Source organism: Floridaenema flaviceps BLCC-F50 (assembly GCF_041929275.2).
GTDB lineage: Bacteria > Cyanobacteriota > Cyanobacteriia > Cyanobacteriales > Aerosakkonemataceae > Floridanema > Floridanema flaviceps.
This window is the reverse complement of record NZ_JBHFNR020000002.1, coordinates 1688484-1744945: the sequence shown is the minus strand read 5'-3', so window position 1 is coordinate 1744945 and position 56462 is coordinate 1688484. Positions and strand designations below refer to the sequence as shown.

Annotated in this window: 60 protein-coding genes and 1 pseudogene (2 of these 61 cut by a window edge); 27 read left to right on the top strand and 34 right to left on the bottom strand. The window is 40.8% G+C overall.

Going from position 1 to position 56462, the window contains the following annotated elements; all coding sequences use genetic code 11:
* Positions 1–627, bottom strand: partial view of a potassium channel family protein gene (locus tag ACE1CI_RS28085; protein WP_413262209.1) — the 5' portion only. Its footprint begins 51 nt before the window's first position; only the first 627 of its 678 coding nucleotides appear in the window; its start codon is at positions 625–627; the stop codon falls past the left edge of the window.
* A gap of 89 nt (positions 628–716) precedes the next feature.
* Between ACE1CI_RS28085 and ACE1CI_RS28080 the strand changes: the two genes are divergently transcribed.
* Positions 717–1808, top strand: a complete 1092-nt coding sequence (locus ACE1CI_RS28080) for a potassium channel family protein (protein WP_413262210.1) — start codon at positions 717–719, stop codon at positions 1806–1808.
* A gap of 120 nt (positions 1809–1928) precedes the next feature.
* On the opposite strand, the gene ACE1CI_RS28075 is transcribed toward ACE1CI_RS28080, so the two are convergent.
* On the bottom strand, positions 1929–2705 hold the full coding sequence (locus ACE1CI_RS28075; protein WP_413262211.1) for a type I restriction endonuclease: 777 nt from the start codon (positions 2703–2705) through the stop codon (positions 1929–1931).
* Between the two features lie 297 nt (positions 2706–3002).
* Here ACE1CI_RS28075 and ACE1CI_RS28070 point away from each other — a divergent pair, with 297 nt between their 5' ends.
* Positions 3003–4148, top strand: a complete 1146-nt coding sequence (locus tag ACE1CI_RS28070) for an XRE family transcriptional regulator (RefSeq protein ID WP_413262212.1) — start codon at positions 3003–3005, stop codon at positions 4146–4148.
* 46 nt (positions 4149–4194) lie between these two features.
* Positions 4195–4626 (top strand): hypothetical protein, encoded by a 432-nt coding sequence (locus tag ACE1CI_RS28065; protein ID WP_413262213.1) that lies wholly within the window; start codon positions 4195–4197, stop codon positions 4624–4626.
* Positions 4627–4742: 116 nt separating this feature from the next.
* Here the strand turns inward: ACE1CI_RS28065 and ACE1CI_RS28060 are convergent, their stop codons facing one another.
* Positions 4743–5033, bottom strand: coding sequence for a hypothetical protein (locus ACE1CI_RS28060; RefSeq protein ID WP_413262214.1), 291 nt, complete (start codon positions 5031–5033; stop codon positions 4743–4745).
* Positions 5034–5187: 154 nt separating this feature from the next.
* Here ACE1CI_RS28060 and ACE1CI_RS28055 point away from each other — a divergent pair, with 154 nt between their 5' ends.
* Together ACE1CI_RS28055 and ACE1CI_RS28050 are read left to right on the top strand one after the other, a co-directional pair.
* Positions 5188–8490 carry a HEAT repeat domain-containing protein gene (locus tag ACE1CI_RS28055; protein ID WP_413262215.1) on the top strand — a complete coding sequence of 1101 codons (3303 nt, stop codon included), beginning with the start codon at positions 5188–5190 and terminating at the stop codon, positions 8488–8490.
* A gap of 55 nt (positions 8491–8545) precedes the next feature.
* Positions 8546–8857, top strand: a pseudogene (locus ACE1CI_RS28050) (NACHT C-terminal alpha/beta 1 domain-containing protein); the annotation flags it as partial.
* Positions 8858–8994: 137 nt separating this feature from the next.
* Here ACE1CI_RS28050 and ACE1CI_RS28045 read toward each other — a convergent pair.
* From ACE1CI_RS28045 to ACE1CI_RS28025, 5 genes are all read right to left on the bottom strand, one after another.
* Positions 8995–9423, bottom strand: coding sequence for a pepsin/retropepsin-like aspartic protease family protein (locus tag ACE1CI_RS28045; RefSeq protein WP_413262216.1), 429 nt, complete (start codon positions 9421–9423; stop codon positions 8995–8997).
* Positions 9416–9667 carry a hypothetical protein gene (locus ACE1CI_RS28040; RefSeq protein WP_413262217.1) on the bottom strand — a complete coding sequence of 84 codons (252 nt, stop codon included), beginning with the start codon at positions 9665–9667 and terminating at the stop codon, positions 9416–9418. Before ACE1CI_RS28040 ends, ACE1CI_RS28045 begins: the two co-directional genes overlap by 8 nt.
* Before the next feature lie 7 nt (positions 9668–9674).
* On the bottom strand, positions 9675–9851 hold the full coding sequence (locus tag ACE1CI_RS28035; protein WP_413262218.1) for a type II toxin-antitoxin system HicB family antitoxin: 177 nt from the start codon (positions 9849–9851) through the stop codon (positions 9675–9677).
* Between the two features lie 233 nt (positions 9852–10084).
* A complete protein-coding gene (locus ACE1CI_RS28030; RefSeq protein WP_413262219.1) occupies positions 10085–10300 on the bottom strand; it encodes a DUF4926 domain-containing protein in 216 nt (71 codons plus the stop codon).
* Between the two features lie 12 nt (positions 10301–10312).
* A complete protein-coding gene (locus ACE1CI_RS28025) occupies positions 10313–10633 on the bottom strand; it encodes a DUF6883 domain-containing protein (protein WP_413262220.1) in 321 nt (106 codons plus the stop codon).
* 196 nt (positions 10634–10829) lie between these two features.
* Here ACE1CI_RS28025 and ACE1CI_RS28020 point away from each other — a divergent pair, with 196 nt between their 5' ends.
* Both ACE1CI_RS28020 and ACE1CI_RS28015 read left to right on the top strand, forming a co-directional pair.
* Positions 10830–11138, top strand: a complete 309-nt coding sequence (locus ACE1CI_RS28020) for a DUF4258 domain-containing protein (RefSeq protein ID WP_413262221.1) — start codon at positions 10830–10832, stop codon at positions 11136–11138.
* A gap of 2 nt (positions 11139–11140) precedes the next feature.
* On the top strand, positions 11141–11371 hold the full coding sequence (locus tag ACE1CI_RS28015) for a YgiT-type zinc finger protein (RefSeq protein ID WP_413262222.1): 231 nt from the start codon (positions 11141–11143) through the stop codon (positions 11369–11371).
* 104 nt (positions 11372–11475) lie between these two features.
* Here ACE1CI_RS28015 and ACE1CI_RS28010 read toward each other — a convergent pair whose 3' ends face one another.
* From ACE1CI_RS28010 to pilM, 11 genes are all read right to left on the bottom strand, one after another.
* Positions 11476–11973 carry a DUF29 domain-containing protein gene (locus ACE1CI_RS28010; protein WP_413262223.1) on the bottom strand — a complete coding sequence of 166 codons (498 nt, stop codon included), beginning with the start codon at positions 11971–11973 and terminating at the stop codon, positions 11476–11478.
* 13 nt (positions 11974–11986) lie between these two features.
* Entirely contained in the window at positions 11987–12193 is a 207-nt protein-coding gene (locus ACE1CI_RS28005) for a glycogen debranching protein (protein ID WP_413262224.1), read from the bottom strand.
* 225 nt (positions 12194–12418) lie between these two features.
* Entirely contained in the window at positions 12419–14266 is a 1848-nt protein-coding gene (gene ftsH3, locus ACE1CI_RS28000) for an ATP-dependent zinc metalloprotease FtsH3 (protein ID WP_413262225.1), read from the bottom strand.
* Positions 14267–14473: 207 nt separating this feature from the next.
* The gene (locus ACE1CI_RS27995) at positions 14474–15256 is read right to left on the bottom strand and encodes an aminotransferase class IV (protein WP_496615871.1); all 783 of its coding nucleotides are present in this window, start codon (positions 15254–15256) and stop codon (positions 14474–14476) included.
* A gap of 273 nt (positions 15257–15529) precedes the next feature.
* Entirely contained in the window at positions 15530–16978 is a 1449-nt protein-coding gene (locus ACE1CI_RS27990; protein WP_413262227.1) for a dihydrolipoyl dehydrogenase family protein, read from the bottom strand.
* A gap of 304 nt (positions 16979–17282) precedes the next feature.
* Positions 17283–18365 carry a threonine-phosphate decarboxylase CobD gene (cobD, locus tag ACE1CI_RS27985; protein ID WP_413262228.1) on the bottom strand — a complete coding sequence of 361 codons (1083 nt, stop codon included), beginning with the start codon at positions 18363–18365 and terminating at the stop codon, positions 17283–17285.
* Positions 18366–18385: 20 nt separating this feature from the next.
* Entirely contained in the window at positions 18386–18664 is a 279-nt protein-coding gene (gene hbs / locus ACE1CI_RS27980) for a non-specific DNA-binding protein Hbs (protein WP_193980691.1), read from the bottom strand.
* Between the two features lie 427 nt (positions 18665–19091).
* A complete protein-coding gene (locus ACE1CI_RS27975) occupies positions 19092–21491 on the bottom strand; it encodes a secretin GspD/PilQ domain-containing protein (RefSeq protein WP_413262229.1) in 2400 nt (799 codons plus the stop codon).
* A gap of 104 nt (positions 21492–21595) precedes the next feature.
* Complete coding sequence (locus tag ACE1CI_RS27970; protein ID WP_413262230.1) at positions 21596–22411, bottom strand: pilus assembly protein PilO; 816 nt, start codon at positions 22409–22411, stop codon at positions 21596–21598.
* Positions 22408–23265: a PilN domain-containing protein gene (locus ACE1CI_RS27965; protein WP_413262231.1), complete on the bottom strand. Its 858-nt coding sequence runs from the start codon at positions 23263–23265 to the stop codon at positions 22408–22410. The genes ACE1CI_RS27970 and ACE1CI_RS27965 overlap by 4 nt, the downstream gene beginning before the upstream one ends.
* A gap of 2 nt (positions 23266–23267) precedes the next feature.
* Positions 23268–24374 carry a type IV pilus assembly protein PilM gene (gene pilM, locus ACE1CI_RS27960; RefSeq protein WP_413262232.1) on the bottom strand — a complete coding sequence of 369 codons (1107 nt, stop codon included), beginning with the start codon at positions 24372–24374 and terminating at the stop codon, positions 23268–23270.
* Positions 24375–24513: 139 nt separating this feature from the next.
* Between pilM and ACE1CI_RS27955 the strand changes: the two genes are divergently transcribed.
* Positions 24514–25806 carry an ABC transporter substrate-binding protein gene (locus ACE1CI_RS27955; RefSeq protein WP_413262267.1) on the top strand — a complete coding sequence of 431 codons (1293 nt, stop codon included), beginning with the start codon at positions 24514–24516 and terminating at the stop codon, positions 25804–25806.
* Between the two features lie 237 nt (positions 25807–26043).
* Here the strand turns inward: ACE1CI_RS27955 and ACE1CI_RS27950 are convergent, their stop codons facing one another.
* The gene (locus ACE1CI_RS27950; protein WP_413262268.1) at positions 26044–27321 is read right to left on the bottom strand and encodes a bifunctional folylpolyglutamate synthase/dihydrofolate synthase; all 1278 of its coding nucleotides are present in this window, start codon (positions 27319–27321) and stop codon (positions 26044–26046) included.
* Between the two features lie 210 nt (positions 27322–27531).
* Here ACE1CI_RS27950 and ACE1CI_RS27945 point away from each other — a divergent pair, with 210 nt between their 5' ends.
* Positions 27532–28068: a Uma2 family endonuclease gene (locus tag ACE1CI_RS27945; protein WP_413262233.1), complete on the top strand. Its 537-nt coding sequence runs from the start codon at positions 27532–27534 to the stop codon at positions 28066–28068.
* A 195-nt stretch (positions 28069–28263) separates the two neighbouring features.
* On the opposite strand, the gene ACE1CI_RS27940 is transcribed toward ACE1CI_RS27945, so the two are convergent.
* Both ACE1CI_RS27940 and ACE1CI_RS27935 read right to left on the bottom strand, forming a co-directional pair.
* Positions 28264–28383 (bottom strand): photosystem II protein Y, encoded by a 120-nt coding sequence (locus ACE1CI_RS27940; protein ID WP_413262234.1) that lies wholly within the window; start codon positions 28381–28383, stop codon positions 28264–28266.
* A gap of 100 nt (positions 28384–28483) precedes the next feature.
* Entirely contained in the window at positions 28484–29077 is a 594-nt protein-coding gene (locus tag ACE1CI_RS27935; protein ID WP_413262235.1) for a gamma carbonic anhydrase family protein, read from the bottom strand.
* A gap of 67 nt (positions 29078–29144) precedes the next feature.
* On the opposite strand from ACE1CI_RS27935, the gene ACE1CI_RS27930 reads away from it, so the two are divergent.
* The 7 genes from ACE1CI_RS27930 (at position 29145) to ACE1CI_RS27900 (ending at position 37992) form a co-directional block, all read left to right on the top strand.
* On the top strand, positions 29145–29654 hold the full coding sequence (locus ACE1CI_RS27930) for a TIGR02652 family protein (protein WP_413262236.1): 510 nt from the start codon (positions 29145–29147) through the stop codon (positions 29652–29654).
* Between the two features lie 99 nt (positions 29655–29753).
* Entirely contained in the window at positions 29754–30194 is a 441-nt protein-coding gene (locus ACE1CI_RS27925; protein ID WP_413262237.1) for a VOC family protein, read from the top strand.
* A 211-nt stretch (positions 30195–30405) separates the two neighbouring features.
* The gene (locus ACE1CI_RS27920; RefSeq protein ID WP_496615870.1) at positions 30406–33255 is read left to right on the top strand and encodes an insulinase family protein; all 2850 of its coding nucleotides are present in this window, start codon (positions 30406–30408) and stop codon (positions 33253–33255) included.
* A gap of 315 nt (positions 33256–33570) precedes the next feature.
* A complete protein-coding gene (locus ACE1CI_RS27915) occupies positions 33571–33960 on the top strand; it encodes a cupredoxin domain-containing protein (protein WP_413262269.1) in 390 nt (129 codons plus the stop codon).
* Positions 33961–34236: 276 nt separating this feature from the next.
* On the top strand, positions 34237–35061 hold the full coding sequence (gene map, locus ACE1CI_RS27910; protein WP_413262239.1) for a type I methionyl aminopeptidase: 825 nt from the start codon (positions 34237–34239) through the stop codon (positions 35059–35061).
* A gap of 378 nt (positions 35062–35439) precedes the next feature.
* On the top strand, positions 35440–36396 hold the full coding sequence (locus ACE1CI_RS27905; RefSeq protein ID WP_413262240.1) for a lysophospholipid acyltransferase family protein: 957 nt from the start codon (positions 35440–35442) through the stop codon (positions 36394–36396).
* Positions 36397–36591: 195 nt separating this feature from the next.
* Positions 36592–37992 (top strand): amidase, encoded by a 1401-nt coding sequence (locus tag ACE1CI_RS27900; protein WP_413262241.1) that lies wholly within the window; start codon positions 36592–36594, stop codon positions 37990–37992.
* A gap of 78 nt (positions 37993–38070) precedes the next feature.
* Here ACE1CI_RS27900 and ACE1CI_RS27895 read toward each other — a convergent pair whose 3' ends face one another.
* From ACE1CI_RS27895 to ACE1CI_RS27880, 4 genes are all read right to left on the bottom strand, one after another.
* On the bottom strand, positions 38071–39105 hold the full coding sequence (locus ACE1CI_RS27895) for a WD40 repeat domain-containing protein (RefSeq protein WP_413262242.1): 1035 nt from the start codon (positions 39103–39105) through the stop codon (positions 38071–38073).
* A gap of 442 nt (positions 39106–39547) precedes the next feature.
* Positions 39548–40378: a YsnF/AvaK domain-containing protein gene (locus tag ACE1CI_RS27890; RefSeq protein WP_413262243.1), complete on the bottom strand. Its 831-nt coding sequence runs from the start codon at positions 40376–40378 to the stop codon at positions 39548–39550.
* Between the two features lie 129 nt (positions 40379–40507).
* A complete protein-coding gene (locus tag ACE1CI_RS27885) occupies positions 40508–41392 on the bottom strand; it encodes a DUF2382 domain-containing protein (protein ID WP_413262244.1) in 885 nt (294 codons plus the stop codon).
* 256 nt (positions 41393–41648) lie between these two features.
* Entirely contained in the window at positions 41649–42518 is an 870-nt protein-coding gene (locus ACE1CI_RS27880) for a DUF2382 domain-containing protein (RefSeq protein WP_413262245.1), read from the bottom strand.
* A 316-nt stretch (positions 42519–42834) separates the two neighbouring features.
* On the opposite strand from ACE1CI_RS27880, the gene ACE1CI_RS27875 reads away from it, so the two are divergent.
* The 4 genes from ACE1CI_RS27875 (at position 42835) to ACE1CI_RS27860 (ending at position 45498) form a co-directional block, all read left to right on the top strand.
* Positions 42835–43497 (top strand): bifunctional 4-hydroxy-2-oxoglutarate aldolase/2-dehydro-3-deoxy-phosphogluconate aldolase, encoded by a 663-nt coding sequence (locus ACE1CI_RS27875; protein WP_413262246.1) that lies wholly within the window; start codon positions 42835–42837, stop codon positions 43495–43497.
* 12 nt (positions 43498–43509) lie between these two features.
* Positions 43510–44025 (top strand): L,D-transpeptidase, encoded by a 516-nt coding sequence (locus ACE1CI_RS27870; protein ID WP_413262247.1) that lies wholly within the window; start codon positions 43510–43512, stop codon positions 44023–44025.
* A gap of 262 nt (positions 44026–44287) precedes the next feature.
* Complete coding sequence (locus tag ACE1CI_RS27865) at positions 44288–44806, top strand: L,D-transpeptidase (RefSeq protein ID WP_413262248.1); 519 nt, start codon at positions 44288–44290, stop codon at positions 44804–44806.
* A 206-nt stretch (positions 44807–45012) separates the two neighbouring features.
* Complete coding sequence (locus tag ACE1CI_RS27860; protein ID WP_413262249.1) at positions 45013–45498, top strand: L,D-transpeptidase; 486 nt, start codon at positions 45013–45015, stop codon at positions 45496–45498.
* A 53-nt stretch (positions 45499–45551) separates the two neighbouring features.
* On the opposite strand, the gene ACE1CI_RS27855 is transcribed toward ACE1CI_RS27860, so the two are convergent.
* A complete protein-coding gene (locus ACE1CI_RS27855; protein WP_413262250.1) occupies positions 45552–47147 on the bottom strand; it encodes an Hsp70 family protein in 1596 nt (531 codons plus the stop codon).
* A 75-nt stretch (positions 47148–47222) separates the two neighbouring features.
* Between ACE1CI_RS27855 and ACE1CI_RS27850 the strand changes: the two genes are divergently transcribed.
* The 5 genes from ACE1CI_RS27850 (at position 47223) to ACE1CI_RS27830 (ending at position 51004) form a co-directional block, all read left to right on the top strand.
* The gene (locus ACE1CI_RS27850; RefSeq protein ID WP_413262251.1) at positions 47223–48545 is read left to right on the top strand and encodes an AAA family ATPase; all 1323 of its coding nucleotides are present in this window, start codon (positions 47223–47225) and stop codon (positions 48543–48545) included.
* Position 48546: 1 nt separating this feature from the next.
* A complete protein-coding gene (locus ACE1CI_RS27845; protein WP_413262252.1) occupies positions 48547–49086 on the top strand; it encodes a hypothetical protein in 540 nt (179 codons plus the stop codon).
* Between the two features lie 239 nt (positions 49087–49325).
* Positions 49326–49544: a hypothetical protein gene (locus tag ACE1CI_RS27840; protein ID WP_413262253.1), complete on the top strand. Its 219-nt coding sequence runs from the start codon at positions 49326–49328 to the stop codon at positions 49542–49544.
* Between the two features lie 503 nt (positions 49545–50047).
* Positions 50048–50209, top strand: coding sequence for a YqaE/Pmp3 family membrane protein (locus tag ACE1CI_RS27835; protein WP_413262254.1), 162 nt, complete (start codon positions 50048–50050; stop codon positions 50207–50209).
* 294 nt (positions 50210–50503) lie between these two features.
* Positions 50504–51004: a Tic20 family protein gene (locus tag ACE1CI_RS27830; protein ID WP_413262270.1), complete on the top strand. Its 501-nt coding sequence runs from the start codon at positions 50504–50506 to the stop codon at positions 51002–51004.
* Here the strand turns inward: ACE1CI_RS27830 and ACE1CI_RS27825 are convergent.
* Positions 51001–51819, bottom strand: coding sequence for a fumarylacetoacetate hydrolase family protein (locus ACE1CI_RS27825; RefSeq protein WP_413262255.1), 819 nt, complete (start codon positions 51817–51819; stop codon positions 51001–51003). The genes ACE1CI_RS27830 and ACE1CI_RS27825 overlap by 4 nt on opposite strands.
* 469 nt (positions 51820–52288) lie before the next feature.
* Here ACE1CI_RS27825 and ACE1CI_RS27820 point away from each other — a divergent pair, with 469 nt between their 5' ends.
* The gene (locus ACE1CI_RS27820; RefSeq protein WP_413262256.1) at positions 52289–53578 is read left to right on the top strand and encodes a Glu/Leu/Phe/Val family dehydrogenase; all 1290 of its coding nucleotides are present in this window, start codon (positions 52289–52291) and stop codon (positions 53576–53578) included.
* Positions 53579–53716: 138 nt separating this feature from the next.
* Here ACE1CI_RS27820 and ACE1CI_RS27815 read toward each other — a convergent pair whose 3' ends face one another.
* From ACE1CI_RS27815 to ACE1CI_RS27795, 5 genes are all read right to left on the bottom strand, one after another.
* On the bottom strand, positions 53717–54046 hold the full coding sequence (locus tag ACE1CI_RS27815; protein WP_413262257.1) for a type II toxin-antitoxin system PemK/MazF family toxin: 330 nt from the start codon (positions 54044–54046) through the stop codon (positions 53717–53719).
* Positions 54047–54049: 3 nt separating this feature from the next.
* Positions 54050–54286 carry a hypothetical protein gene (locus ACE1CI_RS27810; RefSeq protein WP_413262258.1) on the bottom strand — a complete coding sequence of 79 codons (237 nt, stop codon included), beginning with the start codon at positions 54284–54286 and terminating at the stop codon, positions 54050–54052.
* Between the two features lie 248 nt (positions 54287–54534).
* Entirely contained in the window at positions 54535–54786 is a 252-nt protein-coding gene (locus ACE1CI_RS27805) for a ribbon-helix-helix domain-containing protein (RefSeq protein WP_413262259.1), read from the bottom strand.
* Positions 54787–55047: 261 nt separating this feature from the next.
* Positions 55048–55467 (bottom strand): putative toxin-antitoxin system toxin component, PIN family, encoded by a 420-nt coding sequence (locus ACE1CI_RS27800; RefSeq protein WP_413262260.1) that lies wholly within the window; start codon positions 55465–55467, stop codon positions 55048–55050.
* Positions 55460–55714, bottom strand: coding sequence for a DUF2281 domain-containing protein (locus tag ACE1CI_RS27795; RefSeq protein ID WP_413262261.1), 255 nt, complete (start codon positions 55712–55714; stop codon positions 55460–55462). The genes ACE1CI_RS27800 and ACE1CI_RS27795 overlap by 8 nt, the downstream gene beginning before the upstream one ends.
* Positions 55715–55862: 148 nt before the next feature.
* On the opposite strand from ACE1CI_RS27795, the gene ACE1CI_RS27790 reads away from it, so the two are divergent.
* Entirely contained in the window at positions 55863–56030 is a 168-nt protein-coding gene (locus tag ACE1CI_RS27790) for a hypothetical protein (protein WP_413262262.1), read from the top strand.
* Here the strand turns inward: ACE1CI_RS27790 and ACE1CI_RS27785 are convergent.
* Positions 56015–56462, bottom strand: the end of a protein-coding gene (locus ACE1CI_RS27785; RefSeq protein WP_413262263.1) for a GDP-L-fucose synthase family protein. It continues 497 nt past the right edge of the window; the window shows 448 of its 945 coding nt (coding positions 498–945); the start codon falls outside the window, past its right edge; its stop codon occupies positions 56015–56017. The two genes, ACE1CI_RS27790 and ACE1CI_RS27785, sit on opposite strands and share 16 nt — an antisense overlap.

The following is a 56462-nucleotide window of genomic DNA, read 5'->3' as shown; positions in this document are numbered from 1 at the left end:
AGTCACAATTAATATAGTTGAACCAGATTCTAAAACAGTACTGCCATTAGGAATGACTAAATCCGTATGAGGATGAGGTTGATAACCAATAATTAAAGAACCTGTAGGAAATCGAGAATCTTGAGCAACTTCGGCTACACTACGTCCGACAACATTACAACGTTCAGGAATGGCTAATTTTAATACTTCGATTTGCCCTTGTTCAAAGTGCATCATCGATTCTACTTCAGGATATTCGATCGCATTTACCATAGTAGAAACTGCTAGATCGATCGTGCTAATAATATGATGCGCTCCCGCCAAACGCAATGGCGCTTCAAAATCTCGATGTCGCATTCGGCTGATAATATGAGAAACACCGTAATGTTTAGCCAAAGTTACCATTGCTAAATTCAAAGCATCACTCCGTAAAACAGAAGCTACAGAGTCAGCTTTACGAATTCCCGCTTCTAGTAAAACTTCCGTACTTACAGCACTACCTTCAAAAGCCATTGCTCCCACTTGTTCGCGAGCATAGCGACAGGCATTAGGATCGATATCAATTACCGCTACCGTATGCCCCAACTCTACCAGCTTTTGAGCTAAGTTTATGCCGACTAGTCCGGCTCCAGCAATTAATACATACATTTTTTATTTTCCTACTATCAAATTTAACGGAGCAATTGGTATTCTACTGTTGTATATGATTAAACAGCTAACAAAAAGCTTCTACTTCTGTGAATTCTAAAAAAAGATTATTTTCACAAACAGCTATTGAGGTTAGGTATGAACGCCTGCAAAAACAGCTAATTGGTGGAGCGATCGCATTCATTGCTATATTTCTACTCGGTACACTGTGGTACAAGTTTATCGAAGGATGGGATTGGTTAGACTCTATCTACATGACAGTAATTACCCTAGCTACAGTTGGCTATGGAGAAACTAGACCTTTAGGAAGTCGCGGTCGAATATTTACTATAGTTTTAATTGGATTAGGAATCATTACGATCGGTTACATTGTTAATAGATTTACAGAAGCAATCATTCAAGGTTATTTTCAACAAGGTAGAAAACTGAGGCAGCAGGGACGCTTGATAGAAAATTTAAAAGAACACTATATTTTATGTGGATATGGAAGGACTGGCAAGCAAATTGCTCAGGAGTTTCAAGCTGAAGGCATTTCTTTTATCATTATTGATTCCGATCCTGAATCTGTGGAATTAGCAAAAGAAATGGGTTACGTGACCATCCAAGGTGACGCTACATTAGATGAAACTTTGGTAAAAGTGGGCATTGAACGGGCAGTTTGTTTGGTGGCGGCGTTACCTTCAGATGCCGAAAATCTTTATACTGTACTTTCGGCAAAAACGCTTAATCCATCAGTGAGAACGATCGCTCGTGCGAGCACAGAAGAAGCTGTCACCAAGTTACAACGTGGCGGCGCAGATGCGGTAGTCTCTCCTTATATTACTGGTGGTAAACGCATGGCAGCAGCGGCATTACGACCACAAGTAATGGATTTTGTCGATGGGATTTTGACGGGGACGGATCGATCGTTCTACATGGAAGAATTCCTTTTAGATCCCCAAGTTTGTCCTTATGTCGGTCAAACTTTAAAAGATGCACGTCTAAGAAGTCAATCCGGTGCTTTAGTAGTCGCCATTCGTCGCGCCGATGGTACTTTAATTGGCGGCCCAACAGCAGATACACTTTTATCAGCGGGAGATGCAATGATTTGCATGGGTACACCCGAACAATTACGTTTACTTAACCAAATTCTCAGTCCCCTTAGTTCTAAAAGACTGCGTTTACCCAAACATAATTCTTAAGAGAAGCAGAGGAGCAGAGGAGCAGGGGAGCAGGGGAGCAGAGGAAATAACTTAAAATTCAGGACTTTCTCCCTAACTCAAAACTGTCCCAGTCCCTAGTCCCCAGTCCCCAGTCCCCTTCTATAAACGACATTTACATTCTTTAGGTAAGGTATCCACTTGTATCTGGGTAAACTCAATAAAGTCTTTCATTGACTTGAAAAAAGAGCGCTTATCAAAAAAATCTTGAATTAATATTTCTAATTCAGTTACTCCATTAATTAACTTCTCTTCTCTACATATACTGTGCCAAGGAATAAATTGTTCGCAATTAAGGTAAGGATTGCCAACTCTGGCTTGATTGCCATTGGAAATTACTAAAATTTGCACATAAGAAAAAATTGTTGGTAACTTATAGTTGCAAAATTTTATTTTTCCGCAATTTCTCCTTAAGGGAATTGCATCAGAATTAGTTTCTATTAAATCAATTATACCAATAGGCAATCCATTAATAAAAATGACAATTTCTGGCGAATAGCGAACCTTTCCCTCGAAAACTGTAAAATTTTGAATCACCAACCAATCATTATTTTGAATATTATAATAATCTACAAGTTTCAATTCATTACAAAGTTTATACTTACCTAACTGGTAAGATATAGTCATCCCATTTAGCAAAAAATTGCGGAAATTATTATTTTTGGCTTGGGGCGTATCACCAGGAATCGAATTAAGTTTTTTAATCGCTTCTTTAATCGCTATTGAGGGAACATTAGGATTAATTCTTCTTAGTGATTGGAAAAGGCGATCGCTCAACAAAACCTCACCATAACTGCTCCGTTCAGACTTCGCCTTTCCCGGCGCAACATCTGAATCCAACAAAACTGTATAACCGTTTACTTCAAACCAAACTAACATCAACTACTCTCCAATAAATTGAGCAGTAATAGGGAGAGGATTACTAAAATAAAGCGTTTACTCTTTTCATTTACTAGATTTCACCAACCTTTAGGCAAAAACCTTATCTGGCAGTAAGGCTTTTAGCGTTGAGGCGGTGATATCATGTCATGCTAATATTTAAGCACATTGTACGAAATACTTGCGTATATCGTAATACTTTTTTTATGGTTACTTTATTAACAGATAGGTGAATTTAGTAAAGTTAATGTTGTCAAAGTCTTGGTATTGAGAAAAGTTTGCTACAAGGAATCAGTAATGAAGGCGGAAAGTGAGCTACGTAACAATTTAAAGCAAATTCGTATCCGCTTAGGCTTAAGTCAGCAGGATTTAGCGAAAATAGCCGGAGTTTCCCGGCAAACCATCAGTGGTGTAGAATCTGGACAATATGCCCCTTCAGCGACAATAGCTTTACGTTTAGCAAAAGTATTGGGATGTCAAGTAGAAGATTTATTTTGGTTGCAAGAAGAATGTAGTGATGTAGAAGCAATTCCCACCCAAGCAGTGCCAGTAGCGCAGAAATTAAGAATGAATTTAGCGCAAGTAGGGGGAAGATTAATTGCTTATCCGTTGTTGGGAGAAGAAGCATTTCGGACGGAAATGATTCCCGCAGATGGGGAAGGTTGGCGAGAAACTGATGATAATAAAATCATTGTCAAACTTTGGGATTCTCAGGATAAAATTAAGCAGACAGTTGCGATCGCAGCCTGTACCCCAGTACTTTCCCTGTGGGCAAAAGTCGCAGAACAATGGTATCCCAACTTGCGAGTTCACTGGAGTTTTGCCAACAGCATGGAAGCACTAGAAAGATTACTCAGAGGCGAAGTTCATATCGCCGGAATGCACTTATACAACCCAGAAACCAACTCCCATAATATTAGCTTTATCAAAAACATATCGACCAATCATAAACTAGTATTAATTAACTTAGGTTATTGGTCAGAAGGACTGTTAGTACAACCAGGTAATCCCAAAAGATTGAGAACAGTTGCAGACTTAGCCAACGCGCCAATTACTATTGTCAACCGAGAACTAGGTTCTGGCAGTCGTCAATTATTAGAATACCTACTAAATCAAGCCAAAATTCCCTTTACTGCCGTCAAAGGATTTAACCAAACTGTTAATAGTCATGTTGCAGTTGCGCGAACAGTTGCCAGTGGCAAAGCTGATGCCGGAGTCAGTATTCAAGCAGTAGCAACCGCCTTTGGATTAGGATTCGTACCCCTACATAAATCACAATACGATTTAGTAATTATTAAAGATTACTTGCAGGAAAAACCCGTGCAACAATTCCTCAACATTCTCGGACACCAACGCCTTCACTCTCAGTTAATTTCCCTTGGCGGTTACGATACCTCTCAAACAGGAGAAATCATCGCAACGATTGACCCTAAAACCTCATAAAAAAAGAAATATGGGAAGATATTACAACAAATTATTCCTGGTTTTTATGTTATTTTTGCTAGGTAACTCTTGGATATTAGCTGCTAATTCTTTACCTACAAACGCTTGTAATGTAGAAGAATTAGCGGTAGAATATAATAATTTGCGAACAATTCCCGGACACTTCGGCGGCGGTATTTGGAACGAAGATGTAGATAAATGGAATGGGCGAAAACAGCAGGTAATGAATCAACTTGGTGATTGTTTGGGAACGGGGAGATATAGTAAATCTGAGATTATTCAGTTGATGGGGAAGGGCGATCGCACTTCCACCCAAGGAGATAACTTTTTTACTTTAATAGAACATACCCGCCAAAATAAACCAAAAGGAGATTACGAATATTTAATTTATTATTGGCGAGGCGGACACGATTTTCTCTACTTCACCTACCAAGGAGAAACAATAATTGATTCCGGTTGGTGGATGGCATGGGAATAATAATTGCGGATAATTTTAATTCAAAAATCCTGTAGGGACACGGCATAATTAATATTTGTCTCTCATTCAATAGATTTATGATGCCGTGTCCCTACAATTTCGCGATATTATCCCCGTTATTCTTTATCTCCCTCTTTTTCTGCAATCAAAACTTGTACCAAATGCCAAAGTAAGAAACAAAAACCAACACAAATTCCTGAAAATGGATCGAACCAACTGATAAAATTAACACTTAAAAACTCGAATAACTGCGAACTTACCCGAATTAACTTACGCTTTATCAATTTGGCTTTTGGTTGAACTTTGATGTTTTGATAGTGCGAATAACTGAGCAAAGCTAACAAAATGAAAAGCTGAATTTTTGGATTTTGAGAAAGGATAGCTTTCAATAATAATTGGGTACTCATGTGCTGTTCCTAAATTCGATAATTTAGAAATAACAAACCCCAGCAATTCAGTATCAGTTAATTTAGGTCAGATATTAAATTACCCTTTCTGACCCCCAAAGTACGGCAGAGACAGACTAAGCTATTAATATCGGCAACTGCATCGAATTCAACTATGAGAGAAACCCGCAAACGTGGTATTCCCGCAACTGAAGAAGGACGGCAAAAACTCACAACGGCGAAAGCTGCTAAACGTAACGATAAAGATAAAGTTTGGACTTATTTAGATATCGCCGGAAAAGCGGAAGTGGACGAATCAACCGTTAAGCGGTTTTTCCGGGGAGAAGCGGTAGATAAGGAGTCTGCAATTTCGATTTGCAAAGCTTTGGGTTTGGAAGTAACAGATATAGTAGATCCAAAAGACTTAAACCCACCCACACCAACAACCACACCAACAGAAATAAACTGGCTCGAAGTCTGCGGGAAAGTCTTAGAAGAGCAGCAAAACAACCGACGACTCAGGCGTAAAGCCACTGAGCTAGGATGCGAATTGAATGTCTATGTACCTATGGGATTGGTGGAGCGCAAACAACAGCAGCGACGTAGTGGAGATATTTCTATGGAGGAGGTGTATCAGTTAACTGAGGAGGAAGTCATAGTTAAGACTTATGAACATGATGATTTTCTAGAACAAGCGATCGGGCAAGAACAAAACCAAGCAGGCAAAAACAAGCATATTGCTATTATTGGGGAACCGGGAGCTGGAAAAACCACCCTCCTATGGAATATTGCATCTTGGATACTCAAAAACGACAAAGGTTTGCCAATTTGTATCTCGCTGGGAGGGTTAGAGGGTAAAAAACTAGAGGTTTATTTACGAGAAAATTGGTTGAAAGAGGCACTGCCATTTATTGACTCGGAAGCGGTGCGCGTAACCCCAGCAATCGGAGACGAGCTAATTAAACTATTCCGCACGGGTCAGGTATGGCTGCTGTTGGATGGAGTGGATGAGATGGCAGCTATCTCACCCGTCGAGGCATTACGCAGAATCGAGGACTATTTAATAGGCTGGCTTGCTCCAGCGCGGGTAATCCTGACTTGTCGTCTCAATGTCTGGGATGCCAGCAACAACAATACACTCTCAGGCTTCAACACCTATCGCACTCTGGAGTTTAAACCGGATCAGGTTAAGCAGTTTATTCACGAGTGGTTTGCTAATGCTCCTAGCCAGCAGAAAACTACAGAACAGTCACAGTTACAGACTCAGGATTTAGGGGAAAAATTACAAAGCAAGCTAAACGAAGCACGAAAAGAGCGCATCCGCGAATTGGTGAAAAATCCCTTACGCTTGGCACTATTATGTCAGATCTGGTATAACCGCCAAGTTGACTTGCCGGAAACAAAAGCGGCTCTTTATCGGCAATTTACTCAATATTCTTACGAGTGGAAACAAGCAGAATATGACAGAAAACATGGAAAATCTATAAAGGCTCAACAGGGAGAATTGAACAAAGCGTTGGGAAAATTAGCCTTGGCAGGACTCAACAGCAAGGTTAGGTTTCGACTAGAAGAGAGTCTAGCCCATGAGGTAATGACTGAAGATATGTTCAATTTTGCTTGCGACCTGGGTTGGCTAAATTTGGTAGACCGAGACAAAGAGACGGATGATGCAGTTTATGCTTTCTTCCATCCCACTTTTCAAGAATATTTCGCAGCACAGGCTATTGATGATTGGAATTATTTTTTACCCCGATCACACGATAATCGCAACCCTAAGCCAGTACCAGAGAGCAAATATCGCATTTTTGAACCCCAGTGGAAAGAGGTGATTTTGCTTTGGCTGGGACGGACGGGAGACAAGATAAAGGAGCAGAAAGAAGCATTTATTAAAGCCCTAATAGAGTTTAACGATGGGTGTAAAGATTTTTATCATTATCGAGCGTATTTTCTAGCAGCAGCAGGTATAGCCGAGTTTAAGAACTGTAAATTGACTAAGAAAATTATGGAATCTATCATTAAGTCGGCTATTGCTGATTCTAATGATAAAACGCCAGAATGGATTTTAAACGGAGCTAAAGAAGCCTTAAGAGAAACCGATCGCCTTGAAACGATCAGAGCTTTGACTAATCAGTTGGATACAATTGAACATAAGTCTATTCGTCGGAAAGTGGCTAAGATCTTGGGACAAATAAGCTCTGGAAATGAGAGAGCCATAAAAGCTTTGACCGATGAGTTGGAAACAACTAAAGAAAACGATTGGTTGACTCGTATGCAAGTGGCTGAGAGTTTGGCGCAAATAGACCCAAGTAACGAATACGCGCTCGACACCTTAATTGAACTTTTAGGATCTACTAAAAATAATAAAAACATTCAGAAATTATCTGAAATGTTAGAAAAAATTGGTACTACAAATAAGCAAGTAATTAAAAAAACAATTAAGAAAATTGAAGAAAATGAAAATCAAACAATATTAGATCGATTGATTTTGCTCTTAAGTAAAATAGCCCGTGGAAATGAGCAAGCAATCGACACCCTTACTGAACTGTTACAGACAATGGATGATGAGGAGGATGAGGAACTTTGTAGGAAAGTGGCTGAGAGCTTGGGGCAAATTGACCCTGGTAATGAAGACGCGATTGCTATGCTGACTTACTTCTTGGAAAATGCTAAAGAAGACTTCACCCGTAAGAAAATGGCTGAAAGTTTGGGGCAAATTGACCCGGGAAATGAAGAAGCAATCAATGAACTGATTAAGTTGCTCAAGGGAAATAAAAGTGTGGAGATTCGTAGACAAGCTTTCCATAGCTTAGCGAAAATTTGCTCTGGCAAGGATAAGGCGATCGACGCACTAATTAATCTTTTGCAGGAGCGGAATGAACACATTCGTGGGGAAGTTGCTCATAAATTGGGACAAATTGCCATCGAGAATAAGCAAGCGATCGACGCTTTGACTAAAATGCTGAAGCAAACTAAGAATGAGGAAGCGCTCATAGAAGCTGCTGAAAGTTTAGAGCAAATTGACCCTGGTAATAACGAAGCAAGCAAGACGCTAAAAGACCTACTATATAAAAGTGATAATATCGAGGTTCTTAAGAAAGTGGCTATTAGATACGCGCAAATTTACCCTGGTAATAAGAAATCCATAGATGTTTTAGAATCCCTACTCGACAAAAAGGAAAAGGTTGTTTTAGAAGCCGCTCATAATTTAGCACAAATCGATCCAAATAATACCAAGGCTATTGAGGCGTTGGTTAAGCTATTAAATACAACTAATAATGAGATCAAAAGAGAAACTGTTAATAGTCTTAAGGCAATCTCTCAAAGCAATCAGTTGCAGTTAGTTGTATTACACTTGAAGAAGTATTTGCAGGAAGAACAAGTAAATGAAAGAATTTCAGAATCCTACTCAGTTCTCTGGCACTGTGCCCAGAACATGACCTATCCAGACTTTTATAAAGCCTGGAATCAAGATTTATAGAAATCATTAATACCGATGTTACCATTACCACACAAAGCCTCAAGTTAGGACATTTACCCGCCGCAATAGCGAAATTCCCCTGTTTTTCATCTGCTACGATTCCACAGCACTCACAGCCACACCCACAGGATTTAGCCTTCCCTTTCTGACAGCATTGAGCAAATTTGATGGCGCGATTTGTGTTGTTACCTCACCCCCCAACCCCCTCTCCGCGACGGAGAGGGGGAGTAAGAATAATTCCCCTTCCTCCGTTGCGGGGGAAGGGGATAGGGGATGGGGGTTTTTGCAAACATTTTCACCGAGTCAACCAAATTTAATTGCAGATATTATCGGCTGGATGAGAGAGAAAATGATGGAAAATTTGTAGGGTTTTTAGAGGCAAAGCATTTGGGCGACAATTTATGTCCAAATGCTTCGCCCCTACGGTTGATTCTTTGATTTTTTCTGGCGATCGGGGTTTCTTGATTTTAGAATGGGTTGGTGTGCGATCGCAACTTTAATAACTTACCTCTTTCTGGATTGTTTGGGACAAATTTCAAAAGTTAACTGAGAACCATAGAAACAAACATCAAACTCGGCAAAGAAATTCTGCCGCCCCAAAATCAAAGGAACATTATTAGCTTGCGTCCAAGCAAAAGCCAAACGAACAGGTGTAAATTGACCAATTGTAGCTGAGACAATTAAACCACGCGCCGGAAATCGAGCCAAATTACCTGTTAATAAAACTGAAATTTTCTGCTCCTCCCAAACTGCCCCTAATTGTAATCCAATTTCGTAAGGCAAAACATTAACACTAGCCCCAGTATCCAATAGCCCAGATATCTGCAAAGAAAGATTTTGATAATTTAATGTTATCGGTAAATATGGCGCAAAAACTCTTTCTCCTGAATCATTGCGCCTTTCAATAAAAGGATATCTTTCTGAATTAAGCATCTTGATTTGCTCGATCTTCCTCTAACATTTTTCCCAGGACAGTCTCAGCTTCAAAAGCATCATAAGGCGACCAAACTTCATAAGTTTGTCCATGTTTGAGGGTAGAAATAGTTTCTTCTTTAGCCAATTCCGATGCCAAAAACTCGATAACTCGTAGCTTATCAGCGCGGGATAAATTTTGCAGCATTGGTAATAAATCAGTTACAATCATGGAATTAATCGATCGCTCTGTTGAGAGTAACATTATAACACTACATTTGTCGAGTGATAGTGGCTAAAGGTGGCTCAAAATGCAGCGACAAAGCTTCACTCAAATTACTCAATGCTTCTGCTTCCGTCTCGCCTTGGCTAGCAATATCAACCTCTAAACATTGAGCCACAAACCAACTACCCTCTTGCCATACGCTTGCTGTAAAAGTTCGCTTCATAACTTTATTCTTTTTGCCGTTCGGGTTTCTTGATTTTAGAATGGGTTGGTGTGCGATCGCAAGACTATATTAAACAAGCAGAAATAGAAGCTGGCGAATCTCCTTTTGCTGCTAGATTACGCGCTCAAGGGCTATTGAAATGAGCCTAGCACTTTACATGGATGAACATATTCATTCAGCTATTACAGTTGGTTTACGTCTTCGAGATATTGATGTTTTAACTTGTTACGCATTTAAACTGTTGCTGCTACCGATTCAATTTTTGAAGCTGGCAAAGCAACAACTGTAAATCCCTCGCCTTCTGCATTCAATACTTCTAAAACATAACCATCTTCCTGCCCTTCCGGTCTAGGACAATAATCAACTATAATTGCAGAAGTTCCTTTAGGTAAGTTGTATTCAGGAATATCTTCTTTTAACATTACTTCGGAAAACATTTCAAATTTCATAATTTACCTCTTTTAATTGGGCAGAAGTGTTACAAACCTAGTTTCATTAGAAAAAGAATCGACAATCCAGAAAGTCGCTACTTGAATACTAACTCCATTAGAGCCAACTAATATACCTTCAATTTTATAGATATTACCAAAAGAAGTTTGTCTATCTAAACTTGCTTCATTTATTAATAAGCTTTTTAAATCACGTTCTAGTTGTTGCCAGTTATCAAGAGTATAACCCGCTTGGGCTAGAAATCCAGACTTATCATCTTTCGGTCTCCATACTAGCAAATATTTTGTTAATTTCGCTTCAGGAATAACTGCATTACTACTCAGATATGCCATACTATCTTTTACGTTTAACTTCTCCAGAACTTATCTACTGCACAAATATGTGGAATGGTGCGTTACACTGGCGTTAACGCACCCTACAAATAGACTTTATTCTTCTTGCGGTTGGGGTTTCTTGATTTTAGAATTGGTTGGTGTGCGATCGCAACTATTATAAAATTGATTGAAAAGGTAATAATGGAAAATTGATGTGAAAGAAATTGAAGAAATTCGCCATCAATTGCAAACTGGTCAATTCGACTTTAGCCGTCATGCTTTTAGGCGTGCTGTTGAACGAAACATCAGCGAACAGGAAATTAGAGAAATTGGTGAAAATGTTATAATTATCGAAGATTACCCAGAAGATAAATATTCGCCAAGCTGCTTACTTTTAGGATTCACTCGCTCAGGTAAAGCTTTACATATTCAAGTTTCCCGTCAAGAATCAGATATAACTAAAATTATTACTATTTATGAACCCGATCCTAATCAATGGATTAACTATTCCCAAAGGAGATAACAATGTTTCAATGTCATGTTTGTAATGCAACAGAATCCCATACAGAACAAGTCAATGAGGTTTTTCAAATCAATGGAAAATTCTATCTTGTAGAACAAATTCCTGCTCAGGTATGTTCTCGTTGTGGTGAAGTTACATTTAGCCGCGAAACAACCGAAAAAATTAGAAAAATGTTACATGGAGAATCACAACCTATTAAGTCTATCAATGTTGATGTATTTGCTTACCAATAGTTTCTTTCATTATTTACTATAGAGTGGCTTCATCATTTGATTTTTCTTGCAGTTCTGGTTTATTAATTTTAGAATGAATTGAAGTGCGATCGCAACCCCAACCATCATTCATTACCTATTCCATACAGTTCAAGTAAATCTCTATCAGAATCATTAAGTAATCCTGGGTAAAAATTCTGGTTTTCTATTTGTTCCCAAGTGTAAGGAATTTCTGAGGGAAAAGTTCTGAAACCTAACCCTGTTTCGTCAATAGCTAAGTCTATTCCATCTGAGTAAGCTTCTTTCATAGCTTCATCTAACATCGATTTTAAGCTAGGGTTTTTCTTGATGATTTTTGTGACTTGTCTACGCTGCTCTCTAATAGTCCTAATCCAACTTCTAGACCTATTCGTATGCTGATATTCCCACTTTAATAAATGACCAATGAGGATAGTTAATCTACTTATTAATTCTTGCTGTTGCTGTTTACCCAACGACTCTATTTCCTCAATCAGATTCTCAAAATCAAGATTATTTAGGTTACGCTGACGTAGTAACTCTGCTTGTTTTTGAGTCCAGGCATAAAAGTCAGTTTCATATAGGTCGGTGAGTCGAAGGTTCATAGTTTCTTCCGAATTAATTCAACTTCAATGCACTAACTGGCACTTCATCCCATGATTCTACAGTTCGCAGATTCACTACCCAACCTGCTGACTTCTGCTCTTCGGTCAAGTTCTCCTGAAATGATTTATGGCAATCTTTGGCTTGCTCTTCGTTACAAGTAGCAATACAAGAATAGATAATACCTGATGGATCGATCTGTTCGTTTACCCAAATAGTCACGGTTTAGTTCCTGTAACCTTTAAAAAGCATTTTATAGCAAATCCTACATTTAGATCCCCGACTTCTTGAAGAAGTCGGGGATCTACGCAAATCCTACATTTAGATCCCCGACTTCTTGAAGAAGTCGGGGATCTAGGGGATCTGGGGCATCTGAGCTACAAGAAAAAAAAGGGGTAATTCGGGAAAAACCGGAATTACCTCCTTTTAAATCACTCTTTAATGTAACTAAGCTAAAGAAGCCATTTTGACATCGCTGTTTGCCAATATTTCTTGCAATTCATCAGCGTCTACAGTTTCCTTTTCAATTAACAAAGCTGATAAATGATCCAGCAAGGAACGGTTACTTACTAACACATCCTTAGCTCGTTTGTAAGCTTCATCAACTAAAAGGCGAACTTCTTCATCTACCAACGCTGCTGTTTCTTCGGAGAAATCACGTTCTGACATGATATCTCTGCCTAAGAACATATTACCTTGCTGACGACCGAGAGCAACTTGTCCGACGCGATCGCTCATCCCAAAGCGCATCACCATCTGACGTGCTACCCGCGCAACTTGCTGCAAGTCACTCGAAGCACCAGTAGTCACTTCTTCTTCACCGAAGACGATTTCTTCTGCTACTCGTCCACCCAACAGCATCGCCATCCGGTTTTGCAAGTAAGAACGGCTCAGTAAACCAGAATCTAGTCTATCTTCACTGGGTGTAAACCAAGTAATCCCACCCGCTTGACCGCGAGGAATAATGCTAATCTTTTGTACTGGGTCAAAGTCAGGCATTAAAGCACCAACTACTGCGTGACCAGCTTCGTGATAAGCTACTACTGCTTTGCGCTTTTCGCTCATCATCCGGTCTTTCTTTTCGGGTCCTGCTAGTACGCGATCGATCGCATCATTGACTTCATCCATTGAGATTTCCGTCAAATTGCGTCTTGCTGCCAAAATTGCCGCTTCATTCAGCAAGTTAGACAAATCTGCACCAGTAAACCCTGGAGTCCGACGAGCAATTCTTTCCAAGTCTACATCTTGCGCTAAAGTCTTGCCACGAGCATGAACTTTCAGAATTTCCAAACGTCCCGCAAAGTCTGGACGGTCTACCACTACCTGACGGTCAAAACGACCCGGACGCATTAACGCTGCATCCAATACATCAGGACGGTTAGTAGCTGCAATAATAATGATGCCAGTGTTACCTTCAAAACCATCCATTTCGGTAAGTAGTTGGTTTAAGGTTTGTTCCCGTTCATCATTACCACCACCTAAACCAGCACCACGCTGACGACCGACCGCATCAATTTCATCAATAAATACGATACAAGGTGCGTTAGCTTTCGCTTGTTCAAACAAGTCGCGGACGCGGGAAGCACCCACACCGACGAACATTTCCACGAACTCAGAACCGGAAATGCTGAAGAAAGGAACGCCAGCTTCACCAGCTACCGCACGAGCTAACAAAGTTTTACCAGTTCCCGGAGGACCAACCAAGAGTACGCCTTTGGGAATTTTCGCACCGACTGCGGTAAAGCGATCGGCATTCTTCAAAAAGTCTACAACTTCGTTAAGTTCCAGTTTCGCTTGGTCAATACCTGCCACATCCCCGAAAGTTACTTGAGTTTGTGGTTCCATTTGCACTCGCGCCTTCGACTTACCAAAGTTCATCGCCTGCGAACCTGGGCCATTTTGAGCGCGTCTGAGTAAAAAGAACAGTCCCACTAAAAGTAAAATTGGGAAAAATAAACTGCTGAGTGCTCTTAACCAGAAAGCATCATCAGCTGGTGGTAAAACTGAGATGTCAACGTTGTTCTTTGTTAAAAAGTTGATTAGATCTGGATCGTTGGGGAGGTTGACTATAACTGTTTTGCCTTTCGGATCGTCTGGATCTGTCAGACGGGCAAACGATCGATCGGCACTAATACTAACTTTTGCTACTCGTTTGCTTTCAACTGCCTGGATCAACTGGCTGTAGCGCCAAGTTTCTCTAGTTTGGGGTTGTTTGTCAAAAAAAGCTGTTGCCAATGCAACTACTACTAAGGCTAGCAGTGCATATAGCCCTGCATTTCTCCACTGCTTATTCACTCTTGGTCAATCCTCCAAGCTTTTTTATCGTTCAGGCTTTATTGCGTACTCTTATGTTAATTTATCTTAACCTATCTGAGAAATTCGCAACATATCAGGTATGAAAAGTCCCGGTTTTTTAGTCCAAATATGAGAAAGGGATTGGGGATTGGGGACTGGGGACTGGGGACAAGGTGACAAGGGGACAAGGGGACAAGGGGAAATTAATTAACTCAAAACTCTCCCCATCTCCCCATCCCCCCATCTCCCCATCTCCCCATCTCCCCATCTCCCCACCACTCTATGAATGGGTACGACTTCAACCACACTGTTACTGTAGGCGATCGCTTCCATCCCCAATACTAAATCGGGTGTCCAAGGTTCTTCCTCTACAATCTCATTTTGACTTTTCAGCCAATCAATTAACTGCTCTCGCATTAACCCCGGTAAAATTCCCGCTGTTAATGGCGGAGTCCACCATCTCCCATCTTGCCATCCCCATAGATTTCCTGTACTCGTTTCTAACCAGTTGCCAGATTCATCTATTAATATGGCTTCTTTGGCTCCATACTTTTTCGCTTGATTCAATGCTAACCAAGCAGTTAAATAATTGCCTGTTTTATGTTCTGCTAAACTGCGCCTAAATTGGGTTCCTTCTGCTAACCAAGCAACTATACCCTGTTGTTGTCTCTCCACTAAATCTTCCGGCAACTGTCGCCCCACTATCCATTCTCTACCATCGCAAAAAATTGTAATTCGTAATACGGGAAACTCCCGCTGCAATATCTCTGCGCCTTGTCTGATGCTCTCCCAATTTGGTTCTTGCCAGCCCAATGTTTTAATGCTGTTGCTTAGGCGGCGCAGGTGTCCTCTCCAGTTCGTTCTCCCATCATCCAACGAATGATGATAAACTCTTAAAGTCGTGAAAACTGTCGCCCCATAAAGTAATCCCGGATCTTCGATTCCTAACTCTATTTTTCCCGACCTAATCAGCTTTCCCTCATACCACATCTTTTAATCAAATTGTTGAAAAAATTCTTAAATTTAGCAAAAAAAATTTCATTTTTCCGGCTTTTGGGATTGTTTTTTTGCCCATTTAAATTTATAATTTAGATAATGGGAATATTTGCAAAAATATTATTTTAGTCAATATTCCCATTATCTAAATTATACGCCAAAAAACGCCCAAACACAAGCTCATATTGCCTCTTTTATCATTCGCCAACCTATACAAAAAGCTTATAACATTTTGCATTTTTTCATTCCTTGGAACCCTCTGCCTTATTAATTAAACCAAGAGCGAACTAAATTCAAAAAGCCTTCCCAGAAGTTTGGTTTAGAAGAGTTTTGGAATTGGTGGTAAGTTTGCCAATCGGCGGCGGTTTGGCAGTTAATTTCGGATAAAGTTGGGAAGATGGGAGTGAGATTTGCGATCGCCTGAACCTTCAAACGTTGCTGCATAGCTAAAGCAAACACATGAATTAACTCGCTAGCTTCAGCACCCACAATATGAGTACCGAGAATTTCGCCATTAGCAAGAGTAATAACTTTGCAAAAACCTGTAATTTCACCGCGAATTTGCGCCTTATCAACCATTTTAAAATAGCGGCGTGTCACCAAAACATCAGTATAACGGCGTTTAGCTTGAGCTTCAGTTAAACCAACCCTTGCCAGTTCGGGATCGGAAAGAATAGCCCAAGGAATGTAACGATAATCAACTTGGGAAACAGGGAAACGGAGGATATTTTTTAAAGCTATTTGTGCCTCATAATTAGCAATATGAGGAAAGCGATATCCACCCAAAACATCACCACAGGCATAAATTCGGTGATTCGTAGTTTGGAGTTTTGCGTTAACTATAATTCCGTGACTATTGCACTTGACACCTACAGCATCTAAATTTAAAACAGTAGTATTAGGCTGGAATTCAGTAGCAATTAAAATTTCATCAGCATCGATCGCTCTATTCCCCGCTTGAATCCACTTTTTATCTTGTAACCATCTAACTTGACTTACATTATATTCCGTAAAAACTTGAATACCTTCAGCCTCTAATTGCGACTGAATTAAAAGCGCCGCTTCCTCATCTTCCTTAGCTAAAATCCGAGAACTACTGACTACTAGAGAAACTTGACAACCTAAACGAGAAAAAGTTTGCGCCAGTTCCACACCTACCGGATCGTTTCCAATTACAATTAAGCTTTTTGGTAACTCAACATTTGCTAATTGCCAGATGCTATCAGCAGTCAGATAACCAGCACTTTCTAAACCATCAATTTCGGGAATAATTGGAGTAGAATTAATGGCGATTAGGTACTTACGCGATCGCAAATATTGGTCTTTAACCGCCAAAGCAATATCAGAACCCTGGCGACAAAATTCCCCTTCCCCAAAAATCACATCTACACCCAAAGAAGCCAAAACAGCAGGAGAATAATTTTCATCCAAACTAGCAACTATTCCTTTCGCCCATTTTAAACTTTCCCCAAATTCTAAATTTCTATTTAATCGTTCGTTTTCAGACCAACCAAATATAGCAGCACTTTCCAAAGTTCGTGCCACTTTTCCCAGATAAGTGAAAGCTTTATTATATTTAGAACTAGATTCTGACCAAGTAGAACCGAACAATGGAGAAGCTACCAAAGCAACACGCGCATTAGAATTAGTTGCTTTCACAGCAGCATAAATTCCAGCCGGACTACCACCAATTACCACTAAATCATAATCAAGCATAGAGAACTTTAGGACAAGGGGACAAGGGGACAAGGAGACAAGGAGACAAGGAGACAAGGGGACAAGGAGACAAGGGGACAAGGAGACAAGGAGACAAGGGGACAAGGAGACAAGGAGACAAGGGGACAAGGAGACAAGGAGACAAGGGGACTCTTGAGAATTTTTTACCTTCTGCCCCTCTGCCCCTCTGCCCCTCTGCCCCTCTGCCCCCCTGCCCCTCTGCCCCTCTGCCCCTCTGCCCCCCTGCCCCTCTGCCCCTCTGCCCCTCTGCCCCTCTGCCCCTCTGCCCCTGGAGCCTTCTACCTCATGATAGAATTTCTGCTAAGCCAGCAATCAAACGTTGGTTATCTGTTGGGGAACGTACTGCTATACGAAAATAGCGATCGCCCAACTGGGGAAAACTCAAACAATCACGAATCAAAATTTGACTTTCCCGCAGTAACTTTTCTTGAAGTAAGGAAGTAGATACTGCCGATTTTACCAACAAGAAATTAGCTGCACTTTCGTAAGGTTTTAACCCAGGAAGATCGGCTAAACCTTGAAATAATTTAATGCCAGATACTTGTAACCAATTCCAAGTTTGCTGTTGAAAAACTCGATCTTTTATTGCCGCTTCTGCCGCTGCCTCTGCTAAAACATTAACAGGCCAAGGGTCACGTTTAGCTTGCCAGCGTTTCAATCGATCGGGATGTGCGATCGCATACCCCAATCGCAGACCAGGTAAACTGTAAAATTTAGTCAAACTTCGCAGAATCACTAAATTCGGAAACTCACTCACCAAAGGAATTAAACTTTGCTCTCGATCGGGTGGCAGAAAATCCATAAAAGCTTCATCCACCACCACCAAAGCAAACCTTTCCAACAAAGGCAGAATAGTTTCTTTGAAAAACAATTTACCCGTCGGATTGTGCGGATTATTCAACAACAAACCATTGTTAAGTGACGAGGAAGTTAGTTTTTTCCAGTCGAGAAACTCCAGACTGAGCACTTCTTTTGCTGCACTCAGCAAAGGTAATTCCACAACACTGGCATTAAACGCCTTAAGAGCCCGCCAGTAATCATTAAAAGCAGGCGTAATCAGGAAAGTCCGATCTAATTGGGACAAATCCCAGCCAACCCAAGTCAGTAACTCTGCTGAACCATTACCCGGAAGAATCCAGTCAGGTGGTACTTGATGCACCTGGGACAAAGATAGCCTTAGCTGATGATAATCCGGGTCAGGATAAGCTTTCAGGTTTGGTAAGTGCGACTTAATCGCCGCAATCACTGACTCAGGTGGGCCTAAAGGATTGATACTGGCGGAAAAATCTAAAATAGCATCAGGGGAACAGCCGGAGAGTGCAGCTGCCCAGGCAATATTCCCCCCATGCAGTGGTCGATTGAACAAAGAACCTGTCCTTGTGACGATTATTGAGGCGCGACCTTTTCTTTAAACAGTTTGCCTGGAGAAAAAGCCGGAACTCTGGTTTCTGGAATTTCCATTTTATCGCCAGTTTTCGGATTTCGACCTTCACGAGCTTTCCGTTGGCGTGGTTCAAACGAACCAAAACCCACTAGCGTTACCTTATCACCAGAAGAAACCGCTTCCACGATCGCATCCAAAGCTGCTGTCAAGACGGCATCTGCTTGCTTCTTGGTTACATTAGCTTTTTCAGCTATTACGTCAACTAATTCACCTTTGTTCATGTTCTTGCTTGAACTCCTTAGAAATCAGCATTTGGTGACTTTTCACCCCATCCAATCCCTGTGGTATGGGGCTTCTGAATGAAATTAGGTCTAAGTAAAAATTCCTATTCACTCAGCAACGAGAGAGGGGTTCAACAAACAAAACGCTGAAATGCCCATCTACCCAATGTTTCACTGCCTTATTCTAAGGTGTACAAGCTGAATATGGAATGGTGAAACCTTTAAGATATATGGATTTCAGGACTTTTTTAAGCAAAACCTTAGATTTTTGCCCAAATTTTCCTTGTAAAGTCCTAGCCTCAAAAGCCCTGAAATCCCCACTGAGTAAGCATTAGAGACTAATTAGCCGCCAACGGGAGAAGATTCAGACGCAAAAATTAATTTTTCCAAACTTCCCCGTTTTTCCGTGCGATCGCCTTTACTCTACTTAAGGTTGCGGATTACCATTCGGCGGAGTAAAACCACGTTGCCGCAGCAATTGTTGTACCTCTGGGCTCGGTCGATAACGATAACCAAACGGCGCATTACCTGAATCATCAATAATCTGAGGAGTCAGCAACACAATCACTTCATTGCGCTCATTTTGCCTGGTTGTGCTTCTAAAAAGTGCCCCGATAATCGGAATATCACCCAAAAACGGCACTTTTCTCACATCAATTCGGTCTTGATCCTGAATAACCCCTGACAAAATCAGTGTTTGGGCATCTCGCAGCCGAATTCTTCCACTTGACACATCCCTTCTGTTGAGCAAGGTAATTGTAGTCTGATTCACACCTTGACCAACAGTTATAGAATCAAATGGAGAAGTGATACTCGGATTAACGATCAAAGTAATAAAACCATTATCGTCAATGGTGTTAACCTGTACCGATAGGGTTAGACCAGCTACTTCTTTTTGTGTAGTAATAGTTGTGGTTGGAGGACTACCTGGTTGAGTTTGAACTTGCTGCGAGGTAATTACTTCTCTACCCAGCCTGACTTGAGCAGTTTCCCCTTCTTGAATCACTAAAGTTGGGTCTGTCAAAATTTTGGCATTGCCACTAACAATTTGCGCCCGCAAAAATCCTAACAACCTTCTGGGGAACTGAAATAACTGTGGCAAAGCTACCGTACCAGATTGTTCATCATCAATTCCAGGTTGTAGAGGGTTAATATTTGTCCCAAATGGTGCACGGGGTAAGCGACCGAAAGGAAAACGTGGATCTCCTGAATCTAAAGGAAAACCTGTACTGCGACCAAAAGGAGAATTTGGTTGAGCATCAAAACGTGGCCCTACATCATTATTTGTTTCTGGCAAGAAATCTGTATCACCAACTATTGGCGGGCTAAATCGGCTCCCCTCAACAGTTTCTACTGATGGTGGTCTAACCCCACCAAAGTTAATCGCTGCGGCTCCATTATCAAAAGTAAAGAAGGCTCCGCCAACTCCAAAGGAGAAGCTAGCATTAGCAGTATCGGAGTTATTTAAATTAAGATCGATGATTTTGACGTTAACTGCCACTTGACGACGACGCGCATCCAGTTGACTTAAGAAAGCTGTGGCAATTTCTACTTTCCGGGGGTCGCCTACCAAGGTAATCGAGTTTAATCGCTCATTAGTCAACACAGACAAACCCGAAAGAATTAATGGCCCACTACCTCTTTGCGCCCGTAATACTTTAATATCTGGTTCTCTAGTTTCTACTGTCCTAGCCGCTGCACCTTCCCCAATTGTACTGATCTGTACCCGTTCAATGGGTAATTGAGTTTCTGCACCTTGGGCAGTTAAAAAGTTAGCGGCTGTTGCAGCGGCAACCTGATTCAGACGCAGACTCCGCACAATAATATTACTAGCGGCTTCTGGTAAATTATTCCCCACAAAAATCGTATTTCCACTGCGGTTGGCTTGTAACCCTGTAATCCGCAATACATAATTAAAAACTTCTTGTAGCGGTTCGTTTTCAATATCTAAAGAAATAGTCGAATCCAGAGTAGCCGCAGCACCTTGTTGTCCTTGTTGTCCTTGTTGTTGTTGTTGTCCCTGTTGTCCAGCTGCCCCGGCTTGTCCAGTCAAAAATACTACGTTACGATTAGCAGCACGGGCTAACAAAGTCAATACTTCTCTGACGGGTGCATCACGCAATAACAATCGTGGCACTCGTTCCGCTGTTCCCAAATCGATCGCACTAGCAGTAGAATTTACTTCCGAAACCGCAATATCTCCCACTGGGGGCGCAACTGCTCTAGGTAGAAAAGGTGGGGCGGGACTCACAGGTTGTACTGCTCCCGCTGCTGGTGCTGGGCCACCTTCATAAGTAATTGTCGGATTCGGAACTAAGGGTGTTTGATTAGCTGGTGCTTGAGCAGTTGTGGGATTATTGGGGGCGGGGGCTGCGTTTGGCTGAACTGCCGTAGGTGTTCTGGGTGCCGCTGCTGCACTACCACTCCCCATATTCAAATTGAAGGTGATGCCTTCGCTTTGTTTGGCAACTTCTCCTGAAGGCGTTCCATTTGCCCCTACAACTTGTAACCGGATACTATTAGGAGCTAATTGAGTTACGGTAACAGCAGCAATCCCTGGTGCGGGGTTTTGCTGATTGAATTCTTTACCTTGGGGTAAACGTAGCTGAGTATTGGTAATGTCGGCTACAAAAATATTTTGGCGATTGACGGTAAATATTTGGGGGCGATCGCCTTCCTTCGTATCCAATATTACCTGTATACTGTTACCTACTGGCTGCACTCTTACTCCCGTCACTTGAGTAGGAGCCGCCCATACAGGCTGTGTGGCTAGGAGAACCGCTGTTCCCCCAAATAACAATCCACCGAGTCCTTGATTATACTTCACCTTGCCTCCTCACACTAACAAGTTGTATTGACCCAGGCTATATTATATGGCTAGCGTTGACTTACGCTTATAGCACTTCAATTGACTATAAGCAATAGAGAGAGCTACTTAGGACTAGGGGTTGCTCCCGGACTAGGAGTTCCTCCTTTGTCTGATGCTGGTGGTGGTTGTACCGACTTTTGCTCTTCTGCGGTCAGCGGTCTGAGCATATTTAATTTAAAGGAAGTTGTAATACTCGTTACTGGTTTACCCACTGGAACTATTTGACCCTGCTGCCTGTCCACCACTATTCTTTGGAAAGAACCATCCAACAAAGTCTTAAAGTTTTTGGCTACCAAGAGATTCTTTTGTCGTTCTAAGTCGAGCAGAGATACTCTAGTTTGATCGAAAGTCCCTTGCATTTCCACATCATATACCTGACGGTATATATGATTATTTGCTTGGGTACCAAAAGAACCATCATTAACAATACCAGAAGCACCAGGGTCAGGGTCAAATTTCGTCAATTTCGCCTTAACATCTTCTGGCTTCAGATTAGTATTCCTAGCTTCAATACGCTTGTTCAGATCGAGCAGCAAAGTTTTCATGCTTTGTTCGTTACCAAACAAAGCCGCAACTGTGTTTTTTTGTCGTTTTGCTTCATTGCTTTCGGCAACTGCTTTTTCCATTAACTCAGGAAAATTTTCTCTTTCTTTGAGTTCTGATTCTTTTTGTGCCAGTTGTGCTCTAAGTTCATCATTTTTTTGCATTACTGGCATCACAAACTGATAGAACAGATAACCAGCTGCACCTAATCCTAAAACTCCAATTAAGGCACCAATTACAGGTGGTGTCAATTGAATCCCAAAAAGACTAGTAGAACCACCATTTTCGGTTGTTTGTTGTTCCGGTCTGTCTAAGGTCAAATCAGCGTTACTCATTTTTTAATAACTCCTTGTTGTTTGAGGGCTTCCATGCGAGCCGTTAATCCTAAATCACCCAAACTGTATAATTGGGGCAGTAATTGAGAAGCCGTTTTATCACTCAGGCTGGTGAGAACTTTAAATTGTACAACCTGGGGTAATGCTGGCACTTGGAAATTATTACCATTCGATTGTTGAGTCCCCGAATTACGTTCTAATTTAATCGGGTTATCCACCAATTTAGCTGTGATTAAGCGAGTTTCTTTGTTGTTTAAAAATGCCGATCGCTGCAAAGTTAATATCAAGTCATTCACATTATTAAATGACGAAGCTATCCCGGTAATTTCTAGTTTGTCTTGCGGTACAACTACTGGAGCATTAGGTGTAGTAGTAGTGGTAGTTGTGCTGGTAGTTTGTGGGTTGGGTACATTTTGACAACCATTACCAGAAGAAGATGTACTACTAGCTGGAATTTGAGCAATACAAGTAATTTGAATTCCTGGTGGTACTCTTTCGCTAATATCTTTTACCATTGCTGACCAAGGTCTAATTTGCTCAAACACACTAGCTAATGCCTGAGTTTGTTGTTTATATGAATTAGTTTCTTGGCGAATTTTTTGTAATTCTCCTTGTTCTTTAGCCGCTTTATCCAAATCGGCTTGAACTTGAGCAATTTTTGCTTCTAAGTTACCTTGTTCTGACTGTTGCCACCACCAAAAACCAGCTACCGCTAAGGGCAGAAAAGCTCCAACTGCAACGCCCACAAATAATGGTACATTACCGCTGACATTAAATTTCTGCTTTTGTTTGTTCGGCTCTGCTTTCACAAACTCAGGCCGATCTTTCAAAAAATTAACATCTAAACTGTACATTTTTAAACCTCTCTAAGTCCTAAACCCAAAACCACACCTAAACCAGGTCGTTGTACCGGAGCAATGTCATCTCCCACTTCCAAAGATAGTGCTGCTACTGGGTCTACTTGAACAGTAGGCAAACTCAACCGAGATGTAAAAAATTCATCTAGTTGACCAATACCACCACCGGGTCCTGCTAATAGTAATTGTGCCACTTCTAAATTGTTACTTTGATTTAAATAAAAATCGATCGAGCGGCGTAATTCATCAGCTAATTCTCCCAACACCCTCAGCATAGCTGACATTCCCGGATTAATCCCCGTAGAACCAGTGCGGACACTATCTGGTGGTGTGGAAGGAATGGTCATACTTTTCAAGAAATCAGTATTTCTGGTACTGGGTAAATTCATCGCCCGGTTAAGCGCACTTTGAATTTGGAACATTCCGATCGCCACAGTCCGAGAAAATTGCGGCACCCCATCAACAATAATCGCAATTTCTGTACTTTCAAATTCCACATCTACTAATACAACAGCTTCTTGTGGAGAAAACTGGCGTAATTGTTCCCTTATTGTCCGAATCAGTGCAAAACTATTAATCTCTAAAACATCAAGATTTAAACCAGCTTGTTTAAAAGTCTCGATGTAAGTATTTGTTATATCTTCCCGCACTGCTGCTAAGAGGACTTGCACTTTTTCAATCCCATCCTCATCGGTAAAGAAACCGAGTTTCTGATAATCCACATCAGCTTCTTCCCTGGGAAAAGGCAAAAACAATGCTGCCTCATGATCTAATACCATGCTGCGGAGTTCTTTATCATCCAATTCCGCCGGAACTGATATGATTCTGACAATTGCTCCCGCTGCTCCCGGTACAGCACTGGCAACTTTTGTTGCCTTAATTTTTTTTTCCGCTAATGCAGTTTGAATGATTTCCGCCATTGTAGGCGGGTCAGTAATCATTCCTTCTTGGAAAACTCCTTCTGGCACCTCTACCGAATGTAAGGTAGATATTTTGTAGCCATGTCCTTGTTTTCGCAGTTGGGCGATATTTACCCTTTCCGGGCCTAACTCAATGCCAATACCAGGTTTACGCTTGGAAAATAGATTACTTATGAAGTTAACCACTGTTGTAGTCCGTTTTGTGTCAAGTTTAATTTGCAATGCCAAGTAGAAAAATTATTGATTGAGATAAATTTAATATACCTGCTACCCAATTTAGTCTAGGATTACCACGTTTGTCCTGAAAGTGCGATCTTTTATTGACATGATTCGACACCAAACTTGGAAACGTTTAACTGTGTTTGCTTTATTCGGACTATTGCTCAGTTGGATTGTCAGTTGTGGTACTGGCAATGTGAGCAATAATCAAGCTACATCTGGTCGTCAGGAAGTGGAATTCTGGACGATGCAGTTACAGCCGCAGTTTACAGACTACTTTAACCAGCTAATTGCCAGTTTTGAAGCCCAAAATGCAGGTGTCAAGGTGCGCTGGGTAGATATACCTTGGAATGATATGCAAAGCAAGATCTTAACAGCGGTTTCTGCCAAAACTGCCCCGGATGTAGTCAACTTAAACCCGGATTTTGCTGCCCAATTAGCTGCCCGTAATGCTTGGCTGGAATTAGATAGTAAAATTCCCAAAGCTTTGCGCCAGTCTTATTTACCAAATATTTGGCAAGCTAGCACTTTTAACGGGAAGAGCTTTGGCATTCCTTGGTATTTAGCAACTCAAATAACTATTTATAACAAAGATTTGTGCCAACGGGCGGGTATTACTAAACCTCCCGCTACTTACGCTCAACTAGCACAAGTAGCAAAGCAAGTAAAGGAAAAAACGGGTAAGTACGCTTTTTTTATTACTTTTGTCCCAGAAGATTCGGCAGAGGTGTTGGAGTCTTTGGTGCAGATGGGTGTAAAGTTAGTGGATGCTCAAGGAAAAGCGGCGTTTAATTCTCCTGAAGGTAAGGCTGCTTTTCAGTATTGGGTAGATTTATATAAACAAGGTTTGTTGCCCAAGGAAGTTTTAACCCAAGGTCACAGAAAGGGAATTGAACTTTACCAAGCTGGTGAAACGGCAATTTTAGTAACGGGTGCTCAGTTCCTCAATACTATTAGTAAGAATGCCCCCCAAATTGCTAAAGTTTCGGCTACTGCACCCCAGATTACTGGGAAAACCGCGAAAAAAAGTGTGGCGGTGATGAATTTAGTAATTCCCCGAAATTCAGATCAAGCTGATGCGGCTTTGAAGTTTGCTTTGTTTGTGACTAATGACCAAAATCAATTGGCTTTTGCTAAGGAAGCTAATGTTTTACCTTCGACGGTCAAGGCGTTAGCTAATCCCTATTTTCAGTCTGTTGCTCCTAATTCTTCGAGTGTCGATCGAGCGCGTGCCGTCAGTGCTAGTCAAATGAAACAAGCAGAAGTTTTAATTCCGCCTATTAAGAATGTCAATGTCCTGCAACGCTTAATTTACGATAATTTGCAAGCGTCGATGTTAGGGGAAAAGTCGGTAGACCAAGCTTTAAGTGATGCGGCGACGGAATGGAATCAAAGTTAGGTACGTTCTTAGGTACGTTGTTGCGCTTCAGCGCCACTACCGATAGCGAAGACAGCGCAACAACGTACTATTTATAGTTGCCAAAAGCGGTTTTTTGGTGTATATTTTAATAATGGAAATCTGTGCGCTCTTATATAGTGGTTAGATTTCAATTAAACCATGTCTAAAACGAATATAAGGCAAATTTGCTAAATTGACAAGAACTAGGGAAAAGAAAGGGTTTAGCAAGGGCAATTTTCAGGGAGATTTTTGAGTTAGTTGGAAGAAGTAACCGAGTAGATAGAGAGAACCGCATAAAACAGTTAAACCTGGATTTGAAGTCAGAGCAACTTCCAAGGCAGAGGAAAGATTGGGATAAGATTGAATTAAAGATAATTGGGGACAAAGCTGTTGAGCGAGAGATGCTAGATCTTCAGGGTTAGCAGAAGAATGATCGGGGACGGGTACGAGATGTAATTGGTCATTTGGTTGAAGTAAAGCTTGAAAGACATCAGCATGATCTTTTGTGGAAAGCATACCGATAATCCAAGTTACTGATTGAGGATTGAGAGAATTAATATAGTGACGCAGAGCGATCGCAGCTGCCGGATTATGAGCCCCATCTATTAATATGCGATGACCTTTCCAATTAACCCATTGTAATCTTCCCGGCCATTTAGCATTTCCCATTCCCGAAACAATAGCTTCAGGAGAGATATTCCAACCTTGCTTTTGGAGGAATTGAAGAGAAGCGATCGCCAAAGCCGAATTAGAAAGTTGAAACTCACCCAACAAACCCAAAGGAAACTCAACTCCCTCAAACTCAACCCATCTTTCTTCTTTCCTCTGCGTCCTCTGCGTCTGGGCGGTTTCCAATTCTTTAGCTGCTTGTGGAAAAACCGAAGGACAATTTAACTCTTGAATTTTCCTTTTTACAACCGCCATAGCTTCTGGGGGTAACTGACCGATAACAGCCGGACAATGAGGTTTTAAAATCCCCGCTTTTTCGATGGCGATCGCAGCCAAAGTCGAACCTAAAACTTGCCAATGTTCGCGACTAATAGAAGTAATGACGGTGACTAGGGGGCGATCGCAAACATTAGTAGCATCCAAGCGACCGCCCAACCCCACTTCAATCACGGCAATATCGACCTTTTGTTGAGCGAAATATAAGCAAGCGGCGGCGGTAATTACTTCAAACTGAGTGGGAGATTCAGAATCTAAATCAATGGCAGATTTTACTTGTAAGATTACTGATTCCAACTCCGATAAAGGGATAGGATTGTCATTTATACAAATGCGTTCGTTCCAACTGACCAAATGGGGAGAAATATAACGACCGACGCGATAACCAGCCGCAGTTAGCACCGAAGAAAGATAAGCACAAACCGAACCTTTGCCGTTAGTTCCGGCGACGTGGACGATCGGAACTTGACGATGAGGGTTGCCTAGATTAGCGAGTAATTTTTCAATGCGTTCTAAACCCAAATTAACGCCGAAGTGGTGGAAAGGTTGAAGGAGGGAATCGATTAACACGGTAGAGTTTTTAGGAAATAAGAGCAAACTTACGGGCAAAACCAAAGATATCTGTGATTTCATCTGTGTGCATCTGTGGATATCTGTGGTAAAAAAACATAAATTTGGGGCTGTTGCCAGAAGTATAGTATACGATCGCCACCCTGTAATTGGCAATCTGATTATTATGGAAGAGAATAGCGGAAATTATTAAGGTAGAGAGTAATAAAGATGTTAACTGCAACAGTGGAACCAAGAGAAATTTCTTTAGAAGAATGGATGGAAAACCCTGGCGATCGGGAATGGGTAAATGGAGAATTAGTCGAGAAAAACGATATGACACTTAAACATGGTCGCCTGCAAGCTAAATTAGCTAGTTATTGGAGAAGTTACAAAGACTCTAGCGGACAGGGAGGAGAAGTTTATACTGATGCGCCATGTCGGACAAACAAACAAGGACGTAAACCGGATGTTGCTTATTTAACTCCTGAATTATTAGCCCAATTTAGTGAAGCGACTGTATTACCGCAAAGTTTCCCTTTAAGTGCAGAAATAGTTTCTCCGACAGACTTAGCAGAAGAGGTCATTGCTAGAGCCACAGAATATTTACGATCGGGAGGAGAAGAAGTTTGGTTAGTATTTCCTGAGAATAAATGGGTAATAGTAGTAACTCAAAATCAACAACTGATATTTACTTCAGGTAAAACTGTGAATACGCAAATTATCTTACTAGGTTTTAGCATTGCCGTAGATGAACTATTAGCTTAATTGTTATGTATCATTTTTTAACTGAGATCGGAACACCAAGAGGCAGAGCCTCTGATTCTCGTTCCCAGGTTGAATCTGGGAACGAGGATCGGGGAGGTTCTACCTCCATTTTTTGCTCGTAACATCGCCTGAAATTAAACAAACCGCCTCCAAAAAAGAGACGGTTTCTAATTTAACCTTGATATTGGGCCGAACTTAGGCTTGTCTGCTGAAAAAGGCTTGCGCTTGAGCAATGGCATATTTACCGATATTGTAAACAGCCCAACCGCCTGCAACTGCCAAAGGTGCTAATACAACAACTACACGCCAATCCATAATTTGTTTCCCCTCTTTAAAGTTTTATGAACCAGTTTTCATCTTTAATTTATATTCTGCGATCAAGTGGGCAAAATTTCCAGATCAACTGAAGAAATTTTTACGGTGAAACAGGTTCAGGGAAACCCAAATCTGTGCCTTTACCTGCATGAACCAAAGCTAACTTATTGTAACGTTGGGCGTGAACGATTAATTCTGCGGCTTGTTCTTTTGAAACTTCGCGGACTCGTTTACCGGGGACACCTACAATTAAAGACAAAGGCGGGACATCTTTAGTTACTATAGAGCCTGCGCCAATTAAACTGCCTGCGCCGACTCTGACTCCATCCAAAATTACTGCGCCAATGCCGATTAAACAACCCCGTTCGATATAGGCGGAATGAACTACTGCTCTATGTCCAACGGTGACGTGATCTTCTAAAATTGTAGGTTGTCCGGGGTCGCCGTGTAAAATTGCGCCATCTTGAATATTTGTAAACTCACCTATAGAGATTTTTTCCACATCGGCGCGAACTACGGCGTTGTACCAAATACTTACTCCCGATTCTACTGTTACCCAACCCATAACTGTGGCATTGGGGGCGATAAAAGCGGCCTTTGACAAATCGGGAGTAGGCCAATAGGATGACAAATTAGGGAATAAGGGGTTGATATTTTCCACAATCTGCGATCGTTCCTGATAAAATGCCTGCATAGCTCATGTCAGCTATAATAGAGCCATTAGTACCCATTCCACCGCAAAAAATGTTATTGCTCACTTCATGATCAGCCCAGCTTTGCAATATCCCATATTTGGCCCCGAAATTCAGTGTCCCCACTGTCGTCAGATTATTCCGGCATTGACACTGACGGATACCTATTTGTGTCCGCGTCACGGGGCTTTTGAGGCAAATCCCACGAATGGGGAACTCATTCATCTGCAATCTGGTCGTCAATGGCGGCGGTGGAATAATGAGTGGTATCGTCAGCATACCCATCCCGATGGAATTAGGTTTGAAATTCACGAAGCTCTCGATCGCTTATATACTCAAGGATATCGGGCAACCAGAGTGATTATTGCCCGTCGCTATCAAGAATTGATTAGTGGTTATTTGGAGAGAAGTACACCTTGGCGCGGACAGTCGGACTCTTCCCGCCCCAGACTTTACGGCTTACCCGTTGATTTTAGCCCAGACCCAGAACAGGAACCTTGCTGGGAAGTAATTAATTTTGATTTGGAAAAGGAGCCCGGTGTCCCGGTGCGCTATCCTTATTACCGTTTGTTTGAATAGTAGTGGGGAGGTAGGGGAGATAAGGAGATGAAAAGCAGGGGAGTTTTTCCCTAACCCCTAACCCCTAACCCCTAAACCCTAACCCCCAGTCCCCAGCTTATGCACCATGCTTCGATTCGTACTGCTAATATACACCGAGCGATCGCATTTTACGAACAGCTAGGTTTTACCGTCTGCGAACGTTTCACCACAGGTTACACCCTCGCTTGCTGGATGGAAGGTTTAGGCGGACGCATTGAGTTAATTCAAATTCCCTCACCTCACCCAGCGCCAGATGCCTTTGGTGACGAACATTACGTCGGTTACTACCATCTATCTTTTGATTTAACCCATTCCACCCCCGACTTACCCGGTTGGTTATCATCTTTAAAAGCACGTTTTGCAGAAGTTTCGAGCCAACAACCAGAACAACTTCCGCCCCTAAAAGTGCTTTTAGAACCCACTCAGCAAGCGATCGGAAATCAAGTTTATGAAGTGACATTTATTGCTGATACTGATGGATTACCCTTAGAATTTATCCGAGTTCTGAGTCCTTCCTAGCCGTCTACTGAACAATAAGAAACATTAAAACAATCAGGAATTTTCTAGTTTAGCGGCGAAAAGCTATTTCTGGAAATTAAGAAATCAGGATAAAGTTGGTAAAATACTCACCTGTTACCCAGTAACCTGAGAAAATTGCTTCTAGTAAATCAACAGATAGCCTATTTCTTAATTCAATCAACAACAAAATGTATTTTTCGCCAAATAAATTATGTCTTTTTCATCATTGTGGCGTAAATATCGCCGATTCGGATTAATTTTTAGTTTCTGTCTGGTAACAACATTATTGTTTGCCAGCGTCGCAACTTCTACCCCACCTACCATTAGTCCCGACTTGCCAACTCAAAAATTAAAACCTAACCTAGAATTAGCAGTTAATACTCCCCAACCAGCGCCTAATTTAACCGAAAATGTTCGCAAAACTGTACTAGAAAATGGTTTAACAGTTTTGACAAAAGAAGTAGCAATGGCACCTGTGGTTACAGTTCAAGTTTGGTATAAAGTAGGTTCGCGCAATGAAGAACCGGGAGTTAACGGTATTGCCCACCAATTAGAACATATGTTATTTAAAGGGACAACCGATCGTCCCATTCAATTTGATTATTTGTTCAGTACTTTAGGAAGTGATTCTAATGCTTTTACTGGTTACGATCAAACGGCTTATTATGGCACTGTAGAACGGGATAAACTAACAGCATTGCTAACTTTAGAAGCAGATAGAATGCAAAATGCTCGGTTAGATAAGGAAGATTTAGAACGGGAAAAAAGAGTAGTAATTTCGGAATTGCAAGGTTACGAAAATAGCCCGGATTTTCGCTTGTATCGTGCCGTTACTAAAGCAGCTTTTCCTAATAATATGTATGGTTTACCTGTAGGTGGAACTAAAGCGGATGTGGAAAAGTTTACGCCAGAACAAGTGCGATATTATTACGAGACTTTTTACAGTCCTGATAATGCGATTTTATTAATTGTAGGGGACTTTCAAACTGAACCCACTTTGCAAACAGTTAAAGAGTTATTTGGAAATATTCCGCCCAGGGGAGAAGCAGAAAGGAAAAAGCTTTTAGAAAAGCCAGGTACTCCGGTGAATACTTCCTCGCCAACTACCAAGAGTAAAGCACCAATTTTGTTAAAAGAACCGGGAAGCGTGCCTTTATTACAAATAATTTATCCTTTGCCAAAAGCAGGCGATACTGATGAAGCTGCTTTGCAAGTGATGGATTATGTATTAACAGGAGGACGCAGTTCTAGATTCTATGAAGCTTTAGTAGATTCAGGAATTGCTAACAGTGTGGAAGGGGAAGTTTCTAGTTTGGCGGGAATGGGTTGGTATGGAATTTCTGCTAGTGCTGCACCTAATCAAAGACTACAAAAAGTTGAAGGTGTGATTCGCCAAGTAATTACAACTTTGCAAAATCGAGGAGTGACGGCGGAGGAACTAAAAAGAGCAAAGGCACAATTTAAAGCAGGGGCAATTTTAGGAAATCGAGATATTAATTCCCAAGCTTCTCAATTGGGAGAAGCGGTAACTGCAACGGATGATTATCGTTATACTGATACTTTGATGGCAGCAATTTCGCAAGTTACTGCGGCAGATGTGCAAAGAGTAGCGAAAAAGTATCTGACTCCAGCTAAAAGTGTTGTAGGTTATTTTCAACCTAGTCAATTGCGGTCAGAAACCAAGCCTCAAAGTGTTAATAATCATCAAACTCAGGGAAATTATAATTCTGGTGGGCGAGTAGATCTAGAGTTAGTCGCTAAGTATCTTCCTGCTATTTCTAGTAGTTCCGAAACACCTACGCAAAAAGTGTTACCAGAGTCTTTTACTTTAGACAATGGAATGCAAGTGTTGCTGTTACCTGATAAAAGTACTCCCGCAGTAACTTTGAGTGGTTACATTCGTGCTGGTACAGAATTTGATCCGAAGAATAAGTCAGGTTTAGCGGGGTTAACGGCAGGGAATTTGATGAATGGAACTAAGACTAAGAATGTTTTAGCGATCGTCAAATATTTGGAAAATATTGGTGCTAGTTTAGGTTTTGAGGAAGCAGCGGAAGGTGTCAGTATTGATGGCAGTAGTTTATCGGATGATTTGCCAACTTTAATTAAAACTTTAGCTGATGTGTTGCAAAATGCGACCTTTCCAGCGGAGCAATTGGAAATTACCAGAGAGATGGCGATTTCTGATGTGGAACAAAGTAAAGATGACCCAGAATTTATAGCGTATAAAACTCTGCAACAAACGGTTTATCCGCCAAGTCATCCATTTTATGATTTTCCCACAGTTAAGAGTTTGCGGAGTATTACTCGTGCGGAGATTGTGCAGTTTTACAAACAGCATTATCGTCCTGATACGATGATTTTGACATTAATGGGAGATTTTGATTCGGCAACAGTGCGATCGCTAATTGGGCAACAATTTGCTAACTGGAAAGCAACAGGTGTTCCTCCAGAAGTAAGTTTTCCTGATGTGCCAATGCCGAAAAAAACTGTGCAATTAAATCCCGTAGTTCCAGGGAAAAGTCAATCAATTACCTTCATGGGTTATCCGGCAATTAAGCGCAACGATCCGCGTTATTATTCAGCACTAGTGTTTAATCACATCTTGGGTGGTTCAAGTTCTGCTAGTAAATTGCTTGAGGAAATTCGCGATCGTTTAGGTTTAACTTACGGCATTTATAGCAGCTTCAATGCAGGCAAACAAGCTGGTTTGTTTTTAATTAATATGCAGACTGCGCCAGAAGATGCGAAAAAAGCAATTTCTAGCACCTTGACTTTGCTGCAACAAGTTCATACTCAAGGCGTAACTAACGCAGAAGTAGAAAATGCTAAAAACTCTATTTCCAGAAGTTACACTGTTGAATTGGCAGATCCAGATAATTTAGCTGGTGCCATTTTAATGAACCGAGTTTACGGTTTGGATATTTCAGAACTTCACAATTTCCCGCAACGAATTCAAGCTGTAACTACGGAAGAAGTGAACCAAGTTGCTAAAGAATTGCTGCGACCTGATAATTTAGTTATTGTCACCGCAGGGCCATCTTTAGCAGCAGCGAAGTAAGGAGGCAGGGGACAAGGGACAAGGGGACGAGGGGACAAGGGGACTAGGGGACTAGGGGACTAGGGGACTAGGGGACAAGGGGAAATTTCTGAACTCAAAACTCTTTCAACTCTCCCTAACTCAAAACTGAAAATTCAAAACTCAAAAATCTTTCAACTCACCCTAACTCAAAACTGAAAATTCAAAACTCAAAACTTACCCAGTCCCCAGTACCCAATTACCAATTACCTAATTACCAAAACAGCGATGATGCAACTTTTGACTTTAATTAAAAAAATTTGGATAGCGGTGGGATTAGTGTTTTGTTTAGTGGTGATGTTTCCATCGGGGGCGATCGCCGCTACAACATCCACTAATGTAGAAGTAGTAAACATAGATTTGGGGAATACTGCCAACGAATTGAAGTTTGTTCCTAACGAACTTAAACTAGTAGCAGGAAAACGCTACAAATTAGTTTTAAATAATCCCAGTCCGCAAAAACATTACTTCACCGCTAAAGACTTTGCTAATAACAGTTGGACACAAAAAGTCGAAGCGGGGAAAGTAGAAATTAAAGGCGCAATTAACGAATTAGAACTTAAACCGGGTGCGACAGCAGAATGGGTATTAATCCCAGAAAAACCGGGAACTTATTCCCTGCGTTGTCCTATCCCTGGACATACGGAAGCGGGAATGACAGGAAAAATAATTGTTACTGCTGAGTAAAAATTTGTACGTTGTTGCGCTTTAGCGCTAAAGCGCAACAACGTACCTGCTAAAAACTTGCAATATCAGTTAACGTAGATTAAGACAAGATAACAAACTGTCAAACAAAAGTGAGGTAGTGGGTAGCTTGTAGTGGGTAGTGGGAAAGAAAGATGTATTTTTGTGTTGATATCTTTATAAATCTTAGCTTTCAGGCTATATACTTTTACCAACTGCCCTATATTGACTACCGTCTACCTGACACTTTCATTACCACCCTTAGCTACCTGTTAATCTATGAATATTCTCAGCAACATACTCCCCCAAACACCAGCAACACCAAGCAACAAAAAACGTAGAGGAATTGAAATTAAGTCGCAGCGTGAGATTGACATTATGCGACAGGCAGCGAAAATTGTAGCGACGGTGCTCAAAGAGATTTCCCAAATGGTAGAACCGGGGATGACGACAGCTGACATCGATGCTTATGCGGAAAAGCGGATTCGGGAAATGGGCGCAACTCCCAGTTTTAAAGGTTATATGGGATTTCCGGCTTCCATTTGCTCTAGTGTTAATAATGAAGTGGTGCATGGTATTCCCAACCCCAAAAAAGTAATTCGCGCTGGTGATGTATTAAAAGTTGATACAGGTGCTTACTTCCAAGGTTTTCATGGTGATTCTTGCATCACTATTGGTGTTGGTGAAGTAACGCCAGAAGCGGCTAAGTTAATTCGGGTAGCGGAAGAAGCTTTATACAAAGGTATTGAACAAGTTAAAGCTGGTAATTATTTAATGGATCTTGCTGGTGCGATTCAAGACCATGTGGAAGCAAATGGATTTACTATTGTGGAAGATTTTACTGGACATGGTGTAGGTCGAAATTTACACGAAGAACCTTCGGTGTTTAATTTCCGCACTCGTGAAATGCCGAATGTAAAATTGCGGGCGGGAATGACTTTAGCGATCGAACCAATAGTAAATGCTGGTTCTCGGTTTACCCGCACTTTGCGCGATAAGTGGACAGCGGTGACTGTGGATAATGCCCTTTCTGCTCAATTCGAGCATACAGTATTGGTGACAGAAGATGGTTATGAAATTTTGACCGATCGCTCACAAGTTTAATCTCAGTGACAAGCAAAAGATACTCAGAGGGAAGGAGAAATTCTCCCCTCTTTTTTTATTGGGGAACAGGGAACGGGGAACGGCGAATTTAGATTTTTCATTAGTCGCAACACCCGCCTGCCTTATCAATTCGCTTTTCTTATAGCTAAACTCCACTGAAGGGGAACGGCGAATTTAGATTTTGCGATTGGTGCAAGATGTGAGTAAAAGGTGACAGTTACTTAACCGTCCACTCCAACTGCGGGAAAAGTACGATTTTACTTTGCTACAAAGCAGTTTAAACAGGACGATGGGTAAACTGTCAACTCAAATTCTAAGTTTGGCTAACCTGTCATCTAAAGTGTGATGAAACTAAGTTAATCAGGCGATAAATTGGTCATGAATACTAACTTAGATGAGTCTTCAAATAGTTACGAAAATGACGATCGGCAAAATTTTCTCCCACTACTGACAGATGGGATTATTCAACGGGCTCAAGAAGGTTTAGCGGCGGCGCGAGATCTTGAAGCTAAGGAAAGTGTAGAGGAATCTTTGGCAAATGCAGAAGCGTTTGTACAAGGGAATTCTCACAAACAAGTAAATGGGGAATTGCGGCGGTTACTAATCAGAACTATTATCCATTCTTTGTTTCGGGTAAAAGTTGAAAATCGCGAACTAATCCCCCAAGTTTCGGCAATTTTAGCACCCAATCATCTCAGCCATTTCGATCCTTTTTTGATTCTTTCGGAAATTGGGGCAAATCCTTTTTACTATATTTTGGGTGATGCTCGGACTCTTTATAATAAGTGGTGGAAACGAGGATTTCTGAGTTGGAATGGTGGTACTATTCCCTTAGATCGTTTGTGGAAAGAAGAATTAGCTGTTATTGAAGGTGCAAAGAAAGATAGAAAAGATTTAATAGATTTGGCTCAGGCGATCGCCAAAGATGTTCCTGATGGTAAATCTTTACAAAAACTCAGAAGATTAGACCGCATTAGTCAAGGTATATTATCTGGTGGAAATGGGATTTTGATTTTTCCTGAAGGTAAATTGGGAACTGCCGAAGGTGAGTTATTGCCTTTAAAAAAAGGAGTAGCAATTTATGCTTTGCGTGCGGGAGTGCCGATCGTTCCTGTAGCAATTATTGGCAGCAAAGATTTATATTTTAGAAAGCCAATAACTTTGAGGTTTGGTAAACCTTTGGTTTTTCCCCAATCTCTGCGCCCAAAATCATCACAAGTGCAAGCGGTGTTAGATGCTTTGCAAGCAGCTTTAATTGATTTATTACCCCAAAACTATCAGGAACCACAGGGAATAAAATTATGGCGCAACTTCCTGAATCGTGCCTTATGTTAATCAAGGTTTGTTGTAAGCGCTTTAGCGCTATATTGGAACACTGAAGTGTTCACAACGAACCCTGTTTGTTGTAAGCGCTTTAGCGCTATATTGGAACACTGAAGTGTTCACAACGAACCCTGTTTGTTGTAAGCGCTTTAGCGCTATATTGGAACACTGAAGTGTTCACAACGAACCTTATAAAATGTTTGAACCATGAATAAAGTTGATTTAGCTTTTACTCCGGCTTTAGAACAGGCGAAACTAATTAAAGATGGCGAAGTTTCACCTTTGGAATTAGTTGAGGTTTATTTGGAACGTATCCAAAATTTAAACCCTCAGTTAGGTAGTTATTTTACTGTGACAGCAGAAGCAGCTTTAGCAGATGCGAAGGCGAAAACTGAGCAATTAGTAATAAGTAAGGAAAATTTGCCGCCTTTTTTTGGGGTGACTATTTCAATTAAAGATTTGACTTCTGTAGCGGGTGTGCCTTGCACTTATGGTACGCCAGTTTTAATGAATCAAATTGCTAGTTACGATGATGGTGTTGTCAGCAAAATTAAAGCGGCTGGTTTTACTATTTTGGGCAAAACTGCTACTTCGGAATTAGGTTCTTTACCTTATACAGAACCGCTAGGTTTTCCGCCTGCGAGAAACCCTTGGAATTTAGAATATACTGCTGGGGGATCGAGTGGTGGTGCAGCGGCTTCAGTGGCAGCGGGATTAAGTGCGATCGCACAAGGTTCCGATGGTGGTGGTTCAATTCGAGGCCCAGCAAATTGTTGCGGTGTGGTGGGAATTAAACCTTCTAGAGGTCGGGTTTCTTATGCGCCAGTTGGCGATCGCTTAAGTGGAATTTCTACTAATGGTCCGATCGCCCATACCGTAGCTGATGCCGCAGCATTACTCGATGTCATGTCCGGTTATATTACCGGAGATCCCTATTGGTTAGCCGATCCAAATCCCTCTTTTCTGGCTGCAACAAAGCAAAATCCTGGTTCTTTAAACATCGCTTTTTCTAACACCTTTTTACCTTTGGGTGAAGCCGAGCCAATTTGCCAAAAACCAGTATTAGAAACAGTACAACTTTTGTCAGAAATGGGTCATAAAGTTAGCGAATTTCATCCAGATTTTAATGGTTTAGTCGAACCATTTAGATTAGTTTGGCAATCAGGCGTAGTAGCAGCAGGACTGCCTTCAGTCGCCTTAGATAAAATTAACAAATGGTTGGCAGAAAATAGCTGTACCACAGGCGAATATTTACAAGCTGTGGCGCAAATGCAAATAATTGCACGGCGCATTGTTGGCTTTTTTGACAATTTTGATGTTTTAGTATTACCTGTGTTTATGCACCCCACAATTCGCGTTGGTGAATGGGCAGAATTACCCCCAAAAGAAACAGTGGCAAAAGTGATTAATTGGGTAGCACCTTGTCCACCTTTTAATGCTAGTGGACAGCCATCTATTGCGATTCCTTTCTGTTTTGATTCCGCAACAGGTTTACCTCTAGGAGTACAATTAGTAGGTCGTCCAGCAGCAGAAGCAACTTTGATTTCTTTAGCAGCACAAATTGAAGCCGCTAAACCCTGGATGCAACATCGTCCAACTTTGTCATAAAGCTGGTTCGTTGTGAGGACTTTAGTCCTTCACTTTGGCAGCAAAACGACTAAAGTCGTTAAAACAAACAAGTTTGTTTTAACGCACCCGCCACATTCTAATTGTGCTGTCATCATCATCACTCAACATAGCTGGTTTCTCAGAACTACTAAAATAAAACAATTCGCGATCTTTACTGTTGAGGATTCGCAGCAATTTACCAGTATTTAATTGCCAAAATCTCACGGTGTTATCATCGCTACTACTAACTAAAGTTTGGTTATCGGGACTAATTGCTAGAGATAAAACTGACCCACTATGACCAGTCAAATTGTATAATGGTGATGGATGGGGTTTGCCATCTTTTCCTAATTGCCAAATTTTAATTGTTTGGTCAGAACCGCTACTAGCTAAAGTTTTTCCATTAGCACTAATTGCCAGTGCATCTACCCAATTAGAATGACTTTTAAGAGTAGCAAGTAATTTACCAGTTTTAAGTTGCCAAATTTTAATTGTTTTGTCAGAACTAGCACTAGCGAAGGTTTGACCATCAGGATTCATCCTCAAGGAACCTACCCAATTGTCATGTGCTTTAATGCTGCGAAGCATTTTGCCATTGCTGGTTTGCCAAATTTTAATTGTATTATCAAAACTACCACTAATTATATTTTCTCCATCTGGGCTCAGAGTGACTGCCATTACTGAACCAGAATGCCCTGTAATATTTCGCAGTAATTTACCTTCTTTTAAGTTCCAAACTTTCAGGCTATTATCATTACTGCCACTGACTAAAGTTTGCCCATCTGAACTAATTTTTAAACTCAAAACTGCGCCCAAATGACCTGTGATTGTTCGCAGTAAACTTCCGTCCTCTAAACACCAAATTTTAATAGTGTTATCGTTACTACTACTGGCTAAAATTTTCCCACCAGGACTAATAGCCAGCGATCGCACAGGTTCTAAATGACCTTGAAGAGTCCGCAGCAATTTCCCATTTCCTAAATGCCAAACTCTAATGTCCTTAGAGTCACCAGTAATTAAAGTTTGTCCGTCGGGGGTAATAGTAAGTGTACGGACGTAATCAGCTTGACTGACGCGAGTGTTAACTAGTGGAGGGCGGGGTGGGGTAAACATTAATTTAAACTTATCTCCTTTTCTATAAATTAAGAAATTCTTAATCTCAGCTGATTCTGCCTGTAAAATCTCGCTGTTTGCACCCAAACTGAAGAACTTATGAATTTGCCAACGTTGTTATTCCAAGCTACATTATCTGATCTGGAACCATTGTTTGCTAATGATTTCAGCAGTGTTACGAAAATTTGCACCAGTTTAAGGGAAAGTAACAAATAATTTTGATTACTCTGTGATTATTTACTTACGCTGAACTAACTTTAGTTCTTTGTGTATTTTTACAGGATAACTTGCCAAAATCAACCCTAATCCTACTGATTCTATCATAAGTAACCCATCTGTACTAGTAATTTCTCTACTTCCGGCTAATAAAATGGGGCAGTTAAGTTATTTCATGCCCCATTGAGATTTGTTTGTTCAGTTTATTATTGATGCCCAGAGAAGTTTATGTACCAGAACAGCGATCGAACCACTCCTGATAAGTTTTTTGATTTTCGGAACTTACTAGTACGATTTCCACTCGCACTAATTGACAATCATGATGTTTTTGTTTAGCAATAGCATCTAATAAAAGACTGGCAGTTTTCGGAGAAACAAATTCTCCTTTGACAGTGTTGTTAGTGCTAGTTTGGTTCAAAGCAATGTCATTGTTTGTAGTAGCAACATCTCTGTGTTGACCTAAATCAACTTCGGCGATAATTTTGGGTTCGGGACTAACTTGTTCTACAATCAGTTTTTCATATTGAACTGGCACTTCTACCATGCGAGTTTCAATTTCTTTCCGCACAACTACTTCGCCTACTTTACGTTTTTGATGATTAATGACTAATCTTTCTTCTATTAGACGAATCACTTCTTCTTCGACAACATCTGTGCTGGATGAATCGGAAATTTCCGGATCGTTGACATAGCTATCAGGCAAACTTGTTTTGTTAACTTGTTCCTCTGTTGTTGGAAGTTCAGGGGATGCCAAAATTGGCTGAATCTCTGATTTATCAATACTCGTCAAAATGGCTTGATTCGGGTAATCAACTTGCTGAATCTGATTACTTGTCAGAGAAAAAGTGTACGACTGGGGCAAATCTGTTGCCAATATCAGCAAGTTAATTTGGCGAGTGTTACTCAAGTAGATATCCTTAATTATGCCTATTGACAAACCTTTTTTATCCAAAACTCGGAAGTTGTGTAGCTTGTTTTTCAACTTAGCTAACAAAGCTTTAACTCGGAGATTGTGTGTCACGCTTTCCGGTTTTTTTGCTCCTGTTTGATTATCCATTGTTTCCCTCATTGTTAAGTTGATGACACTCTAGTTAAAAGTATAGGCAGAGCTTGATGTTGCCCCGCCTGAGTAGTTTTTAAGCGCTCATTTCAGTGAAGATTTTGACAACTCGTGATTCCAAGTTGCTCAAATGCGATCGGTGTGTTCGACGATCGGATTACCATCAGTATCGATATCTAATCTTTCCCGACGAATTGTTTCTTCGCGATCTACTGTATCGCGATCGACTACTTTCTTAATGGTTACTTCTTCACGCACAAAAGCTTCTTTATGAATGTCGGGAGTTTCTTCATAAATTTCCATGCGTACTACTTCTCCTTCCCGGAAGTCAGCTTCGCCCGGAGTAACTGCTCTCCCTGCATCCATCGGGGTACTGCGTTCAACGATCACTCGTTCTTTTTCTACGGGAACTGAAACTCTAGCAGTTTCAGTTTCAACGTGCTTACCAATTGCTACTTCTCCTGCTTTGCGGCGAATTTTGTTAGCAATTAATCGTTCTTCGTAGAGTCTAAATGTTTGGTGATCGCGCTCGTTCATTCCGAAGAATGTCGGTTCTTGTTCGTAACTATAATTGTTGCGATCGAAGTTACGATATCCTGTAGTACCGATCGCTTCTGGAGTAGAAACTGCATAATCTGCATCTACAGGAGTATTGTAAGAACTGCGATATACATTTCGGACTCTTTCTTCGTAATCGTAATCTGCTACAGTGCGCTCGTTAAATTCTGGTAAATCCTCAGCTTGTTTTCTGGTCATATTGGTGGCATACACGCGCTCGGCATTATAATCAATGCGAGAAAGACCAACAGGTAACAAAACTTTCTTCCCAAAAATCCAAAATCCTAAATCAACTACCAAATAGCGAAAATGTCCTTCTTCATCAACTAAGACATCGCTGACAGAGCCAATTTTTTCATCAGCTTCGGTATAAACTCCAAAACCTTTAACGTCGTCACCTTCAAAGGTTTGGACATAATTAGGATCGAAGTCTTTCAGTTTCATTAATGCCATATTCTTAATCTCCATTAACCGATTTTATTTGATATCTCTTAACTTAATAAATTCACTTATTTATTTGCCTCTTCCTAGAGATGGAACTGATTGCTTCTGGCTAAATTATTGATAATTGGCAATAATTTGCTAAAGATTTAATTTGAATAATTTCTAATACAACAGCTTACGCTTCCACCTTTTAAAAAGGCAAATGTAGCGTAAGCTGTGTTGGCTCTAGCAAAGCCATATCCCGTAAAGTTCTTCCAAGAAAACTTTATTCAGGGCGACGAATTGTTTCTTCTTTCAAACTACCCTGATTGTTGATATCCAACTCTTCACGACGCAGGGTTTCTTCTGCACTTACATTTTCCCGCTCGACTTCTTTTCTAATAGTAACTTCTTCCCGCACGAAGGCTTCTTTACGAATTTCTGGCACTTCTTCGTAAATTTCCATGCGTGCCATTTCGCCTTCTTTAAAGTTAGTTTCGTTCACACTAGTTGCAGTTCCAGCATCTACCGGAGTAGTCCGTTCAATGACTACTCTTTCTTTTTCCACAGGAACAGAAACTCTGGCGGTTTCAGTTTCCACACGCTTACCAATTGCTACTTCGCCTGCTTTGTGGCGCATTTTGTTAGCAACTAAGCGTTCTTCGTACAATCTCAATCTTTGATGATCGCTGTCGTTGATACCATACAAATTTGGCTGTTGTTCATAGTCGTAAGTACTACCTACATTAGCCGCAACTGTTGGTTGTGGAGTAACAACTGGTAGCACAGTAGCTTCAGGTTGATAAACTCCTCTTACTTGATCTTCGTAATCGTAATCGACTCTCTCAAGATCGTCAAAATTGGGCAGTTGTTCTACTTGTTCTTTGGTTAATCCGACGGCATAAATGCGTTCTGCGTTAGCATCAATGCGAGAGCGACCTACAGGTAGTAATACTTTTTTTCCGAATACCCAAAAGCCTGTGTCTACAACAAAATACCGGAAACGACCAGTTTCATAGTCAACTAAAACATCTTTAATTGTACCAATCTTTTCGTCACTGCGATCGGCATAAACATCCATCCCCTTGACATCTTCACCATCAAATAGTTCGTCACGGTAATTAGGGTAATAATTTTCAATCTTAGCTAACGCCATAATTTACTTCCTCGACTCTATCTACAAGATAATGTTATAAAAAAAATCCTTTAGATACCTCCTTCCAAGGAATTATTTCTTTTGTTTGCCAGTATGTCATCCGGGGGAAACAGTTACTTAGAATCTATTTAATCAGTAAATAAATCTTTATTTGACTTGGGCGCGTAAAATGCTACAATCAAAAATTTCAACAAATGATTAGGAAGTCGATCGAATTAATTTGGGTAAATAAATGCTGACGAAAAACTGTTGAAGTTAGGAAAAGAATCAGTAAATATTAGCATACAAAAATTTTTCCGAAAGTAAATGAATGAAAATGTCTAGGAAATTGTGGGTAAAAGTGTTACAGCAGGAACGAGCGATCGCAGTAATTCGCGCTCAAAATTGGGAGCAAGGTTGTCAAATGGCGAAAGCTGTAGCAGCGGGAGGAATGAAACTAATTGAGATTACTTGGAATAGCGATCGCCCAGAAAAAACTATTAGTTATTTGCGCTCAGAATTACCAGATTGTCAAATAGGCTGTGGCACTTTATTAAATTTAGAACAGCTGGAAAAGGCGATCGCCTCTGGTGCAGAATTTCTCTTTACTCCCCACGTTGATTTAACCTTGATTCAAACAGCAATTAAAGCGAATATTCCCATAGTTCCAGGCGCACTTTCGCCAACGGAAATTGTTACCGCTTGGCAAGCGGGGGCTAGTTGTGTAAAAGTATTTCCCATTCAAGCTGTAGGAGGAGCAAGCTATATTCGGAGTTTACAAGGGCCATTAGGAAATATTCCCTTAATTCCTACTGGGGGAGTAACCTTAAAAAATGCCTTGGAGTTTTTGCAAGCAGGTGCGATCGCAGTCGGACTTGCAGGTGATTTATTTCCCCAAAATTTAATTAATAAAGCAGATTGGCAAGCAATTAGCACAAATGCGAAAAACTTGATGCAACAAATTAATTTGATTAACATGAAGTTAAATCCTCGATCCTGAGAGGTAAAAATAATGAATAAAACTTTTTCTTCCCACTGGTTACGCTATTTAGGAGCATTATTAGTCGGTGCTGTAATTAGTTTCACCGGACTACCCGCGTGGTCAAATACCTCAGAGGCGAGAACTGCACAAGCCGATGAAATTGCTAATAAAATCTTAGAATTGCAAGAAACAGAACAACGCTGGATTCAAATTGACCTTTCCCACCAAAGATTAATCGCCTGGGAAGGAACAAAACCAGTTTACGCTGTAACTGTTTCCACCGGAAAAACAGCTACCCCCACAGTTTTAGGAACCTTCGCCATTCAAACCAAACACCGCGTCGCCAGAATGACAGGCCCCGATTATGATGTTCCTGATGTACCTTATACCATGTACTTTTACCGAGGCTACGCCATTCACGGTGCATACTGGCATAACCGTTTCGGCACTCCAGTCAGTCACGGTTGCATTAACGTAGCACCAAATCACGCCGCATGGTTATTTAATTGGGCGAGTGTCGGAACACCAGTGGTTGTGCATGATTAGGTGATTAGGGACTGGGGACTGGGGACTGGGGACAAGGGGACTGGGGGACAAGGGGACTGGGGGACAAGGGGACAAGGGGACAAGGGGACAAGGGGACATTATTTAAATTACAACTCTCTTCTTAACTTAAAACTCAAAACTCAAAACTCTCCTAGTCCCCAGTCTCAAAAACCAGGAATTTACTTACCAAAAATGTAGTTATACCTCAGAACTAGAAAACCTAAATTTAGAGGTTTACTTCTGTGAAATGAGGTAGCGAATTATGAACAGCAGAATTACTACCTTAAGTCGTTGCAGCGGCTTTTTGGTAAGTACAACATTAACTTTGGCGGCGTTATTTTCTTGGTCAATCCCAGCTACAGTAGCGCAAAGTATGCGAAACCAAGAAAGCATTATTGCACAAAGAATTGCCACATTGCAACAGTCAGAAAAACGCTGGATTGAAGTCGATCTTTCGGAACAAAAACTGATTGCTTGGGAAGGAGCAAATAAAGTTTATACTTTAACCGTTTCCACTGGTAAATCTGCCACTCCTACAATTACGGGTACTTTTACAGTCCAATCCAAGCAAGTATCTGGTAGAATGCAAGGGCCAGATTACAATGTTCCTTATGTTCCTTATATTATGTACTTTTCTGGTGGCTATGCAATTCATGGAGCTTATTGGCATAACCGTTTTGGTACGCCAGTTAGTCATGGTTGTGTAAATTTGCGAGTTTCAGAAGCAGAGAAAATTTTCCAATGGGCTTCTGTGGGAACGCCTGTAATAGTACGTCGTTAATGGAAACTTAGGAAAGATTGTTTTAGATTTGTAATTAAGATTTAAGCCTGACTCGTAAAATTTTACAAAGTTAACAGTAATCAAGCCAAAGGAAGCCAAAAATCATGCTCCTTTGGCTTGGCAATTTGTTAAGATTATGTTTTAAATTTTTAATTTGCTTTTCTAAGGTTGTGTACTAATCTATATTGCAAGGAGGAAGTGAATTTATGGAAACAATCATTCGTTTATCTTGGTTACGTCGGTCAAGTGCTTTTTGGGTGAGTTTAGCGTTAATTATCACTAGTTTATTTGCTTGGTCTGTACCTACTTCGGCTACATCAAAGTCAAGCGGGGGTGGGTCAGGTCGTTGGATTGAAGTTGACCTATCTAGCCAGCGTTTATATGCTTGGCAAAATGGTAGAAGGGTTTACTCGATTCGGATTTCTAGTGGTAAACGTGGTACTCCCACTCGTGTCGGTACTTATGCAATTCAAAGAAAGTATCGGGCAAAAACAATGCGGGGAAGGGGATATGTTGCTCCTAATGTTCCTTATACCATGTTCTATTCTGGAGGTTATGCGATTCACGGGGCTTATTGGCATAATCGCTTTGGTACTCCAGTTAGTCATGGCTGTATTAATTTACCAGTCGGTCAAGCCCGTCAATTATTTAGCTGGGCGGGCACAGGAACAAGAGTGGTAATTCGCCGTTAGGAGTGCCATAGATCCCCGACTTCTTGAAGAAGTCGGGGATCTTCTAGCTTACATTAACTAAGTTGAACTACTGGCTGATTTTCTAATAGAGTTTGATTAGTAAATAAATCTTCGACAGTAATTCTGAGAAAACGATCGCCATCAACTTGAAATAGCAGTTTAATCCGATCGCTTCCCGGAAATCCAGGTGGTGTTAATTGGGCGATCGTTCGGGCACCTTGGCGATCGTTTAAAGGTTTTACTTGTGTTTCTCCACTGGTAAGATTTCGAGTAACTAAGCGATCGCCATCAAAGTAAACTTCAGTAGCACCTGTTTGTGTACCTAATTCGCCAATAATTAATTCGATACTGGGTTGATTTTCCACCGAAGCGCCTAACAATAATTCTACAGGTTCGCTCATTGGATAAGGTTGCCCTTCTTTAATGAGAGAATGCCAATTATGACGATTCAGTTTGCGATCCCAATAACGAATTCCGTAACTGTGATAAAGAAAGTCTTTTAATTCGATACCTTGAGTGAGTTGTAAGGCACCTTGCGCGATCGCTTCAAAAGGTTTTTCACAACGAATCTTTGAAACATCAAAATATTGTTGTACCCACGTTTGCACAGCAGGAATTTGTACTGTTCCACCGACTAACAAAACTGCATCAATATCAGCAACTTCGATCCCTTGTCGCCTTGCTTGCTGCAAAACTTGGGTCATGGAATCATCCAATCTATCAAAAAATTGCTGTTCTTTGAGGATGGTTTCAAAGCGATCGCGGTCTAATTCCAATTCGTAACTTTCAAAGGTTTCATCATCAAAATAAACCTCACTCGCCTGTCTTTGCAAAGAAAGCTGGATTTTCAACTTTTCTGCCAAACGAGTTGTTAAAGGTGTCGCTTCTATTCCCTGTGTTTTAACAAAGTAATCGACTAACCAATTATCAAGATCTGTACCGCCTAAATTTTGCCCAGCTTTAGCAATTACACGGGCAGTTTTCACCTTTTGACCAGAATTTTCTGCTAGGGATTTTTGCCCCCATTTCAAAATAAAACCTACAGGTTTTTTAGCAGAGGTACTATCCAAACGTACCAAGGAAAGATCCAGCGTTCCCCCACCAAAATCAACAACTAAAATAATTTGTTGATCCTTCATTCCGTAACCTAAAGCTGCTGCGGTTGGTTCATCTAGAATCCGCACTTGTTCGACTGGCAAAGTTTTACATACTTCACCTAACCAATTACGATAAGCTTCAAAGCTATCAACCGGAACAGTTAATATTAAAGATTGACCGACATCGGGCAAAGTTTCTTGTAACTTTTCAATAATATTAGTGAGAAACCATTGTCCGACTTTCTCGAAAGTAACAATTTGCCCATCTAATTCGGGGAGAAAACCTTGAATATCTGCACCTATTCCCCGTTTAAAACTGCGGAAAAAGCGAGGGTCGGTTTTCACATCCAAACCCCGATCGCGCACCGCCTGTCCAACTACAACATTACCAGCATAAGCATCTTCAACATAAAGCAAACTGGGAATTAAGGGCGGATTTTGTGCCAAGGTGACAGACATTCCCGGTAAATTCAAGGTTTCTGGTTGCTGGGTGACTGGGTTCCAGCGAGTAATTACAGTGTTGCTAGTACCAAAATCAATTGCGATCGCCATTCAGCTAAATTCAATCAATGAATTAGGTTTAAATCATATTATGGTATTTAGCAGCCCAAACACAAACACAACATTATGAGCGAATCAAATTCCTCAAAAAATGGTTTTATAGTTTCTGGACAGGGAATCGATCGCATTTCAGTACATGGCTATAAGTCTCTTTACGAAGAGTGCAGCATCGAAGTGCGTCCTCTAACAATACTTGCAGGTGCTAATAGTTCAGGTAAATCCAGTATTATGCAGCCATTACTGCTACTAAAGCAAACTCTGGAAGCCAGCTATGATCCAGGTGCGCTGCTACTCAATGGCCCTAATGTTAAATTTACTTCAGCAGATCAGCTTTTATCCAAATTGTCTGGAAAGAATCACTCTGACAGTTTTACTGTCAAAATTGACATGGAAAATTATCTCGGTACTGATTTTTTAATTAGTACATTCACTAAACAACCAAAACAAGGGATTCAAGTTGTTCGCTCAACGTATCACATAGTTGATCACATAGTTGATGATGAAATCACTATTTCACCAGACATGAATCATCAAGAATTGCTCAAAATACTTCCATATTGGCTGCAAGAAAGAGGTATGATCCCAGAAGGATGGAATGTGAGTAGAATACGTGGGTTTCTCGAAGTTCAACAAGGCAACGGGTTACTTTTTTCTTCCACACTCTCTAGTAATTTTCAACAACAAATTCGTCGTTTAATCCATGTTCCTGGGTTAAGAGGAAATCCCGAACGGAGTTACAATACTACAGCTGTTGGTCAGGAGTTTCCTGGTACTTTTGAGAATTATGTTGCCAGCGTAATCAGTCATTGGCAAAATACAGAAGATGATCGACTTATAAAATTAGAAGCAGATTTGGAAAAACTAGGATTAACTTGGAAAGTTGATGCCAAACAGCTGAACGATGTACAGATTGAATTGCGTGTAGGTCGTTTGCCTCGTAGTAGTGAAGCAAGTGATATGGTTAGTATTGCTGATGTTGGTTTAGGTGTATCACAAACTTTGCCTGTTTTAGTTGCTTTGCTAGTAGCAGAACCAGGACGATTAGTTTACCTAGAACAACCAGAAATTCACTTGCATCCTCGCGCTCAAGTTGCGTTAGCGGAAATATTAGCTGATGCGGCGAATCGTGGTGTCAGAGTAGTTTTAGAAACTCACAGCGAATTACTTTTATTAGCAGTTCAATCTTTAGTTGCAGAGGGGAAATTATCGCCTGATTTGGTAAAACTTCATTGGTTTAAACGGCGAGAAGATGGGGTTACAGAAGTTAGCAGTACTGATTTAGATGCAGCGGGAGCTTTTGGAGATTGGCCCGAAGATTTTAGCGATGTTTCTTTGAAATTAGAAAGTCGTTATTTGGATGCAGCAGAGGCTCGGTTGATAAATAATTAAGATGATAGAAAAAGTCTCTAAGCTGCTGGTAATTGATGCCTCTGTTGCGCGTGCTGCTGGTGGAGAGAGTGCGATCGGGAAATCAAAAGACTGTCGAGATTTTTTGCTTGCTGTTTTCGATATCTCTCATCGAGTTGTGATGACACCAGATATCCGAAAAGAATGGGATAAACATCAATCAAATTTTTCACGGACATGGCGTAGCAGAATGGTAGCAAAAAAGAAGCTGGAATATCGAAACGATATTGTAATAAATGATGAATTATGGAAAGGAGTTGAAGATTTTACCGAGTTCGACAACCAACGCGAGGCAATGGTTAAAGATTTACTCTTGATTGAAGCAGCACTGGTGACAGATAAAATTATCGTTTCTCTTGATGAAGTAGTAAGAAAACTTTTTCATCAAGCAGCTGAACAAGTGGAAGAAGTCCGAAATATTGTCTGGGTTAATCCTGCTAAACCAGAAGAACAAGCAATTTCTTGGTTAGAAAGTGGCGCAGCAGCAGAACCGGAAAGAATGCTGGGATTTTACACAAAATAAAATGTTTCTGGCTAAAGGCTCATTTTACGAGTAGCACAAACTATGTCCAAAGGCAGATTATTTGTTTGTGGACAGTAAACGTTATTTTCGTTACAATCTTTAATGTATATCTTTGGAATTATGTCAAGTAGTTAAAACACTTCTTAATATTGAGTTGTTTCAGGGATAGGCATCGGGTTGAGAAAAAGTAAGCATTCCTGTCCCAGCAGGAGAAATTGCCAAAAAAAGGCGGATAAGTCATGAATAAAGAGCAGAAATCGGAGATAGGACGATTTTTAGGTCGTTTGAAGAGTGGAATTTGGTTTATTGGGATTTCTTCTTGGTTGTTTGGAATTTGCGATCGCACCATAGCTTCCCTAGCAGATGGGTATTTGTCAGCGATCGACATTACCCAATTGTTTACAGCTTCCTTCTTTTTTGTCAGTTGGTTATTCCTAAAGCCAACATCTAGACTTTGAGAAAAAAGTGTACGATCGCAATGCGTTAACTCTAAAGTTGTATTGTAAAACTTCACTCAAAGTATAGTCAAATATTATCAATAGTAGTCTTTCGTTGATAAAGAAAACAACGAAAGATTGATGTACAATTAATATATAAGCCTTAAAAGCCAAAGACTGTTAAGCTTGCCGTGAGATTCGGGTCACACAAGCGTCCTTGCCTACTCGGTTATTAAAAGGACAGCGCCTCTGTCTAGGACAAGTAGAAATGTTTAACAAGAGGTAATTAAAGACAAAGCTCAAGAAAAGCAGTCCCAAACACTTAAAAGTAATGGGATAGAGGGCATTGTAGTTTGCCCAGTGAGGGTCACACCTCCAAAATAAGACCATTAATATTTGTCTATGGTTTTATGAACTATAAGTCTGCTCCTTTGTTTTGATCTGTGTAATTCGGAAGAAGATGCAACCCAATAGCGTCGCTAAAATCGAGATAGCAATTTAAGAACAAAACAAAGGAAATACTTATGGATATCATCCGCATCATTGCCGCTATCTTTTTACCGCCTTTAGGAGTGTTCTTACAAGTTGGTTTGGGTAAAGATTTTTGGATAAATATCCTCTTAACACTCCTGGGTTATATTCCCGGAATAGTCCACGCAATTTGGATTATTGCCAAAGTAAGATAGGTGAATTTTTTTACTTAGATAGCTAAGTTTTGCACCTAGCAAGAAAATGGCTATGTTAAGTTATAACCTAGTTGGGATAGCTAAATAAAGCGCGATCGTTATGACTAGAAGAAAAACACGACGTACTTTTTTAGCCACTAGCATAGCCATAGCCAGTGGAATTGTCGGGAGTGCTACTTTGAATCCCCAGCGTAAACTAGGTAAAAAGTCCCCAGTCAACCTGGGACTTCTTCTTTTACAGGAATTGTTGCTAGAGTGAACTTATATGCACCTTTAGCGCAGGAGAATTCTCACATGAGTTGGCGGGGAACTACGACGGTTGCCGATCGCATTTTTGCTAGCTTACCCTATCTTTTACCACTGATGGATGGGTTATTGATATTTAGTAGACCTTTTTTTAGTCAATTTCCTATCTTAAGCATTCTTGTTTTGCCACTGCAACCGTTGTTGGTAATTTATATAATGCTGAACAGCTCTTTCTTTGGCTTCGGTTCACTAATTCTGTTTTTAGGGTTGTATTTTTTGGTGGTGAGGAACGAAAGAATTGCTCATTTTATTCGGTTTAACACTATGCAGGCAATTCTGATTGGAATTGTGCTGTCTTTGTGCAGTTTGATTCTTCGATACATTTTAGCTCCTGTTTTAAGCAATGCTCCCTTTATCATGGAAACTCTCATGACCACAATCTTTTTAGGAGTTGTGGCAGCATTTTTCTACTCAGTAATCCAATCCCTGATGGGACGCTATGCTGAGATTCCCACAATTTCGGAAGCTGTTTATATGCAAGTCCGTTAATCATTTTTGCTGCTTTGAGAAACATTGGTGGGATTCGTTACTGGTCTTTGGATTACTGTGTTAGTTAAGTAACCAATTCCCTCAATTTCTACACGGACGCGATCGCCTATTTTTAAAGGCCCAATTCCCGCAGGAGTCCCAGTTAAAACCACGTCTCCAGGTAGCAAAGTCATGACTTGGGAAATGTAAGATACCAATCGATCGGGACTAAAAACCATTTCCTCCACAGAAGCTGATTGTACGGGCTGTGGGTCATCATTGACAAAGGTCTGCAATCGAGCGCCAGGAGTCAATTCTCGCACAATCCAAGGGCCTAAAGGACAAAAGGTGTCAAATCCTTTGGCTCTTGTCCATTGATTGTCTCGCTTTTGTAAATCCCTGGCTGTGACATCGTTGGCTATGGTGTAGCCCCAAATTTTTGCCTGTGCTTGTTGTGGGGTGCAATCTATGGTGCGATCGCCAATAATTAAAGCTAACTCCCCTTCATAATCCATCCTTTGCGTTTGCGGTGGATACCAAATTTCTGTCTCCGTCGGAATCACCGCAGTTGATGGTTTCAAAAACAGCAAAGGTTCTTTGGGAACTTCTGACTCCATTTCAGCTGCGTGTTTCACATAATTTTTCCCCACTGCTACCACTTTTGAAGGCGCACAAGGAGCTAAAAGCTGATAACTGTCTGGATCTAACTCAGTGTCAGTTGGTTGACCTTGTAACCAAGGTGGTGCATCTAGAACAATCACACTGCGGTTTAATTGCAATAACCCGTAGTAAATTTGTCCTTTGTTCGTTTGAATACGGACGTACCGTTTCGCCATAGTGATGATAGATATCCTCAGAAAGTCAAATTTCAAAAGCGATCGGGCAAAAATGGAAATCCTCAGAGTAATTGTTTACTGATTCCCTTTGCCTTTTGCTTTTGCTGATGTGCAGGGTAACACCTAAACACACAATCATTGACTATTTTTTTACAACAATCTGAAGTGGATTTGAACAAAGCAGGTTGCAGCACCTTCTTCAAGATGGGCGAAAATCATACCCTTAGCCAGGTTCAGTACCATCATCAGCCAGTAGTTTAGATTTTGACACTGCTACGTCTCATTTTCCCAGCTAAAAGCCAAAATCAACAACTTTTCTCTAGGGAATTTTCTCCCCCATGTTACCTACCATCAATCACTCTAAAATTTTGTAACAAAAACTACACTTTTATCTTTTTTTCCAAAATTTTAGGTTACTCTACGGATAGATACATAGTTCGCTGCGATACATAATTAGGAATAAATACTTATGGTTTCCTCATCATTACGACCTTTAGAAACTCCATCTCCGGCATTTATCTGTCCCTTTGACCAAGCTTGCAGTTACTTAGACCAAGCGGCAAAAGAGTTACATTTGGATCAAGGTTTGCTGGAAGTGTTGAGTCACCCCCGCAAAGTCGTCACAGTTTCCATTCCAGTGAAGCTGGATAATGGTCGAGTGGAAGTGTTAGCGGGACATCGGGTGCAACACTGCGATGTTTTAGGGCCATATAAAGGTGGCACTCGTTACCATCCTGATGTCACATTGCACGAAGTATCAGCTTTAGCAATGCTAATGACTTGGAAGTGTGCTTTAGTCGGTATCCCTTACGGTGGTGCAAAAGGCGGAATTGCGCTTGACCCCGCACGCTACAGTGTTGGAGAATTGGAGCGTATTACTCGGCGTTATACTAGCGAATTAATTAAAGATATTGGCCCTGCTATTGACATTCCTGCGCCTGATGTCGGTACATCTGCAAGGGAAATGGCGTGGATGATGGACACTTACTCAATGAATGTCGGTCATGCTGTACCTGGAGTAGTCACAGGTAAACCTATTTCCATTGGTGGTTCTAGGGGTCGGGAAATGGCAACCGGACGGGGTGTAATGATTATTGTCCGGGAAGCAATGGCGGAACGGGGGAAAACCTTGGCGGGTGCAACAGTAGTTATTCAGGGTTTTGGTAATGTTGGTGGTGCGGCGGCGGTGTTGCTGCATGAAGAGGGTGCGAAAGTAATTGCTGTTTCCGATGCTACTGGGGGAGTTTTCGATCCTGAAGGTTTGGATATTCCAGCATTAAAAGCTTATTCTCTAAATAATCATCGCAGTGTAATTGGTTTTCCGGGTGCAAAAGCTGTTACTAATGCTGAATTATTGGCCTTACCTTGTGATGTTTTAATTCCGGCAGCTTTGGAAAACCAAATTACTGAAGATAATGTTCATGAAGTGCAAGCACAAATTGTAGTAGAAGCTGCTAATGGCCCTGTAACTTTAGTAGCAGATAGAGCTTTAGAAAATCGCGGTGTAACTGTACTACCAGATATTTTAGCTAATGCTGGTGGTGTAGTAGTTAGTTATCTGGAATGGGTGCAAGGACTTTCTTACGTTTTTTGGGATGAAGAAAGGGTGAATAAGGAAATGGAAAATTTGATGGTTCATGCTTACCATCGAGTTATTCAAGAGTCGAAAATGCGGCAAGTTCCACTGCGAGTTGCGGCTTATACTTTGGGTGTAGGTCGTGTGGCTCAAGCTTTAGCCGATCGCGGTTTATACCCTTAAATTTGCCGGGTTTTCAAGTTTTAGATTCAGGTGAATGAGTTGTTGCGATCGCACTTTTTTGTCTGGAAGGTGCGATCGTTTTTTATTATTTCCTCTCTTTTTACTTTAATAAGCGATGCTTCTCAATTTTGCTTAATCTTAGAAAGAAGACCAAATTTGTCTGATTTTGTCACGCACTTTCTCCCAATCGCTAGATTCCAACATTCCTAATCTACGATTTATTAAACTCTTTTCTACTGTGTTAACTTTATGTAGCCGAACTACTGACTGTTTGAGTAAACCTGCTACTTGAAATTCTAAAATTTGAACATCGTAAAGTGTGTGAGTTATTTTAGTGGTAATCCGTGCTACTAGAATGTCATTGTCACCAGTATCTAAAAGTACCAAAACTGGTCGCAGTTTCACTCCAGTTACATCAGTAAAAGGATACGATAATAGGATAACCTCTCCCGGCTGATAATTTTCCATAATTCAAATATTATCGTAGATAGCATCTTCGTCACTGTAACCAGCGAATAATTGTGTTGTTCCCAAACGCGCCCAATCTGCCGCTTCTTTTTCTTCCTCATCTTCCTCTATATCAACAAGTTCATTGACTAAGATAATTATCCTCACTTGTTGATTAGGGGTAAGGTTTTTTAACATAGCGTCGGGTAATTCGAGTTTACCTTCGGCTGTGACTTTGGCTGGAAATTCGTAGGCTTTCATATCTCTAGATTTTATGGGTTAGCTTTGCCTTTTTGAACAAAGTTTTTGTTTGAAAATTTCAGTATATATGAGCGCATATTTTCCCACATATACATAATATGATAAAGAGATAAAAATTGCAAGTGCGATCGCGCTTTTTTGGAAGGTGCGATCGTTTTTTCTTCTCTTTCTTCGTCCTTTAATCCAACTCAAAATTATCACTAAAAGGATATAGACGAAAATGTTAGTATCGAGCAAAATTTTACCGTTCAATAGAGTTCTTCCCTTTGCCAGTTTCGCCCTCCTGGTAGGGAATTGCGGTTTTTGATGCTGTTAATAAATTCTTTCTCTGCTTCCCAAGCTGCTAAATTTGTTTGGGAAACTGGAATCGAAGCAATATGCAGATCGATCGCTTGACGAATAATTTCTGCTTCGCTAATTCCCGTTTGTTGGGCGATCGCTTTTAGCAGGTTTTCTTGATGGCGTTCAATATAAATTTGCTTGCGTATTTTAGCAGACATATTTTTGCTTACTTGCTATATACATTATTTTATACATCATTGTGGAAAAAAACAGGAAAAGGGGCGATCGTTCTTTACTTTCTTCCCTTTTTGCTGTATTATTTAAATAATGGAAATATTTGGCAATTAAATATTTAATGATAGTTCTTCCTCGTCTATATCATATTATCATAAAAAAATTAACCTAGTCAATAGCTTTACCTATTATTTTTGCGAATAAGACAGACTAATTTTAGGTTTGTTGATATGCGCGATCGATAATTAAATATTCTCGCGTGATAATGCTTGTAAAAATAAAACAGGAGTTAATATCTGCGTACCGTGATAGTATTTGATAGACAGTAAATGATTGTCAAGGGAGAGTAAATAGTCAGCTTTTGCTTCATAAGCAGCAGCTAAGAACTTATTATCGTCTGGATCGATTGTATCTAGTCGCGTAGCTTCATAAGCGCCAGGGATATACAATGCTGTTGAGCCTATAGCTGCGACTAAATCCTCTATATCGGTATCGGAAACTCGCCGTCTCAAAAGCACTACAACTAATTCTTCCAATAACTGAGGTGCCATAATTAATGTAAAATCACCTCGATACCAACTATCTAGTACCTGACGCGGCGTATTTGGCGTTTGACAGAGAATAGCAGCAACAAAAACCGAAGTATCTATGACAACCTTAAACATTTTTCATTGCGGCTATTCTAGACCTAACGGCTTCAAATTCTGCCCAAATAACCTCTGGTGGACGAGGTGGCGTGTTCATTGCACGAGTTAATCCCCTAGCAATTATATCTTTAGCTTTTGCCAATTCATCCTCTGTGGGAGGCGCAATTTCAGATTGCTGTAATAATTCGACAAATTGCAGGACTTCCTGTTGCTTTTCTGGGGGTAATTCCCGCAATTTTTCCAGTACAGCTTGTTCTATAGTCATTATGTTATTTTTTTGATGGATGGTTTGTGTCGATATTATAATCTTAGATGATGCGATCGGATTTTACGTATTTATTCATTTAGAGTTTTTTAACATTGCGTCGGGTAATTCGAGTTTACCTTAGCAAGAATTTGTCCATCTGGGCTAAATGCGACGGAACAAACCCAGTCATTATGAGAAAGAGATAAAAATTGCAAGTGCGATCGCCCAAAAATGCTTTAGCGCCCAAGCGCAACAACGTACAAAAGAGCGATCGCACTCTGGAAGAAATGCGATCGCTCTTTTCAAATTCGCCTACAATTATTCAGCGTGTTGACGATACCAATCGATCGTTTTTTTCAAACCTTCGCGGAAATCTGTTTGCGCTTGAAAACCAAAGGATTGCTTTGCCCGTTCCACATCTAAACAACGGCGTGGTTGACCGTTTGGTTTGTCAGTTTGCCAGACAATTTCGCCTTGAAATTCCATCAATTCGCAGATTAATTCTACGAGGTTACGAATGGTAATTTCATAACCAGTTCCCAGGTTTACGGGGTCAGATTCGTTATAGAATTGAGTGCCCATAACAATACCTTGTGCCGCATCTTCGGAATAGAGAAATTCTCGGCTAGGACTACCATCACCCCAAACTGGTAATTCTTTATCTCCCCGTTGTTGGGCTTCGTAAACTTTGCGAATTAAAGCTGGAATTACGTGCGAACTTACTGGATCGAAATTGTCTTCAGGGCCGTACAAATTCACAGGTAAT

Bases quoted from the DNA above. Each gene is read 5' to 3' on its own strand.
- ACE1CI_RS27920 (WP_496615870.1), top strand. From the start codon at position 30,406: ATGTCTTTTTCATCATTGTGGCGTAAATATCGCCGATTCGGATTAATT.
- ACE1CI_RS27790 (WP_413262262.1), top strand. From the start codon at position 55,863: ATGCGACGGAACAAACCCAGTCATTATGAGAAAGAGATAAAAATTGCA.
- ACE1CI_RS27860 (WP_413262249.1), top strand. From the start codon at position 45,013: ATGGAAACAATCATTCGTTTATCTTGGTTACGTCGGTCAAGTGCTTTT.
- ACE1CI_RS28065 (WP_413262213.1), top strand. From the start codon at position 4,195: ATGTTATTTTTGCTAGGTAACTCTTGGATATTAGCTGCTAATTCTTTA.
- ACE1CI_RS27800 (WP_413262260.1), bottom strand. From the start codon at position 55,467: ATGTTTAAGGTTGTCATAGATACTTCGGTTTTTGTTGCTGCTATTCTC.
- ACE1CI_RS28040 (WP_413262217.1), bottom strand. From the start codon at position 9,667: ATGTTACTCTCAACAGAGCGATCGATTAATTCCATGATTGTAACTGAT.
- ACE1CI_RS27995 (WP_496615871.1), bottom strand. From the start codon at position 15,256: ATGTGGTATGAGGGAAAGCTGATTAGGTCGGGAAAAATAGAGTTAGGA.
- ACE1CI_RS27855 (WP_413262250.1), bottom strand. From the start codon at position 47,147: ATGGCGATCGCAATTGATTTTGGTACTAGCAACACTGTAATTACTCGC.
- ACE1CI_RS27870 (WP_413262247.1), top strand. From the start codon at position 43,510: ATGAATAAAACTTTTTCTTCCCACTGGTTACGCTATTTAGGAGCATTA.
- map (WP_413262239.1), top strand. From the start codon at position 34,237: ATGAATATTCTCAGCAACATACTCCCCCAAACACCAGCAACACCAAGC.
- ACE1CI_RS27935 (WP_413262235.1), bottom strand. From the start codon at position 29,077: ATGCAGGCATTTTATCAGGAACGATCGCAGATTGTGGAAAATATCAAC.
- ACE1CI_RS27880 (WP_413262245.1), bottom strand. From the start codon at position 42,518: ATGGCGTTAGCTAAGATTGAAAATTATTACCCTAATTACCGTGACGAA.
- ACE1CI_RS28010 (WP_413262223.1), bottom strand. From the start codon at position 11,973: ATGAACCTTCGACTCACCGACCTATATGAAACTGACTTTTATGCCTGG.
- ACE1CI_RS27890 (WP_413262243.1), bottom strand. From the start codon at position 40,378: ATGGATAATCAAACAGGAGCAAAAAAACCGGAAAGCGTGACACACAAT.
- ACE1CI_RS28025 (WP_413262220.1), bottom strand. From the start codon at position 10,633: ATGGCATATCTGAGTAGTAATGCAGTTATTCCTGAAGCGAAATTAACA.
- ACE1CI_RS27805 (WP_413262259.1), bottom strand. From the start codon at position 54,786: ATGTCTGCTAAAATACGCAAGCAAATTTATATTGAACGCCATCAAGAA.
- ACE1CI_RS28035 (WP_413262218.1), bottom strand. From the start codon at position 9,851: ATGAAGCGAACTTTTACAGCAAGCGTATGGCAAGAGGGTAGTTGGTTT.
- ACE1CI_RS27945 (WP_413262233.1), top strand. From the start codon at position 27,532: ATGTTAACTGCAACAGTGGAACCAAGAGAAATTTCTTTAGAAGAATGG.
- ACE1CI_RS27955 (WP_413262267.1), top strand. From the start codon at position 24,514: ATGATTCGACACCAAACTTGGAAACGTTTAACTGTGTTTGCTTTATTC.
- hbs (WP_193980691.1), bottom strand. From the start codon at position 18,664: ATGAACAAAGGTGAATTAGTTGACGTAATAGCTGAAAAAGCTAATGTA.
- ACE1CI_RS27850 (WP_413262251.1), top strand. From the start codon at position 47,223: ATGAGCGAATCAAATTCCTCAAAAAATGGTTTTATAGTTTCTGGACAG.
- ACE1CI_RS27820 (WP_413262256.1), top strand. From the start codon at position 52,289: ATGGTTTCCTCATCATTACGACCTTTAGAAACTCCATCTCCGGCATTT.
- ACE1CI_RS27905 (WP_413262240.1), top strand. From the start codon at position 35,440: ATGAATACTAACTTAGATGAGTCTTCAAATAGTTACGAAAATGACGAT.
- ACE1CI_RS27930 (WP_413262236.1), top strand. From the start codon at position 29,145: ATGATCAGCCCAGCTTTGCAATATCCCATATTTGGCCCCGAAATTCAG.
- ACE1CI_RS28070 (WP_413262212.1), top strand. From the start codon at position 3,003: ATGAAGGCGGAAAGTGAGCTACGTAACAATTTAAAGCAAATTCGTATC.
- ACE1CI_RS27965 (WP_413262231.1), bottom strand. From the start codon at position 23,265: ATGTACAGTTTAGATGTTAATTTTTTGAAAGATCGGCCTGAGTTTGTG.
- ACE1CI_RS27830 (WP_413262270.1), top strand. From the start codon at position 50,504: ATGAGTTGGCGGGGAACTACGACGGTTGCCGATCGCATTTTTGCTAGC.
- ACE1CI_RS27990 (WP_413262227.1), bottom strand. From the start codon at position 16,978: ATGCTTGATTATGATTTAGTGGTAATTGGTGGTAGTCCGGCTGGAATT.
- ACE1CI_RS28030 (WP_413262219.1), bottom strand. From the start codon at position 10,300: ATGAAATTTGAAATGTTTTCCGAAGTAATGTTAAAAGAAGATATTCCT.
- ACE1CI_RS27970 (WP_413262230.1), bottom strand. From the start codon at position 22,411: ATGAGTAACGCTGATTTGACCTTAGACAGACCGGAACAACAAACAACC.
- ACE1CI_RS27900 (WP_413262241.1), top strand. From the start codon at position 36,592: ATGAATAAAGTTGATTTAGCTTTTACTCCGGCTTTAGAACAGGCGAAA.
- ACE1CI_RS27795 (WP_413262261.1), bottom strand. From the start codon at position 55,714: ATGACTATAGAACAAGCTGTACTGGAAAAATTGCGGGAATTACCCCCA.
- ACE1CI_RS27825 (WP_413262255.1), bottom strand. From the start codon at position 51,819: ATGGCGAAACGGTACGTCCGTATTCAAACGAACAAAGGACAAATTTAC.
- ACE1CI_RS27845 (WP_413262252.1), top strand. From the start codon at position 48,547: ATGATAGAAAAAGTCTCTAAGCTGCTGGTAATTGATGCCTCTGTTGCG.
- ACE1CI_RS27815 (WP_413262257.1), bottom strand. From the start codon at position 54,046: ATGGAAAATTATCAGCCGGGAGAGGTTATCCTATTATCGTATCCTTTT.
- ACE1CI_RS27875 (WP_413262246.1), top strand. From the start codon at position 42,835: ATGTCTAGGAAATTGTGGGTAAAAGTGTTACAGCAGGAACGAGCGATC.
- ACE1CI_RS28015 (WP_413262222.1), top strand. From the start codon at position 11,141: ATGTTTCAATGTCATGTTTGTAATGCAACAGAATCCCATACAGAACAA.
- ACE1CI_RS27865 (WP_413262248.1), top strand. From the start codon at position 44,288: ATGAACAGCAGAATTACTACCTTAAGTCGTTGCAGCGGCTTTTTGGTA.
- ACE1CI_RS27915 (WP_413262269.1), top strand. From the start codon at position 33,571: ATGTTTCCATCGGGGGCGATCGCCGCTACAACATCCACTAATGTAGAA.
- ACE1CI_RS28045 (WP_413262216.1), bottom strand. From the start codon at position 9,423: ATGCTTAATTCAGAAAGATATCCTTTTATTGAAAGGCGCAATGATTCA.
- ACE1CI_RS28075 (WP_413262211.1), bottom strand. From the start codon at position 2,705: ATGTTAGTTTGGTTTGAAGTAAACGGTTATACAGTTTTGTTGGATTCA.
- ACE1CI_RS27895 (WP_413262242.1), bottom strand. From the start codon at position 39,105: ATGTTTACCCCACCCCGCCCTCCACTAGTTAACACTCGCGTCAGTCAA.
- ACE1CI_RS27885 (WP_413262244.1), bottom strand. From the start codon at position 41,392: ATGGCATTAATGAAACTGAAAGACTTCGATCCTAATTATGTCCAAACC.
- ACE1CI_RS27810 (WP_413262258.1), bottom strand. From the start codon at position 54,286: ATGAAAGCCTACGAATTTCCAGCCAAAGTCACAGCCGAAGGTAAACTC.
- ACE1CI_RS27925 (WP_413262237.1), top strand. From the start codon at position 29,754: ATGCACCATGCTTCGATTCGTACTGCTAATATACACCGAGCGATCGCA.
- ACE1CI_RS27940 (WP_413262234.1), bottom strand. From the start codon at position 28,383: ATGGATTGGCGTGTAGTTGTTGTATTAGCACCTTTGGCAGTTGCAGGC.
- ACE1CI_RS27835 (WP_413262254.1), top strand. From the start codon at position 50,048: ATGGATATCATCCGCATCATTGCCGCTATCTTTTTACCGCCTTTAGGA.
- ACE1CI_RS27840 (WP_413262253.1), top strand. From the start codon at position 49,326: ATGAATAAAGAGCAGAAATCGGAGATAGGACGATTTTTAGGTCGTTTG.
- ACE1CI_RS28060 (WP_413262214.1), bottom strand. From the start codon at position 5,033: ATGAGTACCCAATTATTATTGAAAGCTATCCTTTCTCAAAATCCAAAA.
- ACE1CI_RS28055 (WP_413262215.1), top strand. From the start codon at position 5,188: ATGAGAGAAACCCGCAAACGTGGTATTCCCGCAACTGAAGAAGGACGG.